This window comes from Candidatus Villigracilis vicinus (genome assembly GCF_016702885.1).
Taxonomy (GTDB): domain Bacteria; phylum Chloroflexota; class Anaerolineae; order Anaerolineales; family Villigracilaceae; genus Villigracilis; species Villigracilis vicinus.
This window is the reverse complement of sequence record NZ_JADJDD010000011.1, coordinates 1-56597: the sequence shown is the minus strand read 5'-3', so window position 1 is coordinate 56597 and position 56597 is coordinate 1. Positions and strand designations below refer to the sequence as shown.

The window sequence follows — 56597 nt, the reverse complement described above, 5'->3', positions numbered from 1 at the left end:
TTATAAAAATAATGCTCGCCTGATGGCGAGCATTATTTTTATAATTTCATTTGATACGCGTTCGTTTCTCGTTTTACAAAGCCCATTTTCAGGTATAACTTGTTCGCCGCCACCCGTGCGGGATTTGAAGTAAGTGAAATATTTCGCGCACCTTTTTGTCTGGCAAGGTCAATTGCATACAGCATTAAGGCTTCACCAGCTCCTTTTCCACGGGCAGAAATATCCACAACAACATCTTCAATGATGGAGCGGATGCCGGTCGGTACGCGATAAACGATCAGACTCAGGGCGCCGATGATGTGTCCATTGTCGCTACGTGCAAGCAACAGCGTAGTCCCCGGTTCCTGAATAAGAGCTATCAGGTCTTCGCGAGTGGGCGGCGGATTGTTATTGGTCAGTTGCGGGACGAGGCGTTGAAAAGCTTCGTAGAGTTCATCGTCCGTTATGTGAACGACTTCAATTTGCATGAGCCGATTTTTTAGGGATGAGACTGAGTATCAAATAATAGCCAACATAAAGGAAGGATGCCCATACTACCCACTGAGGATGGTTGGGGTATTGCAGCAAACCCCAAATACCCACTGCTCCGTACAAATAGGTTAACCCTAGTGTCAATGTGCGCAGATAGCTATTGCGGCTGGGATAAATATATTTAACCGGGATGAAGACCATGATGTTGAAGAGCATCAGAAAACCAAAGTTGACCCAGGGCGGCAAATTCATCAACAGCATGTAAAGCGCGGCAACATTCCAATAGGACGGGAAGCCCTTGAAGTGATGGTCATCGGTCTTGGCGTCGGTTTGGGTGAATTGATACGCGGACGTGAGCAGAATGAGGCAAGCCGTAAGCCACTTGACCGGCTCAGGCAGCAGGTCTGTGTGGATCATGAAGATGGCGGGCACGACCACATAGTTGAGATAGTCGAGGATGTTATCGAGCAAAGCGCCGTCGATGCCGTTGGCATATTTTTTCACGTCTGCCCAGCGCGCGAGCATGCCGTCGAAACCGTCCACCAGCATGGCGACGATCATCCAGACGATCATCATCTTGTAATCGTTCTCGAAGATGGCAAAGATGCCGAGCAAGCCCCAGATGGCGCCGGTGGCGGTGAAGAGATGCACCCCCCAGGCAAGGATGGAGCGGATGAGGTTGGGTTTGGTTTGTGCAGAGGAGGTCATGAGAAGTCCTTGGGTGATTTGTAATTGAGTAAACACAGGAAAGGGTTTATGGTTATGGAATTATACGGGTAGAACCTGAGAAGTGGGAAGTGCAAAAAGATATGCCTAGTTTTTCAGTGTAAAATACGCTGATAAGTTGAAAGTGAAGGCAAACTCGTGTTGGATCTAGCAATGAGTGCCATCAAATTGATCAACACCCTACCATAACCATGAAACTATTTATCTCCCTTCTCTTTTTCTTGATCCTTGCCGGGGTGTTCCTTTGGCAAAGCTATCGGCTGCTTAAACGCAGTCTACCGGGCTGCGTGACGCGCAAGCCAGCCGTTCGTGGCCCTCAGTGCCGGGAACGGTCACTATCGTTTCCTCCCGAGCAGAGTGGGTAAATGTCAGGAGAAAAAATCTATCGTACTTTCGTCCATGGGTGCAAAGTACGTATGCGGTTAATGGGCAAGCTCTGGTCTGTGAGCGTTTTGCCTTCAACGACCATTTGATCTCCACCGGCACGAAGAAAGATGCCGAAGATCGTATCAAATCCTACCAGGTCGGGCAGACGGTGCAGGTGTACTACGACCCCAATGACCCGCAAAAGTCTGTACTGGAACCGGGGAACATCTCCCCTTCCATGTCCTCGCTCGTTGGTGCGGTTATTTTCTTCGGGCTTGCTTTGTTACAATTCGTACTGGCTTTTCTGGCAATAAAATAAGTTTAAGTTGATGTCTTAACAAAAAGACCTCGGAGGTTTTAAAAAACTCCGAGGTCTTCCTATGCACGATCAACTATCCCCTATTCACTGCGCTTACCCGCTCTTCACCAAGCCCACCTTCACCGTCTCGCCTTCAAAGGCATCTTCCACCACAGATGCATTCGCAGGCGGAGTCGCGAAGGACAGCTTCACCGTCAAGGTCTCAGACTTGATGTAATCGGCGTGAGTCTCCACGGCGGTCTTCAACCCTGCGCTGGCTTCCACGAACAGTTCGATGCGGTCGGCAACGTCCAGGTCCGCGGTCTTGCGTAGGTCTTGCACGCGGCGCACGAATTCACGCGCCATGCCTTCGGCAACGAGTTCCGGCGTGAGCGTGGTGACGAGCGCCGCCACATACGCGCCATCTTCAGCCACGGCAAAGCCTTCCTTCGCCAAGGCTTTGACTTCCACTTCTTCAGAGATGATCTGGAAGGTCTCGCCTCCAGCTTGGACTTCGAGCGGGTTGCCAGTCAATAGGGCTTTTGCTACTTCCTCGGCATTCATCGCCAGGATCGCCTTCTGAATGACAGGGAACTTGTTGCCGTATTTTTGTCCGAGTTGCTTGGGCAGCGGCTTGACCGAGTGAGAGACAGCCTCTGTGGCAGCATCCAACAAGCGGACTTGTTTGACGTTCAACTCATCTTGGATCACTTCCACGTTCTTCATCAGCGCGGCGCGTTCGGTGTTATTTCCCACCGAGAAGGCGGCTTCTGCCAACGGCTGACGCACTTTGCGATTCGCCTTCTGGCGCGCGGAATGCCCGAGCGAGACGAGCTTCATCACCAAATTCATTTCGGTGTTCAACGACTCGTCGATGAATTCTTCCATTACCTGGGGCCACTCAGCAAGGTGAACCGACTCAGGCGCGGTCTCATCCACCGAGCGGACGAGGTTCTGATACAACTCTTCCGCCATGTAAGGCATGGCAGGCGCGATCAACTTGGCAACTGTGGTCAACGCGGTGTAGAGTGTTGAGTATGCAGCCTGCTTATCAGAACTCGAGTCGTTCTTCCAGAAGCGACGGCGCGAGCGACGCACATACCATGTAGAAAGCGTCTCAACGAATTTTTCGACCGGGCGTGTGGCGTTGGTGACGTCATATTCTTCGTACGCTTTGGTCACGTCACGCACGAGTACGTTCAACTCAGAGAGCAACCAGCGATCCAAGTCATTGGTTGGCGCGGTGACGGTCAGCGCTTGCGGCTTGTCGAGGTTGGCATAGGTCACAAAGAACGAGTAGACATTCCACAGCGTTAGCGTAAAGTTGCGGATTACCTCCCCGACCAGATCGGAGGAGAAGCGGCGTTCCTGTCCGGGCGGCGTGGCGGTGTAGAGATACCAGCGCAGCGCATCCGCACCGTGGACGTTGAGCACATCCCACGGCTGGACGATGTTACCCAACGACTTGGACATTTTGCGTCCTTCGGCATCTTGAATGTGACCGAGGCAGATGACGTTCTTGAACGAGACTTCGTCATTGAGCAAGGTCGAGATGGCATGCAGAGAATAGAACCAGCCGCGCGTTTGATCGACCGCTTCACAGATGTAATCGGCGGGATATTGCGCTTCGAACTTATCCTTATTCTCAAACGGATAATGCCACTGCGCATACGGCATGGAACCTGAGTCGAACCACACGTCGATCAAGTCTTTAACGCGCGACATCTGTCCGCCGCAATCTGAGCAAGTCCAATGGACACTGTCCACGTATGGGCGGTGCAGGTCGAGTTCAGTTAAATCCTTGCCAGCTTTTTCAGAAAGTTCAGCCACCGAGCCAACACACTCGCGGTGTTTGCAATCTTGATTCTCACATTCCCAAACCGGCAGCGGCGTACCCCAATAGCGTTCACGTGAGAGCGACCAGTCGATATTATTTTCGAGCCAGTTGCCGAAGCGTCCGTTCTGGATGTGATCGGGAACCCAGTGAATGGTCTTGTTCAGGCTGACGAGATTTTCTTTCTTCGCGCTGGTGCGGATGTACCACGAGTCACGCGCGTAATACAGCAGTGGCGTATGACAGCGCCAGCAGAAGGGATACGTATGCACGAGCGTCTCAGCCCGGAACATCAGTCCGCGTGCTTCGAGTTCTTTGATGATCTGTGGGTCGGCATCTTTGACGAAGATTCCGCGCCATGGGGTGATTTCCGGGATGAAGGTACCATCCGGTTGAACCGTAAGCAAGACGGGCAGGTCATACTTCTTCGCCATCTCCATGTCTTCGGCGCCGAAAGCAGGAGCTTGATGCACAAGACCGGTGCCATCTTCGGTAGTAACGAAATCACCGAGGATGACGAAATGGGCGGGTTTGTCCAACGGCACAAATGTGAAGAGCGGGTTGTATTTCATGCCCTTCAGCTTCTTGCCTTTGAAGGTATCCAACACTTTCACTTCTTCGCCGCGGAAGACTTTTTCGAGCAGGTTCTTGGCAAGGATCAATTTCTCCGTCCCACCTGCATGTTCGCGCTCGACGGTCACATAATCCACTTCGGGGTGGGCGGCGACGGCGACGTTGGCAGGCAGAGTCCACGGAGTGGTCGTCCATACCAGGAAAGAGGTATCAGGTTTATCAGCCAGCGGAAAACGCACAAATACCGAAGGGTCAGTAGCATCTTCGTAGCCGAGCGCTACTTCATGGTCTGAGAGAGGCGTGCCGCAGCGCGGGCAATACGGCACGATCTTATAACCCTTGAAGAGCAGGTCCTTCTCCCAGAAGTTTTTCAAGATCCACCAGACCGACTCGATGTAATCATTCTCGTAGGTCACATAGGCAGTATCCAAGTCCACCCAGAAAGCGATGCGGTCGGTCAGTTTCTCCCATTCCTGGATGTAGTTGAAGACGGACTTGCGACACAGTTCATTGAACTTATCGATGCCATATTCTTCGATCTGCTGCTTGTTGGTGAAGCCGAGCTGCTTCTCCACTTCGATCTCGACCGGCAGACCGTGTGTGTCCCAGCCGCCGCGGCGCGAGACGTGATATCCGCGCATGATCTTGTAGCGCGGGAACATGTCCTTGAAGGCGCGCGCCAAGACGTGATGCACGCCGGGGCGTCCATTCGCGGTGGGCGGACCTTCGTAAAAGACATACTCGGGTTTGCCCTGTCTTTGCTCGATGGTCTTCTTGAAGACTTCCTGCTTCTTCCACATCTTGAGGACGTTGTCCTCCATGGCAGGGACGTCAAGTTTTGGGTTGACTGTTTTGAACATTCGTTTCTCCTCTTCGTCATTGCGAGGGCGATGTTTTTCGCCCGACAGCAATCTCATGACTATGTCTGAGATTGCTTCGTCGGGAAGAGCACCCTCCTCGCAATGACGGTAAATATTAAATAAAAAAGCTCTCATCTCTTAACAGAGACGAGAGCAAGGCTCACGCGGTACCACTCTGATTTCCATCCGAAGATGAACACTCATTGGATGACAACCATCATCCTGTTCCGATAACGAAGAACAACTCCGGATTCCCTACTCTCAGAGATTTCCCTGATTTCAGTTCACAGCTCCGGGAGGATTTTCAACCGTCTGCTCGTATCCGCCTCACACCACTTCACGGACTCGCTGTTCGTCTCGAACGGTTTACTCGTTCCCATCCACGCTTTTGATATTGAGATTATACACAAGCCGCGATAAAAGGGCAAGTAAAGATTTTTTTCATTGAAGGCAACAGGAGACCTACCCGGCTCCATACAGTGTAAAGACTGTTATCTCTGGTCTGCAATTAAAGCGCACAAAAGGACTGGTCATACCAACACCGCGATTGGTGTAAAGCAACATATTGCCCAAATTATACAGACCAGCAGGATATTTCCTTCCCCACTCAGGCAGCACAACCGGGCTGCCAAACGGAAGAACAACCTGCCCGCCATGTGAATGCCCGGAAATTTGAAAATGGAACCTGCCCGTTTCGGCTGTTACATCCGCATAATCAGGTTCATGGGCCAGCAAAATGGTCGGCACGCCTTCAGGCAATTTCGCCAGAACAAGGTTCAGATCCTGTGCATTCACATAAATATCATCAACCCCTGCCAGGTAAAGTTTCTCACCATCTTTTTCAAGGGCATGGACATCATTTCTCAATTCAAGGATTCCTGCCATGGAAAGCATCGTCCGGACGCGTTCAACATCCGTCCAGTGGTCATGGTTACCCATCACAGCCACCACTTTATGGGCTTGAGCAAGCGGGGTCATAACCTCTAAAAATTCCCAAGCAGCGCCATCGAGATCCGGGTTCCAGTGAGTACCGATCAGAAAATCACCTGTTGCAGCCACCAGGTCTGGCTTTTCCGCGAGGATAATATCCACCACGTTGGCAAGTCGTTCCTTGTCCATCCAACCACCAATATGAATATCGCTGATCTGAAGAATTCGGTACCCGCTAAATGCTTCGGGGAGTCCACGGATAGTAATATTAATACGAGTCACGTCCACCCAGGACGGCTCGAATCGGGTAAGGTAGTAATTTCCCGCCAAACTGGCAAGGGCGGTTCCCACTACGTATTTCAAAACGTTTAAAAAGTCTCTGCGTGATAAAGCCATGATTTCAGTTTAGTTTCCTTCCAGGATTTATATAAGAACAGGATCTAGATCCCGCCTCTTTCTTTCATCACAACCTGCATCTCCCCTTCAAGCTTGTCTGCGGCTGATTCCAGGTCTGCTAATTCGCTCAGCATACGCTCGCCGAGAGATTTATCTTCAAGTGAGTTAAGGTTAATGCGTACGTTGTAGCCGGCGGCCGTCAATGCAGCACGCGCCATGGCAAAGCCAGAAGCAGAATCGCTAATGGCGCTTTGTAAACCAGATTTGGCACATTTAAGTGCAAGCTCCATCACTTTAACGGCATGTTGGCTGACGTGTAAAGGAATATGCGCGGCATTCAAGGTTGCCTGTGTAATCGCCGCCTCACGAGCAGACTTTTGCTCGTCTGTCTCTTTGGGCATTTTAAATTTCGCCATCAAAACTTCAAAGGATGAAGCGTCATCATCCACAGCCTGAGTGAGCTCTTTACGAAGGTTTTCTGCAACAACCCGAATCGCCTGCATTTCGGCTTCCACCTCGGCGTATTTCTTTTTACCCATGGTCACACCTGCCACCATCGCAACAAGAGCCGCCCCCATGGCACCTGCATACGCACCCGCGGACCCGCCGCCGGGAGTCGGTGTCGGCGCGGCTAATTCTTCGATGAAAGAAGCTGGCTTGGGTGAGTCTGAGGCGGCAGCGGTGGGAGTAGAGAAAAGCCTGGATTCTAGAATCTGTTCGGGAGAGAAAGCATCCAACTGGGTGTACCAGACCGCTGCATCCACCAAGGCTTCTTGTGGAATTAAGCCGACAAGCTCACTGTGATGAATGCCGACGCCATAACGCTCGGCTTCGCGGCGAATGAATTCGACCACGCGCGCGATGGGTGTTTCGCGGAAGTTGGTGAGGTTCATCGAGACTTGTGCGCGACCATCCACGAGCAGACCAAGACCCTTGACGTAACGCAGCCCGCCCGAAGATTGACGCACAGCTTTGGCGATCTTCTTGGCAATGCTGACATCGTCGCTGGTGAGATAGACATTGAAAGCAATGAGAGGATTGCGCGCGCCGATGACAGTTGCACCCGCCTTGGGAAGTTTACTGGGACCAAAATCTGGCTTGCGTTCGGGGTTGGTTTCGACGTCGGCTTTGAGACCTTCGTATTGTCCCTTGCGGATATTTTCCAAGTTGGTGCGCTCGGGCTTGGTGGCAGCGGATTCATACAGATAAACAGGGATACTGAGCTCTTTGCCGACACGCTCACCGAGGCGTTGTGCGATTGCGATACATTCTTCCATGCTCGCGCCGCTAAGCGGAACGAAGGGAACGACATCGGTGGCGCCGATGCGTGGATGTTCGCCAGTGTGCTGATCGAGGTCGATGAGTGATGCGGCAGTCTGAATGGCACGGAAGGCGGCTTCTTCCACACCTGCGGCTGACCCGGCAAAGGTTAGAACGGTGCGGTTGTGGTCAAGGTCGGAAGAGCGGTCGAGGAGTTTGACCTCCCCCACCGCCTGGATGGCGGCGACGATCTGGTCGATCACTTCGGGGCGGCGCGCATCAGAAAAATTAGGAATACATTCGATAAGTTGAGTAGCCATGTAGTTTGATGATCTCACATTTTCATTAGTCTGGTATGCCGTCCATTATAAAAGACTATGTCACCCTGAGGGAGCGTGATTTTCGCGACCGCAGGGTCTCTGGCACAATCTTGCCGAGATGCTTCGGGGCAACAAAACGCCCCTCAGCATGACATTACGAAATAAAAAACAGTCCCCGCAAAAATTGCAGGGACTGTTTTTGTACTAAGAAATCCGTTAGGGTTGCAGAGACAGAGAAATGATCTCGCCGTCTTGCAAAAGGATGGTACAGAATGAATATGTTGTGCCATCGCTGGCAGTGGCTTTGAATTCTGCCATGCCGCTGCTAAACGACTCAACACCTGAAATTTGATACGTAAGCCCGGACGAAGTAAGGTATGCCTTCAAGTTATCGCGCCCAAACTGGGTGGTTGTCCCAAAGTTGAACATGACATTTTCGCCGACCATATCCATGGCTGTGTCCATGTCACCTGCATTGACGGCATCAAAAAACTGGGTCACGATGGAATTAGTATCCTCTTCAGATACGGTCCCGCCAGTGTCTTCGGCAGGCTCGGCATCTACGCTCGAATCCTTGCTGGCAGTCCACGAAACTTCCTTTTCGAAGACGCCGCAAATCCCGTCTGCCGGAGATTTAATGAGAAGGGTTCCACTGGCTTCGCTCTCGGATGTAAACGTTCCTGCAAAGGTGAGGTCATCGCCAAATTTATCAATAGAAGAGGAGAAGCTCTCACCATCCACCACAATAGGGTCCATGCCGCCAGTATTTTCACCGATGCTAATCGCTCCATGATAATCACAGCCATTGGATTCGCCTGTGTAATTCAAGGCAACAGAGACGACCTGGTTATTTTCAACCGTGAATAGAATTTCTTTATTATCTACTGTGTTTGTGCCAACCCAGCTGCCATCATAGATACCACCATTTTGCACGGGTTCTTCTTCTGTAGCGGATGAGTCAGAGGGCAGGAGCGAACTGCTCTCTTCTTCAGTCGCTGCGGTCTCCGGCGGGACGCTGGCAGAATCTGAAGGAGACAACGCCTGACAGGCAAGTGATGTCCAGACCAATACAGTGACTGCCAAGAGGATGTTTCTTTTGTTGTTCATGAAATTCTCCATTAAAAATAAGGTTGTAGAATACGGATAAAGCAACCAACATTTTATCTAAGCATATCAACCTGAAAATCACCTAAAGGTAATGGGGTTCCCGAATTGGTATTTATACTTTAAGATTCACAGATCGATCTCACAACAAAAACCTTAGGAGTTCTCATGCAAAAGTCCCGGCTCGAAGCCTTTAGTGATGGGGTCTTCGCCATTGTCATTACCTTACTGATTCTCGATATTCGCTTTCCCGAAGTAGAGTACGGTCAATTTTGGCAAACGCTTGGTTCCATCCTGCCGCGCATCCTCGCATATATATTGAGCTTTATCATCATTGGGTTGTATTGGGTCATACATCACAACTCCATGCATGCCATCAAAACCACAGACCGCGGCTTTCTTTGGCTGAACATCCTGCTGTTGTTATGCGTAAGTTTTATCCCCTTCCCTACTTCTCTCGTTGGGCGCTATCCCTTTGAAGCAGGTCCGATCATTGTGTATGGGGCGACGCTCATCACCTGCAACCTGGTTGGGTATCTTGCCGTGGTATACGTCCACTATCATCCCCATTTGGCAACCGCTGAGTTCAGTGATAAGTATTTGCGCCGCCACACGCCAAACTACATCTTCGTCAACGGCTCATATCTCGGCGCGATCTTATTGGCGAATATCTATCCGCTGGCAAGTTATCTAATCTACATAGCAGTCGTCCTGCTTCTGATCATCTTCCTCCCCAAAGTGGATGACGGCATTAATTATCAAGCCCATTAAACGTAAAGGAAAATATCCATGCACAAATCTCGTCTCGAAGCGTTCAGCGACGGCGTCATCGCCATCATCATCACCATCATGGTCTTGGAATTACGCGCCCCCGAAGAAGGTGCGCTCAGCGCGCTGTTGCCACTCCTGCCCAAATTCCTGAGCTACATTCTCAGTTTTGTACTCGTCGGCATCTACTGGAACAACCATCATCATCTCTTGCAGGTGACAAAAAGCGTCAACGGCTCGATCCTTTGGGCGAACATGCATCTGCTCTTTTGGCTGTCTCTAGTGCCTTTTGCGACCATTTGGATGGGCGAACACTTCGAAGCCATTCCCGTCGCGATCTATGGCGGCGTGCAATGGGCAGCCGGGCTGGCGTATTTCATCCTGACGCGCGCCCTCATCACCCATCACGGCGTGGATTCTGTCCTTGCCAAAGCCGTTGGGCGGGATCATAAAGGGCTGCGCTCGCTCTTTCTTTATACTGCCGCAATCGCCCTGGCTTTTTTCTCCCCGTGGCTTTCGGCTGGTTTATACGTCGTCGTTGCCGTCATGTGGCTGATCCCAGACCCGCGCATTGAAGAAAAGGTAGCCGAAAAGGGGCATATCAATTAAGAATGAACAGGGTATGATTTGAAAAATGTCGTAACTTAACCTGCCAACTTGGACAGAAACCCTATGTGAAGTTTGGTGTAGTGATTCATAATCAAAAATCTTTTGCGGCACATTTTAGAAAACGAGGAAAAAATGCAAAATAACACCCCCACACCTACCTTTAATTGCCCCACATGTGAAGCAAAGATCGAGCCCGTTGCAGGCATGGTCGCCATGAAATGTCCCTATTGCGGGAATACGATCGTCATTCCTGAATCAGTAAGGACAATTCTTCAGTACCCCAACAATGCTACTTACAACGCACCTGTCAGTTCCTATACACCCAGCGTTAACCCGAGCCAGCCGCCTGAATACATCCCAAGCCTGACGGATGTGACCAACCTTGCCAAACAAGGCAAGTTGGAAGAGGCAGCCAAGGCATATAGCAAGATCACAGGACTTAACGCTAAAGACTCCATGTTCAGCGTCCAATCCATGGCAGGGATTCAGCCGCAAGCGCCCGCACCCACAGCACAAGCAACCCCTGAAGTGCCGCGCGCACGTTTTGAACCGCAATACACACCGCCGCCTGTAATCAACCAGGGCGGCTACGCCCCCATCCCACAAAGGCCTGTCCGCAGAGGGCGCTCATGCGTTTCAGTTGTTTTTCAGATCATCTCTGTTATTGTATTCATTGTCGCATTTATCCTGCCAAAATTGGGAAATCTCCTTCCGGAAAATTTACCGTTTGAGATACCAACCGATATCTCCTTCTTTTCAACCTTTACAGAGGACCCTGAACCCGCTTTTGTAAAACAGATCACATCATTTGGCTACAAAGGGACAGGACCTGGCATGTTCGAGAATGCCCGCGTCATTGGAGTGGACGGGAGCGGTAACGTTGTCGTCGCCGACTTTGGTACCGGGCGCATTCAAATTTTCGATGCTAATGGAACGTACATCTCAGAATTCCTACCGGATGATTTTGAGCGCACCCAATATTCAAGCAGCATTGCTGTAAGTCGTGACGGAAATATCTACATTCCAAACGGAACACTGATCCACGTCTACAATGAAAATGGAGAATTACTGAACGATATCAGTGATTCTGAACGTGATTTTGAGTATGTCGTTCTAGGCGCTGACGATGTCCTTTACGCAGTGACCGACAAAGACTTTGAACCCACCATCGTGCGCTTCGACCGCAACGGCGTGATCGATCTGGAAATTGTCAATCCTTTATCCAATATCAGCGAAGACGTCAGCACAAACGGGATCATTGGCGTGGATAATTTTGGCAATATTTATTACTGCGATGCTTTCAATCCTGTCATACTAAAATTTTCACCAAGCGGAGAATTCATCGGTCAATTCGGAGGCGACTCTCCAGCCGGGGAAGGATACACACCGGGAAAATTCGTTAATCCCCTGCAGATCGAAACCGACAATCAAAACCGTATCTATGTTGTAGATTTCTTCAACATCCAGGTATTCGATACAAATATGAACTACCTCGCTCGAATTGAGGGTGGGTATTATGGTGTTGCATTCAATGCACAAAATAACATGTACGGCACCTCAACTCTGGATAATAATGTTGTAAAGTTCGAAATCCAACCGCCCAGCCAGTAACTCTAGCAGCGCCTCTGGCGTTCCACAACCCAAGGAGGTGGAACAAAAAACGTCACCTTACCACGCTCGCTCATGATACAATTTCTTTAAATGCACATTGTGTGCATGCCATTACAGCCGCCCAGCCTCTAATTTCGCGGGCGGAGCATTGGTGCAGTGATGTGGTCAAAGACTCCATCGCGCACATCAGGAGATTACAATGGAATACAAGCTCTACGTTGGCAACCTTGCCTACTCCGTCACCGACGCCGAATTGCAAACTCTGTTTGCCCAGGCGGGCGCGGTCAAGTCTGTGGCAGTCATCATGGACAAAATGACTGGTCGCTCCAAAGGCTTCGCTTTTGTGGAAATGGCGAACGAGCAGGACATGCAGAACGCGATCAGCATGTTCAACGGCAAGGATTTCCAGAGCCGCGCGCTCACAGTAAATGTTGCCCGTCCCCGCGAAGAACGCGGCGGATTTGGCGGCGGTGGCGGCTTCAACAATCGCGGCGGTGGTAATGACCGCAGACGCAGCAAGCCCAAAAGCGGCGGTAACGACAGACAACGCTGGTAAATCAAACAAATCCCCTGTACATTGCAGGGGATTTTCTATTTCGATGCAAGGTAAGAGATTCTCCTTTCCACCCTATCTGTAAACACGCAAACCCCTTAAACTTAATATGGAAAAGAAAATGACCCAAACTCAAAATAACCAAACCCGACCTTTTGAACTTGGCTTTTATAACTTCGTAGATGGTGGAACCAACTCACTCACTGGTACAAAGAAAGACCCCGCCGAAGTGATGAAAAACATGCTCGAAGTCATCGAACTCGCCGACCAGGTTGGGCTGGATGTCTTCGGCATCGGTGAACATCACCGCGTAGAGTATCTCGCTTCCGCGCCGGAAGTAATCCTTGGCGCTGCCGCTGCGCGCACAAAGAACATTCGCCTCTCCACCGCCGTCACCGTGCTTAGCTCCGATGATCCCGTACGCGTCTTCCAACGCTTCGCCACCGTCGACTTGATCTCCAATGGTCGCGCTGAGATCATGGCAGGGCGGGGCTCGTTCATCGAGTCTTTCCCCCTCTTTGGATACAATCTCAATGACTACGACGGACTCTTTGATGAAAAGCTCCGCTTGCTATCACAATTGAACGAGTCCACCAACATTACCTGGTCTGGCAAATATCGCGCGCCGCTGAACAACCTTGGTGTCTATCCGCGCCCGGTGCAGGAAAAAATTCCGATATGGGTAGCCGTTGGGGGTACGCCTGAGTCGGTTGTCCGCGCCGCATCCATGGGATTACCCATGGCGCTTGCCATCATCGGCGGCATGCCCGAACGATTTACCCCCTATCTCGACCTCTACCGCGAAGCCTCCAAAGAATACGGTTTTGAATCAAGTAAGATCCCGCTCAGCATCAACTCTCATGGCTTCATCGCCGATAGCGCAAAGGAAGCCATTGATGAATATTACCCGCTACAAACCATCATGATGAATAAGATCGGGCGCGAACGCGGCTGGGCGCCTGCCACACAGGAACAACTTGAAAAGCAACGCCTCCTACGCGGCTCTGATTTTGTCGGCACCCCCGAAGAGATCATCGAAAAAATCCTCTTCCAATACGACCTCTTCAAACACCAACGTTTCCTGATGTACATGGGCAACAATGCCATTGAACACAAAAAAATGATGCACGCCATCGAGCTCTTCGGAACGAAAGTCGCCCCTGTGGTTCGTAAAGAGATCGCAGCCCGCCAGACCGGATAAAATCCCGCGCATCTTTCTCAGCCTTCCAGCGTCTCGACAGCCCGGCATTACACCTACGCATGGTACAACAGCAATGCTGTTCAATAAACCCTCGCTTCGCTGAAAGCCGTGCCGATTAATTGCAATATTATTAGACTTCCGATGCATTGACGTCTCGTTGCCTGACAGGTATAATCGTCCCTCGGCATTATTTCAAACAGCAGGAGCATATCATGACTACACCCGACAGCGTGCCCGCCGTGGCACTCGAACCCAAAACGAAACTGAACGGCAAAATTTTGAAGACCACACTCGCGGGGGCGCTGGTGGATATCGGACAAAGCGTTCCGGGCGTCCTCCACATTTCACAGATCAGCGAGACAGCGGTCAATAAAGTGGAAGATGTTCTCAAGGAAGGACAGGAAGTCACCGTCTGGGTCAAGCGCGTCCGCAAAGACCGCGTTGAACTCACCATGATCGAACCACTCGCCTATGACTGGAAAGAACTCAAGGCAGATATGGTCGTCAAAGGCAAGGTGACCCGCCTCGAAACCTACGGCGCTTTCGTAGACTTCGGCGCAGAACGACCCGGCTTGATCCATGTCAGTGAGCTTGCTCACGGCTATGTCAAGACCGCAGCTGATGTGGTAAAAGCAGGCGATGAAGTGGAAGCGAAAGTTCTGGATGTGGATCGCCGCAAGCGCCAGATCCGCTTGAGCATCAAAGCCCTTCAGGAACTTACCATCGAAGAAGAAGCAGCCGAGCCCAGAGAATTCAAAGGCAAAGGCAAGCGCAAGGGCAAGAAGCAGGACGAAGAATTCGAGATGGAAAAGGAAGTTTCCAACGAGCCTGAATACACTGCAATGCAGATCGCATGGCAGCAGGCGTTGGACAAAGCCAACGGCAAGAAGAACGTTCGCGCCAAATCCATCAAGTCCACTTCACAGGAACAGGAAAAACTGTTCAACAGCACCCTCGAAAAACGCCTCCCAACCGGCGGCTAATAGCATAAAAAAAAGCGCTGGCAATTTGAACTGACCCCGGAAAAGCGGACACGAAAAGAAAGCCCTCCTGTGAGAAGATAAGCACAGGAGGTGCTTTTTTGTCAGGACGAAAAGGAATGTTGCACTACAAGGTGGAGATAAAGCAAGAAGCGGTGCGTCTAGTGTTGGAAGAGCATTTGACGTATGCGGTAGGTGGTGTTGGCTGGGAAATACGGAGGCAGAACGGATCAAAATCTGGGTGCAGATGTATCGGCGAGAAGGAGAACTCTCATTTCATAAGCCGATTGGACGACCGCTGAAGGCAGGCGAAGAGCGGGAAGTGGCACGGTTACGCATGGAGAAAGCACTGCTAAAAAATCCATACCGAATTGCGGGAAGTGCGGCCTCTCGCCAGCGCAATTATCGGGCGATCTACCACCACAAGGAAGAATACGAAGTGAAAGCGATGTGCGAAATTCTTCGGTGTTTCGCGAGCGGCGTATTATGCTTGGGTCAGAAAGCTGGCAGGACCGACCCGGATCAGGGAACGCATGCAGAAGATCCAAACGGTTTATGAGGACTCGCACAAGCTACGGGTATCGGCGGATCACGATCCACCTCCAACGAAAGCTGGGTTGCGGTCATCACAGGCAGTTTTGAGGCTCACGGGCAAGCTGGGCATTCGTTCGCAAGCCAGAAAGCCCAAAATGTACAAAAAACTGGAAGAACTTGGCACCTACCACCGCTATCCCAACCTGCTCAATCGGGACTTCCTCGCAACAAAGCCAAATCAGAAGTGGGTCACGGATGTCACCTTCATTCGCACCTTGCAGGGCTGGGCGTATCTGTCCACCATCAAGGGATCTCTACGACGGCTTTATTGTGGCTCATGCTTTGATCTCAGCAACTCGATTGCACTGGTGACACAGACCTCTAAAACAAGCCCAGCAAAAGGTCACTGATGGACTTCTCCTCCACAGTGACCAGGGACCCAATACACTTCGACCCATATCATGTCCTTACCGGCGAGTATAACATCACGCCTTCCATGTCGCGGCGTGAAACTGTTGGGACAACGCTCCGATGGAGAACTTCTTCGGACACCTCAAGGAGGAATATTTACGACACTTCAAACAAAACCACCTTTAAGGATACAGAGCAACTCATTGACGAATACATTTACTTTTACAACTAGGAACGGATACAATTGAAAACAAGACAGACACCCTACGAAACCAGGTGTCTGTCCATTTGACCAGCGGGGGCTTTCTTTTTGTGTCTTCCTTATAGGGTTCAGTCTAATTGCCAGCGCTTTTTTTTATTTAAGTCCTATCGTTATTTACCTTCCCCGCTCTTCAGATAATCTTCCATAAACCCGTCCAGATCGCCATCTAAAACAGCTTGAGCACTTCCGACCTGAAGAATATGTGCGATGATCCTTCACCATTTGATAAGGGTGCAATACATACGAGCGGATCTGGCTGCCCCACTCGGCTTTGGTATATTCGCCACGCAAGACTGCCCGCTCTTCTTCCTTTTCTGCCCGTCTCAATTCAACCAAACGGGCGCGCAGGATGCGCATGGCAAATTCACGGTTCTGCGTCTGCGAACGTTCATTTTGACACGTCACAACAATCCCAGTTGGGATATGCGTCAGGCGAACAGCAGTAGCATTCTTTGCACGTTCTGACCGCCTGCCCCTGAAGAACGGAACACATCCATCTTCACGTCGCCAGGGTTGATCTCCACATCTGCCTCATCCATGGAAACTTGCGGAAGAACTTCCACAAGCGCAAATGAAGTATGGCGACGATGAGCCGCATCGAACGGAGAGAGACGTACCAAGCGATGCACTCCTTTTTCAGAACGCATATACCCAAAGGCATAACGCCCGCCCACCGCGATCGTAACACTCTTAATGCCGGCTTCTTCACCAGGGGTTGAGTCTAATATTTCTGCCGTAAACCCGCGGCTCTGATCCAACGCAGGTACATGCGCTGGAGCATTTCTGCCCAATCTGGAGAGCGTCCCACCTGCACCGGCATGGATGGCAAGGATGGCATCATCGTGGTCAAACGGACCGGAAAGCATCGCCGCAAAGGCGCGCTTCTCAAGGTCTGCCTCCAACTTTTTGGTCTCTGCTTCCAAATCGTCTCGCAACGATTCGTCGTCCAGTTTTACCAGATCGGTCAAGTCGTGCAATTGCTGCTTGATGCTCGCCCACGCGTCCACTTCATCGCGCAGACTGGACAGGGTCTTCATTACCTTTTGTGCGGCAGTGGAGTCATTCCAGAAATCGGGATGCTCAATATCTTTTTCGAGTTGCGAAAGCTGGTTCTGTTTTCCTACCAGGTCAAAGACGCTCCAATAATTGTTGGACGGTCTCATTTGCGGTATTTAATCGTTGTAATAAGTCCTGCATTTCTACTCCTATTGATCTGCCAAAATTCCATCTACGAATGCATCGGGGTCGAAAGGCGTCAGGTCTTCAGGTTTCTCGCCAAGCCCGGCAAAAAGGATCGGCAGCCCCAATTCGCGTTGAATGGCAAACGCCATTCCACCGCGCGCAGATGAATCCAGCTTTGTCAGGATGACACCAGTAACATTCACCGCGTCCTTGAAGGAGCGCGCCTGCTGCAACGCATTCTGACCAGTCGTCGCGTCCAACACCAACCAAACTTGATGTGGGGCACCCGGAAATGCCTTCCCCACCACTCGATTTACTTTCTTAAGTTCTTCCATCAAATTGAAGCGGGTATGCAAGCGTCCGGCAGTATCCACCATAACTATATCGACTTCACGGGCAACTCCCGCTTGAACAGCACTGAAAGCCACGGCACCAGGGTCACTTTCTGGAGCACCTGCGATCACTTCCACGTTCAATCTGTCCCCCCAAACCTGAAGCTGGTCAACCGCTGCAGCACGAAACGTATCTGCTGCACCAAGTAATAATTTTTTTCCGGCATTTACATACAAAGAGGAAAGCTTTGCAATAGTGGTGGTCTTCCCGGAACCATTGACCCCAACAACGAGGATAACTGTTGGCTTAATCCCAAAATCAATGATGGGCGGCACAATAAGTCGCGAACGCAGTTCCTGCTTCAGCGCAGAAAAAAGCTCCCCGGAACGCGTCCAGCCTTCAGTTCGGGTGAGGCGTTTCAACGCATCCAAAATTGAAGATGTGGTTTCGATCCCAAGGTCTGCTTGTATTAATGTAGCTTCCAGATCATCCCAGGTTTCGTCGGTGATTTCAGTTGCGCCGAGAATGGATGCGATCTGACCAAATGCAGCCTTGCTTGTGCGGGAAAGTCCTTCGCGCCATCGTGAGAAAATGCTCATGGGCGGCGATTATATCAGGGATTTTATGTTATACTCATTTGGCTAAATCGAGCCTTTGATAAAGTAATTAATGAAAGAAAAAGGAAACAAAAATGGCTGGAGAACCTCTACACATCACTGACGAGTCCTTTGAAAAAGTTGTCATGCAGTCTCAACTTCCTGTAATCGTGGATTTTTGGGCACCGTGGTGCAATCCTTGCAAAATGATCGCACCCACCTTGGACAAACTTGCAAAGGAAATGGAAGGCAAGATCATTGTCGCGAAAGTTAATACAGATGATCATGCAGAATGGATGCAAAAATTTGGTATTCAGGGAATTCCCACCTTGTTGTTCGTTTCAAATGGCAAGGTTGTACACCGCCAGGTTGGCGCTCTCCCCGAACGCATGCTTCGTGATGTTGTAAATCAATTCATGGAAGTTGCGGGTCAACAGGCGTAGTCTTGAAGACGGGTATGAAGGGTTTGTTTTTGGTTGCCGCAACACAGGCATTACTGCTTGGCGCATGCATGCCTGCTTTTTCACAACCTCAGGTATATGCCACCCCTGTTTCAGAGACGGACCTGCAAAGTACGGCAGCGGTACTTGTACAACAGACACTTCAATCCCAGCCGACCTTTACTTCGGTCCCAAGCGAAACCCCTATCGTTTTTACTCCTTCGCAAACCGCTACAAAGCCGACCGCGACAGAAACTGTCAATCCCATTTTTCTAACATTGACATCAACCCTCCTTGCAGGGACGGTTACACCCGGCGGGACACCGACTACAATCACTGGAACTCCGCCAACAGAAGGTCCTACCCAAACTTCAAGCGCTACGACGATACCACCTACTCTGGATGGTACACCTAAACCCTTGATCTCTGGAACGCAGCCAGCCAACCTTCCATCAGGTACAATTAGTTTGTTCAATAAAGCCGATGTGGAAGTTTACATTTCCTTGCGCTGTATTACAAAAGGCGGAAATGTTACAATCCTTGAATATCCGGTCAGAAAGAATATCAATGTAGGCGCTCCTGCCGGATCCTATACCTACATTGCCTGGGTCGGTGGCAGACAGTTTGATGGCGGTTTTTCGTTAGAGCAAGATGGTTTCATCACGATTACGTTTTCTGCAAATAAGGTAAACGTAAAGAAAAATTAGTCTAAGAAATTTCGAATATAAAATGGAGAGATTTAAATGATCAAAAAGATAATCCCCACCATGGCATTGCTTGCCGTCCTGGTCGTCGCTTGCGGCGGGCAACCGGCAGAACCAACCCTTGCCCCTGAAGAAGTTCAGGGCACAGCGATCGCTGCTGCATTCACCATGGTTGCAGAAACCCAAGCTGCCATCCCCACCAACACCCCCCTGCCTCCCACAGAAACCCCCAGCCCCACCCCATTGCCTACTTTTACTCCCCTGCCTCTGCCCACGGAATCATTAATTCTTCCTACCGCAACCCAGGCAGCCAGCAGCTCCGGCGGCGGCGGGCAGTGCGATAGCATCATCAACCTCGGTGAAGCTGGTCCGCAATCCCAAGTTCGCTTTGAAAACATAACCGGCGGCACTGTTTCCCTGACACTATACATGTATACGCCCAACTTATTTGGTCAGTGCGGAAGTCATTCATCCAACCCGTTTCCGATCAGCAAAAATGGTGACTTAACCGTATCCCTCCCCAAGGGCGATTACTATGCCTATGCATGGATCACTTATCCAGATGGTGATACCAGCCAGTCCGAAGGATACTTTATCGTCAAAGTTGGTGACAATCACACCTTCCCAGTCAATATCAAGAAGGAAGTTATTGTCTCGAAATAACCAATAAAAAAAAAGAGCCGCGACATAATCGCGGCTCTTTTTTTTATTCCACTTCGCGTTTGATCTTTGCGCCAAGCTTTATTAGTTTTTCATCCACCTTTTCGTACCCACGTTCAATCTGAACAATATTCCTGATCTTTGAGGTGCCATTGGCAGCCAGCGCAGCCAGCAGCATTGCCATACCTGCCCGAATATCCGGGCTTTCCAATTTTTCGCCATACAAAGGGGTTGGACCCTGTATAAGGCAACGGTAGGGGTCACAAAGAATGATACGAGCACCCATGCCCACTAGCTTATCAGTAAAGTACATTCTGCCTGAGAACATCCAATCATGAAAAAGGACGGAACCCGAGATCTGCGTCGCCATTGTAATGGCGATGCTGGTTAGATCAGTTGGAAAAGCTGGCCAGACATTTGTTTTAATTTCCGGCACGGCGCCATCCAAGTCTGAGATCACGGAAAGGCTTTGGCTGGCAGGGACAAGGATGTCATTCCCTTGTACTTCCCAATGGACACCCAAGCGATGAAAGACCTGCCCCACCATTTCAAGATGCTTGACACCTGCATTGCGGATCAAAATGGTTCCATGCGTGACAACTGCCGCGCCAATGTAACTAACCACTTCCAACAAGTCTGGTCCGATGGTATATTCGCCGCCGTGCAGTCGGGGGACACCCGTAATATGTAGTGCATTCGAGCCGATACCCTCGATCTTTGCACCGAGGGCATTCAAGAAATTACAAAGTTCCTGCACGTGTGGTTCTGAGGCAGCATTACGAATGGTGGTCTCGCCTTTTGCGAGAACCGCCGCCATGACGGCATTCTCCGTAGCAGTGACACTTGCCTCGTCCAGAAGTATGTCGGCACCATGTAACTGAGATCCCTTTATATCGAATACGCGGTTGTATGTAATATCTGCACCCAATGCGCGCAAAGCCAGGATATGGGTGTCCAGGCGACGACGCCCGATCACATCTCCACCAGGTGGAGGCAGCTTAAGCCCGCCAGCACGGGCAAGGACAGGTCCCGCAATGAGGATCGAAGCCCGGATACGGCGACACAGCTCAGGATCCAGATGCGAGGCGGTTAACTCTCGGGTAATCAGCCGCCATGTGTGTTGATCCAATTCTTCCACCTCAGTCCCGAGGCTTTCGATCAGCTTTCGCATCGCCAGCACATCGCGGATCTGGGGGACGTTATGCATTACGATCGGCTCATCCGTTAAAAGGCAGGCGGCAAGCAAGGGCAGGGCTGCGTTCTTATTGCCGGAGGGAGTGACTTCGCCGTTCAGCGGAACTCCGCCCTCAATGACAAATTCTTCCATGATCATGTCTCCTATTTTCAAAATTGTAATGGCGTTTTGCATAAACTGCCAACAACATTGCAAGCCAGTTGTATGAAGAGATGACTTTCCCTTCTTGAAAATTTGGAATTATAATGATTTTATGTCTCTTGAATGGATAATACCCCTTCTATTTGGATGGATAGCAGGATGGATCATTAATTATGTCTCTGATGTCCTGCCTGTTACCCGGCGATTCAGTCAGCCTGTTTGCCCGACTTGCGGCTCAGCCTACTCACTGACAAACTATCTTTTGTTCCGGCGCTGCCCAAACGGTCATTTCCGTTCAATTCGGGTATGGGTCGTTCAAATTGTCATTATGGCGCTCAGCCTGTATTCCTTCATCCACCCACCCACCCGGATTGGGTATTGGGGGGGCTTGATCTTGATGACCTATTTCGGCATCGTATTCGTGATCGATATGGAGCATAGACTCATCCTTCACCCGACAAGCATTTTCGGTGCATTACTCGCGCTGATACTGGGCACAATCACCCGCGGACTGACAGCTGCACTGCTAGGTGGACTGGGTGGACTGGTCATCCTGCTTGCTTTTTATTATTTCGGAGTCCTCTTTGCACGGTATCGCGCAAAACGAATGCGAGCTCAAGGCATTGAAGCGGACGATGAAGACGCACTGGGCCAGGGGGATGTCATCCTTGCCACCGTGCTTGGCTTCCTGGTGGGCTGGCCCCTGATTTGGATTCTCATCATAATGAGTACCCTGCTGGGCGGGTTGATCAGTTTCATTCTTGTGATCGGACTTCTCATTACGCGCAGGTACAATGCAAATGCGTTGATGATGTTTATCCCCTACGGCCCCTACTTCTTAATTAGCGCCTCAATCATTGTGTACTTCCCCGGCATTCTGAGAGCCTTGTTACCTGTTAATTAATATCTTCATGATACGCCACAAAATCTCACCCACCCACAAGAACAAATCCCGGCGTGCGCAAGCCATGGTTGAATTCATGCTTGCCCTGCCGGTGTTGGTGGCGCTTTTGTACGGCATCATTGAAGTATCGCGTTTGATCTTCATCTTCGCATCGGTGGCAAATGCCTCCCGTCAGGCGGCACGCTATGGCGCGGGGAGCGGCGAACCTCTCAGCAACACAACCTATTATCAGGACTGCGAAGGCATTCGCGATATGGCAAACCAGTCTGCGATCCTGACCGAATTCGATGATATCAACATCACCTATGATCGCGGAATAACAGAATCCGGCGAACAGATCCCCATCCTGGATATTGACCCAGATCCAGATGTTGACGAGTGCCCGATTGAAGACAATATTATCCGCAATGGAGACCGTATCATCGTGCAAGTATCGGCTTCATATGAACCAATCCTCCCAATCGTTAATATTGAGCCGCTCCAAGTGGTCTCTGCCAATGCGCGCACCTTCCTGATCTCTGTCCCCATTTTCGGTTCCGCCTTCCCAACCGGATTCAAAGCAGAGACAGCAACTCCATCAAGAATGCCTTCGCGCACTCCTTCGGAAGAAGTTGCCACCTCTACATATACCGCCACATTCAATGCCACGTATGAAGCGTACAGAACCGCCTTCCCGCTTACTTCAACGAATACGCCGCCACCCACACTCACCTTCACCCCATCCATCACACCGACGGCGAGCCTGATCCCCACCCCCACTTCCACGCAGATCAAATGCACAGGCGATTTCGCAGTATTGCATGGACCATTGGAATTTTCCGGCAATATCATGTCTATGCGGGTCAAGAACAATACCGGCGTCACGCTCAGCACGGCTTCGGTCTACATCGAATGGAATCATGATACCGGCGGTACCCCTTCGCTGCGACTCAACCAGGTTCAATTTGCGGGTCAGGGTTGGACTGGCGAGATGTTCGCCCCATCTGGTTTTGTGAGCGCGTACTACCCGTCCATCCCGCCGGGTGATTCGGTGATAGAGTTCCAATTCGACCAAAATTACCGCTATCAAGACGGCACAGAGCGCATCATTATCCTTATCGGCAACCCCGGCTGTACAAATTACCCGGTGGATTCAAGAAATTAACCATGCCCAAACAGAAACAAATGCGTTCAAACGAGAAGGGGCAAAGCTTGGTAGAGCTGGCGATCAGCCTGCCGGTGATCCTGCTTATTTTGCTCGCCACATTCGACTTCGGTATGGCGCTGTTTTCTTATTCCATATTGAGAGATGCCGCCCAGGAAGGTGCGTTATATGGCTCGTTCAACCCCGGCAATAAGACCCAGATAGAGAACCGCGCCAGAAATATACTGCCGCGCGAAGATGATGAAGTCTTTTCCTCCCCCGTGAACCTCCGAGACAAAGAGCAGGTAAGTGTTGAAATAAAATTCAAAGGGAAGTCCTGCGAAGGCGTCACAAAAGGAACCGCCAATTACGTTGAAGTACGGGTATCGTACAACTATCCAATTATCATGCCGCTTACTGGTGAAATCGTTGGAACGGATACGATCAGGTTAACCGGTTCGGCTTCGAATGTGATCTTACAACCGCCATGCAAATAAAATCCTTCCTCCAAAACAAAAAGAAGAACCGCAAGGAACGTGGACAAGCCATGATCCTGATCGTGTTCTCCATCGTCGGTCTAATCGGGGCTTCTGCGCTCGCCATCGACGGAGTGAATGCTTTCATCGACAGACGCCGCGCAGATACTGCCGCATCTGCCGCCGCCCTGACTGCCGCTCTGACCAGGATCGAAGGCGGCAACTGGCGCGCCGCGGCTCTGGCAACCGCCGCCGCAAATGGATACAATAACGACGGGGTCACGAACACGGTTGAATTAAATACACCACCGCTAAATGGCGATTACACCGGAAATTCAGAATATATAGAAGTGATCGTCACCTCTCATTTAAAGACCTACTTTGGCGTGGTGATCGGTGTGCCAACCATCACCAGTGTTGCGCAGGTCATATCTCAATCCAAACCGTCTGAGCTTGGCGAGATGTTCCCAGGCTACGCCCTGATCAGCCTTGCCCCTAAAACAGATTGTGAGCGCCGCCGAGGTTTTTGGGTTCACAGCGAAGCCACTCTCAACCTCATAGGCGGCGGTCTGTTCGTCAATTCAACCAATCCCAAATGTGCTTTCATCTCCTTCGGAAGCGGAAGCGTACGCGTCCTCGATGAGAACCGCATCACCGTGGCGGGCGGCGCGGATATTCAAAAGACGAAACTGATCACCCCGTATCCGATCGAGACCGGTGTTGCGCCGATCCCCTACCCCATCCCTTATAGAATGCCGAGGGGTGGTTGCGGTTCAAAAATCGCAACTGTGGACCTTGAAACTGGAGAAATGACATCTGGAAATTACGAAGAAGGCGTCTTCCCGCCAGATGGCGTTCACACATTGGGTCCGGGCGCTTATTGTCTGCAAGACGACTTCATCGTGACGGAAGGCAAGTCTTTGCAGGGCAATGGTGTGCTCTTCATCATGGACCAGGGCAATATCAAAATAAGCGGGTATGCTCAGGTTGACTTGAGCGCCCCCAAAAGCGGACCAAGCGCCGGGCTGCTCATTTACATGCCGGATAATAACGCCGGTCTGATCGATCTCAACGGAACTGACGACTCCAGCTTCCGCGGCACCATTCTTGCGCCCCGTGCAGATCTGCGCCTCAACGGGCTCGACTCCATCCGCGGTGCGGCATATCACAGCCAGATCATTGCCTACTACATCGAAGTGGACGGCAATGACAGCATTGAGATCAATTACAAAGATGAGCAAAATTGGGACACACTCAGTATGCCAGAGGTCATTTTGATCAAATAGAACAAGGAGAAAAATCTCCTTTACAGGGCTTTCCGCTAACAAAAATGTAAGTGTTACAAGAATGTTGCACGATAACCAAGGCGTGGAAGTGGGCTATAATTAATAATAAATATATTCAATACGCCGCTCCTTCGCCCAAAGCCACCCATGCGGTATCGCCTTTTTGGGGTCTTCCAAATAAAGGCGATCCGGGAACTCCGAAAATTTTGGAGCCCACCCGGAGATGATATAATTAAATAGTAATTCATTGCAGGCGATTCCCCTGTACTCTCATCAAACCCATAGTCGCTCAACGTTTTCTTCGCATTTATGCAGAAATTCGATTTTAGTCATTAACGATCAAGTTCAGGTAAAACCGCAAAACCATGAAAATCAAAACATTCTTGAATTCCATAAGAACCGAAAAATCGGAACGTGCGCAAAGCATGGTCGAGTTTTTGATCGCCATCCCGGTTCTGATTTTGCTGCTCTCGGGCGTGGTGGAATTTGGCTTCGCCCTTAATTATTATCTATCCGTTTTGGATGCAACGCGCTACGGCGCCCGGCTCGGATCAGATGCCAGCCCGTTCGTGGACGATTACGGTTCAGCAAAAGACAACGCATTTTATGACACCATCTATGATGCGGTGATCTGGAACCTTGACCCAAGCCTTGACCCGCAATATGCAAACATCGAAGTTGGGCGTCGAATTCCAGTGGACCCCAGTGCCGACGATGTGATCGTTAGCGTGTACAGCACTTGCAATGGTGCCATCACTACCATCGAATCTTCTTCGAAATATGGTAACGCCTCCACCGCGCTCAACCCTGCCGACCTGCAAGCCCATCTCGTTTCCGGGTCGCCCAAGGCGGGCATCCTTGTAGTTGAGGTACGTTATAATTTTCATCAAGTTTTGCAGTTACCGTGGTTTACAGCAGTTGTCCCCGACCCCATGCCTTTAACCGCGTACAGCATCATGCCATTAAGATCTGCCGAAGACCCGGATTGCGACGACACTTAATCCCAAGAAAATGAGCGGCTGCCATGAAACAACTTTTAAATAAATTATCCAAGCCTTCAGAACGCGGACAAGTCATCGTCATCATTGTGTTTGCCATGGTGGGGTTGATCTCGGCCATCGGGTTAATGACCGATGGCGGTATCCTTTTAATTGAATATGCAAAACTAAAACGCGCGATCGATGCTGCCTCCATTGCCTCCGCTTCGCAATACCGCCGCGGCTTTGTGGCACAAGACCTTGTAGATGCGGCTCAAGAGTTTTTGATCCTGAATGACTCTGAGGCGGATAATATCGTCATTTACCGCTGCAAACGCGATCCGGAAACGGATGCCGTCATTACCGATGTGGATGGCACCGAACATGATGAAGCGCTTTGCGAATTGCCGCGCAGAAAACTGATCCGCGTAGACGCGACGCGCCTGGTGCAATTTGGGTTCATGCGTGTTGTCGGCATTGACAGCGGCAGTATCTCCGCCAGCTCGGTCGGTGAAGCGGCTTCGATCGATATGGTGCTGGTAATCGATAATTCCATCTCCATGGTGTACGAAACAAACCCAACCGGTGAAGATGACAAAATCGATCCTTCTGAAGACCCTGCAGTTTGCAATGCTGCCCACACCTGTCAACCCATGGAAGGTATTAAAGCCCTGGCAGCACAGTTCGTGGAAGACTTCATGTTCTTCCCGTATGATCGGGTTGCCATTGTAACCATGACCAACCCAACTCCCGACATAATCGTTATCGGAGGGGTTTTACCTCGAAATGCCTACACCGTCCTGCCACTTGACGATAGTGAATCAGATGTGTTGGCAGCGATCGATGGCATTCGGGTTTTTCAACCTGGGGAATGCCCGTTTGATCCAGACAACACAACATTTTACGGAACCTGTCGCGATACCTGTTTACAGGCAGAAATAGACAGAGATGTAACCGATCCGGGTTCGCCTTGTCATAATAACGTCGCAGGCACTTTCTTAAGTGATAGCTGTACAAGAGGTCCTGGCAATGACCAGCGGGTTTGCGGGTCTTCCAATATCGGTTTTGCATTATATACAGGCAGCCAGGAATATTTACGTGAATCTGCCGGCGTGCGCGACGACTCGTTTTGGACTCTGGTTCTATTAGCAGGTGGTCCTTCAAATGCGTCCAGCCCTGAACCGGTTTTGACAGTATCATTTACAGATAGTGACTCAAATGGGTTCCCAGACGATCCTGAGTATTGGGGCTTCTGTCCAACAGGCACAACGTTACGCTGCCGTGATGCCGATAGCAATTCAAGGCATGCAGAATCCGACAGCATGTACGACTCAGATGACTATGCCCGCGACATTGCCGACCTGGTTGCAAACCCGGATAGCGGCGGTGGAATTACGGTATTCACCATTGGGTATGGGGCACTCCTGCAAACGAACACCGCAGGCGGCGCTCCTCTGTTAGAATACATCGCAGAATCCGCTGGTGGTGCAAGTGCGAACCATGGGTTTTATCAAGACGCAGCGGTATTGAGCGACCTTGGTCCGGTTTTTGAAGAGATCGGCAAGTATATTTTCACGAAGCTCTCCCAATAATTCGATTGCTTGCAAGGATTAACTTATGTCTATTTTTACCAAACGCAAAAAAGGAAAAGGCAGGAAAAAAGCGCAGGCAATGGTGGAGTTCGCTCTCGTCATTCCGCTGGTGCTTTTGATGTTGGTGGGCATTATCGAATTTTCGAGGTTGCTGTTTGCCTGGATCATCATCGAAAACTCCACCCGTTTCGGCATCCGCTATGCCACCACCGGTAATTTTGAAGAGCCCTACTGTGATTCAGTAGGCAATGCCGACGGCACCTGCGATGATGAAGCCGAGGAAGACGCCGCCCGCATCCCCTCCATCAAGGATGAGACCCGACGCATTGTGTTGGGCTTCGTTCTGCGGGATGCCTCGCTCTTCAGCGGTGCAGACACTGCCGTTTCCACCGCAGATGACAATTACTTTAACATCACCGTCTGTTCACCGGAAGGTGGGCGTGTTCCCATTTTCCCGTTGATGGCAAGCGATGTTTATGGCGACTGCCTTTTAGGCGGTGTTCGCAATGAACATCCCGGTGTTTCGGGTGGTATGGTCGTTGTCATGGCTGATTACAACTTCAGGTTCATGGTGCTGCCGATCTTCGGCATCGAACCGGATATGATCCATCTTGCTTCGTACCGCCAGGGCATCGTGGAACGCTTCCGCGCCTCACGCGCCATCAATACCCCAATTCCGTTCACCATCCCAACCCATACCTTCACACCCAGCAAGACGCCGACCATTACGAATACGCCGACCTCCACACCCGTAGATACCAGTACGCCAACGGCATCGGCTACCTCAACAAGCACCGCCACCAACACGCCAACCAACACGCCGGTGCCTTCGTGCAGTAACATCTTCATCAACCGCACGCGTTTTAACTCCGGTAAAGATAAATTTGAAGCACGCGTGATCAACAACAACTTTGCCCAAGCCTACCTTGTCAGTTCCACACTGACCTGGTCGCCGGGTACACTCGCTGTCGGTAATTACTACGACAGTACAACCTTCGCAACGAAATATGACGACCCAAGTGCCACGAATATCATCAACGCGCCGATCAGCACGACCATTCTGGATCTCTCGCAGCCCATTGCAGGCAACGGGACTCAGGTAAGCTGGGTGGCAGATTTCAAAACCCCGCCCCTCACCGGTATATGGACTGTCGTTCTGACCTTTAATTTCCCTGGTTATGGCGACTGCACCTTGCCCCCCGGCACAGTAAATGACTTCACCGCCACACCTACGTTTACTAAAACGTCCACCGCTACCAAAACGTTGACGCCGACCAAGACAGAGACCAAGACGGCGACGCCCTCCAAGACCTTGACGCCTTCCAAGACGCCGACACCCTCAAGGACGGCAACCATTACGCAGACGCCTTCCAAGACGCCGACTTCGACGATCACACTGACGCCGTCCAAGACACCGACGCCGACCAGAACGCCGACGATCACGTTGACGCCTTCCAGAACGCCGTCACCAACGGTCACATTGACGCCGACCAGGACGCCAACCAATACCATCACACTGACGCCGTCCAAGACCGCCACGCCGACCGCCTCAAGGACGCCGACAATCACGCTGACGCCTTCGAAGACGCCGACCAAGACGGCTACATCGACGATCACATTGACGCCCTCCAAGACGCCGACTTCGACGATCACGTTGACGCCTTCTCTGACGCCGACCAGAACACCGACCAAGACACTGACGCCTTCCAAGACGCCAACCCCGTCGAACACACCGTCGCCCACGCTGACCCCGTCGAAGACGCCGACCAAGACGAACACGCCTTCCAAGACGCCGACGTCTCTACCGTCGAACACGCCGACCATCACGACGACCCCGTCGAGAACGCCGACCGCCACCGACGTAGGTGACACCTAAGATCTAAAAATAACGCCCGCACATGAGTGCGGGCGTTATTTTTTTTACGGTATAATCGCGCTCGAGCTTTTGAAAGGAGGTGTCGTAAGAGGAAACAGCCAGGGAAAGGCAGCGCATGGACTTTGGCATTCACGCCAAAGTTGACGAGGACAAGGGTTCTCCATTGCAAAATGGAGCCAACTACCTCCCCCTTTATTATGTGGGCGAGGCAGGAAAATCGAGAGTTCAGCGGAAGCCCTTCGGGTGGTGCCACCACCCGTCCATCTTTCCCTCCATAAGAAAATAGCTGTCCTACAAACCCTGCGGGTGACCGCGGGAGCAAAAGGCAGCGGGTGGCACATTGTATGGGTCGAGTCAGCAGGCGTCGGTTAAGTAGGACGCGCGCGGGTATCGATTCTCAAATCTACTTAAATTGGAGGAATCCCTATTATGTGTGGAATCGTCGGTTATGTCGGTCCGAAGGATGCGACCCCGATCATCATCAACGGCTTGAAGCGCCTGGAATATCGCGGCTATGACTCCGCGGGCGTTGCCGTCATTAATAATGGTCAGATCGATGTGCGCCGCGATGCGGGCAAGTTGCAGCAACTGGTGGACCTGCTGGGCAAGTCGCCGTTGACGGGCGCGCCGGGCATTGGGCATACACGCTGGGCAACCCATGGAGCGCCCTCGGCTCGCAATGCGCACCCGCATGTTGGCAACACCGGCAAGATGGTTGTGGTGCATAACGGCATTGTGGAAAACTTTTTAGAGTTAAAAGAAGAACTTGGCGCAGAAGGCGTGATCTTTAACTTAGACACAGATACAGAAACCATTGTGCATCTTGCAGAGCATAACAAGGCGGCTGGCATTTCTTTCGAGGAAGCCGCACGCCGCACCTTCAAGCAGATCGAAGGCGCGAATGTGGTGCTGCTGCTTTCCACCGATGAGCCGGATAAGATCATCGCTGCGCGCATCGGGAATGCCGGTGGCATCGTTGTAGGCTTGGGCGAAGGGGAAAATTATCTCGCTTCGGATATCCCCGCCATTTTGGAACACACCCGCCGCATGATCTTCCTCGAGTCGCGTCAGATGGTGGTTTTGACCAAAGACAGTTTTCGCATTGAAACCATCGACGGCGAGGAAGTGAAGCCGGAAATTCATACCATTGCCTTTGATGCCGTTTCTGCCGAGAAGGGCGAGTATCGTCACTTCATGCAGAAGGAAATTCATGAACAAGTCCGCGCGCTGACAGATACCCTCGCCGGGCGCGTGGATTTCAAAGAAGGTCGCATCCGCCTGCCAGAGCTGAACCTGACGCCCGAACTGGCCAAGCGCATTCAGCGCATTTACATCACCGCCTGCGGCACCGCCGCTTATGCGGGCATGGTCGGCAAGTATCTGATCGAAAAGATCGCGCGCATTCCCGTGGAAGTGGTCATCGGTTCTGAATTCCGTTACAGCGACCCGATCGTGGACGAGAACACCGTGGTGCTTGCCATTTCGCAGTCTGGCGAAACGGCAGATACGCTGGCAGCCATGGAAGAAGGACGCAAAAAGGGCGGCATTGTGTGGAGCATCGTCAACGCCATCGGGTCGCAAGCCATGCGTGTGGCGGATGGATATATCTCGATGCAGACCGGACCTGAGATCGGTGTGGCGTCCACCAAGGCATTCACTGCGCCGCTGGTGGATCAATACATGCTGGCGATCCTCCTGGCGGACCTGCGTGGGGTGATCGATGAAAAGACCCGCCGCGAACTCGTCTCTGACCTGCGTCTCGTGCCCGACCTGGCAGGTCGCGTGATGGACAGCGAAGCCGATGTGGAAAAAGTGGCGCACGCGCTCAAGGATATTAAAGGCTGTTTGTATCTCGGTCGCGGCATCAACATGCCGATCGCTTATGAAGGCGCGTTGAAGCTCAAGGAAATTTCCTACATCCATGCCGAGGGCTACCCGGCAGGTGAAATGAAGCACGGTCCGATCGCATTGATCGATGAAGAAATGCCGGTGTTGTGCATTACGCCCAAAGACCCCTGGCACGAGAAGATGATCTCGCAGATCCAGCAGGCAAAGGCGCGCGGCGGCATGGTCATTGCCGTTGCCACCGAAGGCGATGACCTCGTGAAAAACATGGCAGACCATGTGCTGTGGGTGCCCGAAGCGCCGTGGATGCTCTCGCCCATCATTACCGTCCTGCCGCTGCAAATGTTGGCATATCACATCGCCACGATCCGCGGGTTGGATGTGGATCAGCCAAGAAACCTGGCAAAAAGCGTAACCGTGGAATAAAAACAAAAAAAATCCCCTCGATGACTCGAGGGGATTTTTTATAAGATCTTATTGATTCTTGACCAATCTTTATCCTGCATTCAAGGGGAAGCATGCGAGAAGCGGGTAAAATAAGCGGCAATTCACATTTGGAGTTTGATATGCGACCAGACTGGGACTCGTACTTTTTGAAGATCGCTTATGCCGTATCGGAGCGCAGTACCTGCGACCGTGCCTTTGTGGGCTGTGTGCTCGTGCGCGAAAAACGCATTTTGACCACCGGCTTCAACGGCTCACCCGCCGGGCAGGGACATTGCGACGAGATCGGGCACCTGATGGTGGAGGGGCATTGTGTGCGCACCATTCACGCCGAGACCAACGCCATCATTCAGGCGGCGCTGCATGGTGTTTCAACCAAGGGCGCGACTTGTTATGTCACACACCTGCCATGCATCAACTGCACCAAGGCACTCATCAACGCAGGCATCACACGAATCGTTTATAGTGTAGCATATCGCAGTGACGAGAACGCCATCAATTTTCTGAATGCCGCCAATATCGAAGTGGTCTACAAAGAATTTACCCCGCCTGCTTAAATCTTCAGCCGGTCAACTCATACGATAAGACCGCGCGTACGATCGTGGTCTCAGTAAAATAGACCCGGCATGTGCGTCCATCCGGGAAATAATGGCTCATATCAACACCAAACTTAAACTTGGTCCTGCCAACAAAAACATAGTAGGTGGTGCCAACACGCGAATGCTCCTCATCCAGACGGATGATGCCCTCGGCGGTTTTCAAGACCGGGTTGGAGATCTTAACCGCTCTACGCCTGGTAAAAATGGCGCTTAACCCATAAATTCCCAAAACGACGGGGAGTGTTGCACATAACACGATCGCAATCGTCGGGTCTGCCAAAAAGGCGCGCCGTGTGCTTTCGTTGGAAAGATTCATTGCCAGGATCAAACCTGCCCCCAACAGCAAAAAGAAAATGATGACGGGCCAGCCGCCGCGGTGCGAGGCAACCAATCCCCTGGCGAAACTTTCAAGCCATGCTTGTTGAGCGGGAGTCACAGATCCGCGCTGATTCGAACGCAGGTCGTCTTCGGTAAATTCATATAACATACAGGCATCATCCGATCTGAAAAATAAAGGGGCACATGCCTTTGGTTGGGGTCTCGGTCTTTTTCAGGGGCGAAACATCCCGTGCCAGAGCGTTCTTCAACAAGGCTGCGTCCATTGTACAGATTTCGGGGTGAGCATCAATCACCCGTGCGTACGGGCAGTGCCCCAACAGCACCCGCGGACCGCCCGCACCCGCCTCCCATTTTGCCTGATAGTGCATCTCGTTTAATTTTTCGACAAGCAGCGCCAGGCGTCGATTCATGGAAAGACCGGCAAAAGCACCATCATCCAGAACGAGACGAGCCACCGCCTCCATCTTTAACGTTGAGCCTGCTTGTGTCAGTACAGCTTGAACCAACACCGAGAGGTTATCTCCCAATGCCGCTTCGGACAGTGAATACACTTTCTCGGGTCTGCCCCTACCCTCGCGGTTGTGAACGGAGGTCATCTCCACGCGTCCATCGGAACACAACACTGACAAGTGATGGCGCACATTCGGCGCGGACAGTTTCAAGGCGCGGGCGATCTCGCGGGCGGAAGCGGAGCGAGCCTTTTTGAGGTGAGAGAGGATTTTTTGGCGGGAAGTCGTCATAATTGCCTATGCGCAAAGCGTCAGAGTAGAAAATTTTCAGAAACTGGACCAAGCCCAAATTAAGCGCGATGCGGGCACCGTCCTGTGGGTGTCATCCGTTGGGAGTGATTATATTCACTTTCTTATTTATGTAAATATATTTTTGCATAATTCAATTGACGGTTTTCCTTCCGCTGGCTATAATTCAAATCATTGTGAAGGAAAATACCGCTTTGAAAAAGATCATCTATCTAATTCTCACTGTAATTGGTTTTGTCCTTCCTTATTATTTCATCTTCAAATTTTATACAGCCAACGAAATGAGCACGACCGCAGCTCTTGCGCAGTTGACTGCTCTGGATTGGGGCGCATTACTCGCCGCCGACCTGACCATTTCCGTCTTCGCGGCATGGACCTTCTTTTACAACGAAGCCAAACGCTTGCAGATGAAGTATTGGTGGGCATACCCACTGGCGACCTTGATGGTCGGGCTTTCATTTGCCTTGCCGCTCTTTCTTTATTTTCGTGAACGACAACTTGAACAATGAGCCTGCACTACGTCGCACACATACTCATGTGAACATCGAAGAAGTAACCCTGCAACAGATATTAGACTGGACGCTTGCACTTTCGGAATTTGAGGATGATCCCGCGCTCGTGAACGACGACATCCTATACGCGATATACCAAGACTGGTACGAGGAGCACATCCATGGAAGAAAATAAATACGAAGGATTGAACCTGCCGAACTACAACATCCCGGAGGACATTCAGAACGTGGTTTCGATCACCACGCTCGACCGCCTCTACAACTGGGGACGCCGCTGGTCGGTGTGGCCCCTGATGTTCGGTCTGGCATGCTGCGCGATCGAAATGATCGCCGCGCAAACCGCACGCTACGATATGGCACGCTTCGGTATGGAAGTGATGCGCCCCACCCCGCGTCAGGCAGATATGATGCTGGTCTCGGGCACCGTCACCAAGAAAATGCTGCCGTCCATCATCCGCTTATACAACCAGATGCCTGAGCCGAAATATGTGGTGGCAATGGGCGCTTGCGCTTCCAGCGGCGGACCTTTCAAAGAAGGCTATAACGTTGTCGCAGGGATCGACAAGTTCCTGCCCGTGGATGTCTATATCCCCGGCTGCCCGCCCACCCCACAGGCATTGATCGCAGGCATGATCAAATTGCAAGAGAAGATCGATAATCAATCCATCAAGAAAGTGCGCTGGTATGAAAAGGGCAAGGTTGACTCCAACTACGTGCCCATGCCCATCCTCGGACCGGATCTGATTGACGTACGCCGCGCTGAAGAAATTGTGGCTGCTGCCGCGAAAAAGGAAGGTGCATAATGGCTACTCCCGCCTCCACTACAACCCTGGACGCTTCGGCTCAACTCAGCGCAAGCCTGGTCGCGCGCTTCCCAGACTCTGTCAGCGCCGACGCCCGCCCCGGGTTCTCGGGCATTATCATCAAAAAAGAAAACCTCGTGGAAGTTGCCACCGCCCTGCGCGATGAATTTGGCTTCGACCTGCTTTCCTCTGTGACCGGCGTGGACTACATCGCCGAGAACAAAATGGAAGTGGTCTATCATGCCCACCGCACCACAGGCGGACCCGGCTTGGTCTTCAAGGTGCAAGCAGACCGCGTTGACCCTGTCGAAGTACCGTCGCTCATTAATATATGGGCTGGTGCAGATTTCCAGGAACGCGAAGCCTGGGATCTTCTGGGCATCAAGTTCACCGGACACCCCGACCTGCGCCGCATTCTGATGTGGGAAGGCTTTGAGGGTCACCCGCTGCGCAAAGATTACAAAGAAGCCTTCTTTGAAGAAGAAGTGAAACCGTATAAGAGCCGCTGGCCCGAAGGCAAGCACACCTATGCGGAATTCAAGAATCCCTATCGCGATAACATCAAGCTGCCGGAAAACTTCCAGCTCGATAATTACCAGCCGCAGAACGAAGACCAGCTTTACTTCTCACTCGAACGCTCCAGCTTGAAGAATGATGCCGGGCGCGAAAAAGAAATGGGCGACCATATGGTCGTCAATATGGGTCCGCATCACCCCTCTACACACGGCGTATTGCGCGTGGCTGTGGAGCTCAACGGCGAAACCATCACCAGCCTCAAACCGGTCATGGGATACCTGCACCGCAACCACGACAAGATCGGCGAACGCAACACCTTCCTGCAGATCATGCCGTACACCGACCGCCTCGATTACTTCAACTCGATGGCGAACAATTTCGGCTATGCAGTGACCGTTGAAAAATTGATGAAGATCCCCGTCGCCGAACGCGCGGAATACATCCGCGTGATCATGGCGGAGTTGAGCCGTATTCAGAACCACCTCATCTTCGTCGGCATGCTCATCAACGACATGGGCTCGATGTACACGCCTTCGCTGTACGCCTTTGAGGAACGCGAGTTGATCCTGGATATCTTCGAAGCCGTTTCGGGTGCGCGCATGATGTGCAACTACTTCCGCTTTGGCGGCGTGGTGCGCGATATTCCTGAAGATGCCATGCAGAAGATCAAGGATCTGGTCTTTGAACGCCTGCCCGCCAAGACCGACGAAATGGAACGCTTCCTCAATGAGAACGAAGTACTTGTTGCCCGTCTGAAAGACATTCATGTCTTGAACGCGGAAGAAGCCATTCAACACTCGGTGACGGGACCGTGTCTCCGTGCTGCGGGGGTGCCGTATGACCTGCGCCGCGCCGACCCGTACTCGGTGTATGACCGCTTCGATTTCGACGTGGCTGTGCGCTACAACGGCGATATGCTCGACAACTACCTGATCCGCTTCGATGAAATTCGCCAGTCGCTGCGCATTCTGGAGCAGGCACTTAAACAGATCCCCGGCGGACCGATCAACTCACAGAAGCCGCAGTATCAGGTTCGCGTTCCGGCGGGCGAGGCGTATGGTCGCATCGAATCCCCGAAGGGTGAACTTGCCTTCTACGTCGTCTCGAACGGCAAGCCGAATCCGTATCGCTATCACGTCCGCGCGCCTTCCTTCGTCAACCTGACCGCTGTTGAAACGATGTGCAAAGGCGTCAAGATCGCTGACTTCGTTGTCCTGCTCGCGATGCTCGACATCGTGATGGGCGAAGTGGATAGATAAATCTTTACGTCATTGCGAGGAGGGCGCTCTTCCCGACGAAGCAATCCGACTACACAGTTAAGAGATTGCTCACTGCACTGGCGTGCAGCGCAAGTGTCGGGCAAAGAACAAGAACGCCCTCGCAATGACGAAATGGAGAAATACTTATGTATGGAAAAGGCATATTAAAAGGATTAGGCGTTACCCTCAATCGCTTTTACGAAACGTATCTCGATGATATTTCGTGGTGGGTGCGCGGCAAGAAACGCTACAACACCACCGAAGGCATTGCGCACCGTTCCTCAAAAAATACGCGCGGTATCTTTACCGTGCAGTACCCCGAAGAACAGTTGATCCAACCGGAAGAATTCCGTTTTGTTCCCTTCCTTGTCCACGACGGGGATGACAAAAAGGATATCCGCTGTACTTCGTGCGGCATCTGCGCCAAGGTCTGCCCGCCGCAATGCATCTGGATCGTGCGCACGAATGACCCCAACACCGGCAAACCCGTGCCCCAGCCCGCCGAATTCTATATCGACATGGATATCTGCATGAACTGCGGTTTCTGCGCGGAATACTGCCCGTTCGATGCCATCAAGATGGACCACGATTTCGCCATCGCCTCTTATGAGCGCAACGTGTACAACCTTGAGAAATTGCTCAAGCCCGCCTCGTACTATGCGGAGATCCGCCCGCTGAACTACAACAAGGAAGAGGAAGCCCGCAAAGCCAAGGAAGCCGCGAAGGCTGCCAAGGCAGATGCTGCGGCAGCGGCTGCTCCGGCGGCGTAGCTTACACTTTCCGTCATTGCGAGCCGCGCACTTGCTTTTGCGGCGAAGCAATCTCAAACATAATTCCGAGATTGCTTCGGGCGAAAACCATCGCCCTCGCAACACTTGCACCAGCACGCAAGTGCAGGTGTGACGAATTCATTTTATATAGGTAGAAAACTAAATGACCCCAACTAAAGAAGCAGTACTGCAAGCCCTCGGCACGGTTCAAGAACCGGATCTCGGACAGGACCTTGTGACCTTGAACATGATCCGCAATTTAGAGGTCAGTGGAGACAAAGTCTCCTTTTCGGTGATGCTCACCACCCCAGCCTGCCCCTTGAAAGGCAAGATCGAAGCGGATTGCCGCAACGCGCTCAAAACCGTCGCCGGTGTGAAAACGGTTGACATTAAAATGGACTCGGATGTACCCAACGACGGCCGTATGCGCGGACTGGTCAACATGCCGATTCGTAACGCCATTGCCATCGGCTCGGGCAAAGGCGGCGTTGGCAAATCGACCGTGTCGGTTAATGTGGCAGTGGCGCTGGCAAAGACTGGTGCGCGCGTCGGCTTGATGGATGCGGATATTTACGGACCCAACACCCCCACCATGCTTGGCGTGGAAAAACTACCGCCCCCGAACGGACCCCGCATTATCCCTGCTGAAGCGTATGGGCTGAAAATGGTTTCAATGGGCTTGCTGGTCAAACCCGGGCAACCGCTCATCTGGCGCGGACCGATGCTCAACTCTGCCATTCGTCAATTTTTGGGCGATGTGGAGTGGGGCGAACTGGATTACCTCATCGTTGACCTGCCCCCTGGCACCGGCGATGCGGCGCTTTCTCTGGCACAGGCTCTTCCGTTGAGTGGCGCTGTGATCGTGACCCTGCCGCAACTGGTTTCTCTTGAAGATGCCGGGCGCGGACTTAACATGTTCAAGACCCTCGAAGTGCCGATCTTTGGCGTGGTTGAGAACATGTCTTACCTCGAAATGCCAGACGGCTCCAAGATGGACCTGTTCGGTTCAGGCGGCGGCGAGAAGCTGGCGCAAGCCACCGAGACGACCTTCCTGGGCGGCGTGCCGATCGACCAAAATGTGCGCATTGGCGGCGATACCGGCAAACCGATCGTGGATGCCTACCCCGACTCGCCGGTTGCCAAAGCATTCACAGATATTGCCATGAAGATCGCGCAGAAGGTTTCTGTAGCGGCGCTTGGGGCGAATAATTCCCTGCCGATCAATATCGTGGAGTAGTTTGTTCGTTAGATAGTTTGTTCGTTAAAGAGTCAGCCCTCGGGGAGTTCCCCCCTGGGGGCTGTTTTCATTCAGTGAGGTTTAAGATGGAAAAACGTGCATGGATCCATGTAGTTCCTGAAACAGAAGCCGAGGGCGAACTGGCGGACTATTACAAACAGGAATGGGATGATGAGAAAAAAGGTGTCGACAATATCCTGGCAGTGCATTCGCTCAACCCGCCAACCCTGCGGGCACATGCCGACCTGTATCACACAGTGATGCATGCCAAGAGTCCGCTGAGCAGGTCGGAGCGTGAGATGATCGCGGTGATGGTCAGCGCCATCAACAAATGCCATTATTGAATTGCGCATCATTCGCGCGGTCTGCTGCGATTTACAAAGAACCTCGAATTGGTGCAAGCCCTGCAGAACGACTACCGCACTGCGGAATTGAAACCCCGCCAGCGGGCGATGCTGGCGTATGCCGATAAACTCACCCGCACCCCGTGGGACATGAACGCAGCCGACCTCATGCCTTTGCGCGAAGCCGGATGGGACGACCGCGCCATTTTGGATATCAATCAGACCACAGCCTACTATGCCTACGTCAACCGCGTGGCAGACGGCTTGGGCGTGGTGCTGGATGAGTACGCGAACCAACTCCAGGACGGGTAGTGCCGCGGGATTTCCACCTTGCAGAACGCAGGGCAAGCTCGTACACTTTGGTTAACCAAGGAGAATCTTCATGCGCGTCCGCTTCTTTATTTTTAGTTTGGGAATAGCTCTGATACTCGCCGCCTGCAACATGCCGTCGCAACAATCGGATTATGATTTCAACCAGCTGGCAACCTTCGCAGCTGAAACCATTACAGCCTCGGGGACGCAGGTCTTGCCGCCCGCCGGAACGCCCGCCCTGGGCACCACGACCCCAGACCCTGCAACAACCTTCGCGGCAGGCACGCCGCAAGCAGTGAAACCTACCCAAACCGGAACACCCTGCAACCGCGCATCCTTTGAATCTGATGTCACCGTGCCGGACAATACCTCGTTCATCGTTGAGAAGCCTTTCACCAAAACCTGGCGGCTCAAGAACGAAGGCACCTGCACATGGACGCCGGGGTATCAACTTGTATTCGATTCGGGCGAGCGCATGGGCGGACCCGTGACGCAAGCGCTGACCCCCGTGAATGTAGCCCCAGGCGAAAGCCTGGATGTGTCGGTCAATTTGACCGCACCCGCACTTGCCGGAACGTATCGCAGCAACTGGAAGATCAAAGACCCCGCAGGCGAGACCTTTGCCCTGGCATCGGGACCGTTCTGGGTGCAGGTAAAGGTAAAGCGCGGCGGAGTGGTGGTCTGGCAAACCTTTAAACAAGGTGACAGCACGCCCGAAGTCAGCGCCATTCAGTACCTGTTGCGGCAGCATGGGTACACCAACCTCATTGTAGATGGGATCTACGGTGCAGAGACCCAAGCCAAGGTGAAAAATCTACAGAAGGAAAACGATATTACAGAAGAAGACGGCATCGTTGGCGCGGAGACATGGGAAGTGCTGGTGATACCGGCAGCCCTGGGCGATAAAGGGGATGCCGTGCGCGCCGTGCAATTCCTGTTGAAGACCCAGCAAAGCTACACCCTTGAAGTGGACGGCATCTTTGGTCCGATCACGGAACAGGCGGTGAAGGATTTTCAAACAAAACAGGGGCTCACCGCAGACGGCGTGGTGGGTCCGTTGACCTGGCAGAAGTTGATCGGGAAATAACCCGATCCGTTTTGGTAATTTTTGTATACAAATATTTATAGGTATAATCCCCGCCCATGCCAAAACCACAAAAAGTAACACAAGCCTTCCTCGCCGCCCGTAAGGAATTGATCCTTTGGGGAAGCATCAGCGCAGGCATCTACCTTGCCTTTGTGCTCACCTTCCCTTTGATCCCTTACATCTATCACGAAGGCAAAATGCTCGACCTGGAAATGATCCTGCGGAACGGCACCCGTGAACTGGTATGGGTTTACATTCTCGGGCTGGGGGTTCTCTTCTACGCTTTCTGGCGCATCATGCAAACCCTGCAGCGCTTCTCAAAAGAATATGCCGAGAAAAGCAACGAGCTGCGCAAATTAACCCTGGGGTTCGCCGCGGCTTGCGGCTTCATCTTATTGGGGTTGTACCCCATCACCGCGCTGGATGTGGCGGTGTATGTGGTCAATGCGCGCAACTGGGTCTTGTATAACGCCAACCCCTTGTTCGTGCCGCCGGGTGCCTTCCCGAACGACCCGCTCAGCCAGCTTGCCGGAGAATACGTGGACAAGACCTCGCCGTATGGTCCTGTGTGGGAGGTCATGGGGCGCATTCCGGTGCAGCTCGGCATCAGGGATATTGGCGCGGGCATCATCGCCATGAAGGTCATCAGCCTGCTGGCGTTCATGGGCATGGCGTATCTGATCGGTTGGTACAGCAAACAACAGGACGAAAAATTCGCCGTCAGCCGGGTGACGGCGCTGGCATTCTTTGCGCTCAACCCGCTGGTCCTGCTGGAAGCGCTGGGGAATGGTCACAACGACATGAGCATGGCAGCCTTCGTGATGCTGGGACTCATCCTCTGGCAGCGCGGCAAGTGGGCATGGGCAGCCCTGGCGTTGACCGTGGCATCGCTGATCAAACTTCCGGCGTTGATCTTTTTGCCGCTGTTTGGATTGAATCTGCTGATGGACGCACCCACCTGGAAGGAACGCATCACGCGCACGCTCGGGCTGGGGGTGATCGTGCTGGGCGTTTTCTTCCTCGCATACCGCCTGATGGGACCCTTCCCCGAAGTGTTCAGCGGCATTGTTCAATCCTTCGCGCGCCGCAGCTTCTCCCCCGCCTATGCCATTTATGTGATCGTGCGTGAGCTCTCACCGGAGATCAGTAAACTGATCCTGCCCAACACGCGCTACCTCTTTTTATTGATCTACGCTTTTATCACCATCGCTTTATTACGCCGCAAGTTGACTCTGCTCGAAGCGGGTTTTCTGACCTATTTTGCAATGATCTATTTAAGCAACGCCTTTCGCATGTGGTACCCGCTGTGGTTCATCCCTTTTGCGGCATTGAACTTGAACTCGCGTACCTTCTGGCGCACCTTTCTCTTCAGCCTGACCGTGGAATTCAGCATTCTCAGTTATTACATCCTCTGGCGCTGGTACTGGCGGACATGGGACTGGGGGCTGACGGGTCCGCTTGCGCCCTATTGGGATTACTTCAAGATCATGACGCCCTTCACGGTTTCATGGGTGTTCACACTGCCCTTCCTCGCTGACCTGGCAGGCTGGTGGAAGGATAAAAAGAAGTACGCCGAGGAACTATGGTTGTAAGTACCCATCCATCAAAAAATCCCCGCCAATCTCGGCGGGGATTTTTAATATCAAGGCGTATCGCTCAATGAGCGCCTGCCTACCTTAATGACATAGGTCTACATTGGCAGGGTTGGAGCAATCCACCGAGCAGTTTGGGTCCAGGTGCGGGTCACAGGCAGGCACACCGCCCGAGCCGCCGTTTTCGTCGGTGGAGTTGCCATCTGCGCTGCCGGGGTCTTTGTAGCCGCAGAAGGCGCCGTCGAAGCTAAAGTCGTTGACCTGAACCTGCGCCACCTGGACTTGCACATTGATCGGGAAGCGCACCCCCGCCGGAAGATCGCATGAGAGGACATCAAGGTTGTTGTTGGGCACGCCGCAGTCCACGGTTTGTTGGTTGAGCGCCACTTGCAGGTTTTCTCGCGAGTATTCCTGATCTGCATCTGCCCGTTCAAAATTGATGAACCCGGCTTTATAGTCGCAGGCGGTGATCTTGCCGGTCAGGAAAGGGATACTGGTGACCTGACTTTCTCCCGCACTGAGGGGCGGCGCGGGCGCTTCGGTGGCGGGTTCAGTGGCGGTGGTAGGCAGGGCACAATACTGCTCCTGCAGCAGGGCTAACTCAAGCTCTACGATCTCGCCTTCCACATAAGTAGTGAAGCTGCCATTTGGCAGGCGCATGGCTTTGATGGACGCAAGGCTGCCATCGGGGCAGGTGATGCTGCAATCGTAGGTGTAGGAAGAATTATAAAGATTGCTCCAATTGGGGTCGTTTTCAAAGAATTCCAGGCATTCGATGGAGTTGCCATCTGCCAGAGATAATGTGACCGGGGTTCCAGGAAACAGTGAGCAGCGACAAAAGACGGTGACAAAGGCGGAGAGGACCAAGATCAGCTGCGGACGTTTTAGAAACTTCATGCAAGGCTCCTGTAAAATAGATTCCGGCGGGGAATCCAAGTTGGATCTGAAAGGCTTTGGTTATAAAGAAAAACGTCCGTGAGTTTTTCGCCCGCGGACGTTTTTTTGTTGCAGTACAGTTTCGGGAATCCTCTAGCGCAGGATGACCCACAGGGCGTGAACGACGCCGGGGAGACCGCCGAGGAAGGTGGCAACGACGTTGATCCAGAAGTCGTTGTCGATCTTGCCGTTCTTCATGTACACGGCAAGCGGGGGGATGAAAAGCGCAACGATGACCTGCAAAACCTTGTTATCCATTTGTATCTCTCCTTGAGTTGGGTATGGGAATCGGACGTGCTGTATCCGATTATACGATACGAGAAGGCAAAATACCATTCGATACGAGAACCTGGAGGCGGTTCACCACGGAGCACACAGAGATCACGGAGAAACTCTGCAGAAATAAACTAGTCGCTGCTGGGTTCGGTGGCGGCAGGCTCGGTGGAGGCAGGTTGTTCGAGTTGGGGATCTTCGCTGCCGGGGTTATTAGGCTGCGGAGCGGAGTCGCAGATGGCGCCGCCGTTGAAGTCGAATTCGTTGACCAGTTCTTCGCCGATGAAGACTTGCACACCCGCGGGCGGTGCATAGGATGGGGGCGGATAGTTGCAGGTAAGCACGCTGGGGTTATTGGCAGCCGGGGCGCAGTTGACCGGGTAGCCGTTGAAAGTAATTTTGAAGGTGGCGGGGTCGTAGGCGGGAGCGTTCTCGGCGATGCTAAAGTTGACGTAGCCCGCGGCATTATCGCAGGTGGTGAAGTTGCCGGTGAGGTAGGGGTTCAAGGGAGCCGGGTCGGTGGCGGCTTCGGTGGGAGCCGGTTCTTCTGTCGCTTCCTCAGTGGGGGCGGCACGGGAAGAACTACTGGAGGATGAGGCGCTCCCAGCAGAAACGATAAGGTCTTTTTTACATGCAGCTAAATAATTCCCATTATGGCACGGTCTGCTGCAGGCTTGAGCAACTACTTCTGCGTAGGTGACATCGGAAAATCCGCTGCCACCATTTGGATCCTCTATCCATTCTTTGCCGCTCGGGCAGCTGACCTCACATTTAATGCCGCTTGGTTCAAAACCTCCAAGGTATGTAGTGCAACCCGTTAATTCAACACCATCCGATGTGGTTGGAATCGTTTCGACTGGACCAGAACCGCAGCGGCAGACCAGGGCGAATAAGGCAGTCAGGACAAGGATCAAACGGGGGTGCTTTCGAATATTCATTAAATTCTCCTCTAAGGCAGATTGGGCGTGGGAAATATGGGGGGAGATAAGCAGGTATCCCGCATCTGCAGACACGGGATGCCTGCTTATCTTTCAGAGACTGTTTCTTAAGTAACTCAATTTGCCACCTTACATAGTTTGGCGTGATGGGTCAAGCTTTTTTAACGCAAAGTCGCTAAGACGCTAAGATTTAAGTGCTTTTCTTTGCGCCCCTGCGCCTTTGCGTTAATTTTTTTTTCACCTTCTCTATAGGTAGCAACTTGGGTTAAGTACACGGATTACGCTGATTTCACGGATTCTCACGGAAAAAATCCTTTAAAAATCCGTGTTTGCCCGTGTAATCTTTCAGCCAATGCACAACGGGATGATTTGTATTTTATTGGTTCTCCTTTGAGAGAGGGATTCATAAAAGCAAGGGGCTAGTCGCTGCTGGGTTCGGTGGCGGCGGGCTCGGTGGAGGCAGGTTGCTCAAGTTGGGGATCTTCGCTGCCGGGGTTATTAGGCTGCGGAGCGGAGTCGCAGATGGCGCCGCCGTTGAAGTCGAATTCGTTGACCAGTTCTTCGCCGATGAAGACTTGCACACCCGCAGGCGGTGCATAGGATGGAGGCGGGTAGTTGCAGGTAAGCACGCTGGGATTATTGGCAGCAGGCGCGCAGTTGACCGGGTAGCCGTTGAAAGTGACTTTGAAGGTGGCGGGGTCGTAGGCGGGAGCGTTTTCGGCGATGCTAAAGTTGACGTAGCCCGCGGTGTTATCGCATGCCGTGAAGGCGCCGGTGAGGTAGGGCTTCAATGGAGCGGGATCGGTTGGGGCTTCGGTGGAGGCGCTTGCTTCCGTCGGTGCTTCTGTGGGGGGTTCGGTGGGGGCAAGGTCGAGAGCGGGGTCCTGAATAAATGTCTGTGCGAATGGGTCTGAGCAGGCGAGGGTTTTAAGTCGGGCAGGGTCTATACCTCTTAATGTGGGGGATGACAATTCACCCCCTCTATATGCCTTGCCATCTGTTGGACAGTAGCATATATATTGGGTTCCACTTCCGAACAAATAGCCATCATCCACACAGGTGACTTCGCCGATCACTCTTTCTGTGCCGGGAATGCAGGCGAGGCTGGCTAGGACAAGGAGGAGCAGGGCAAGCAAGGGACGGACACGGTTTCGATACATGGACTTCTTCCTCTAAAATGAATTTATAGAAAATTATGCTTTGGATCGCTAAAAAATTAGGCGTTAGTATATCGTATTTGGGGTGTAGGAGATTTGGGGGAGTAACGGAATGTGTCAGGTGCGAGGGGTCAGGGGTCAGGTGCATGGAGGGTTTGAGGGTGGTTGTTTTTGAGGTGCGGATGGTATATGATGAAAGTAGTTCTGAACGAAAGGAGCTGAGATGGGTCACAACCGCGATAAGGAAAAGAAGGAAAGCAAGAAGAAAGCCCAGCATGTTCTGAAAGAGAAGCGCAAGCTGAGAAAGGAGAAGAAAGGGCAGAAGGGCGTCATCACCAGCCTGCTGCCCAGCCGACATTAACCATGCCCTCTTTGTTGTGACGACCCACCCCCTGCGGATGGGTCGTTTTGTTTCGAGCGGGCACCCCTTGACCGGATGTGCAAGGGGTCGGGTAAAATGGAAGGAAGTGAATGGGAAGCAAGTAAAATTACACTAAGATTGCCGAAGAACCCAAAGTATAATGAGGGAAACTAACCATGCATAAATTTTCATGCCCCTACTTGAAAGGCGATGTTGAATTAACCGAAGAACGCGAAGCGCATATTGCCGAAAACCACCCCGATATCCTGCCAGAATACCTGCTTCAAATTGAGCAGACTCTGGCTGATCCCGACGAAGTGCGGCGCAGTATCCGCATGAGCGGGGCGCGGATGTTCTACCGCTGGTTCGAAGATGTGCGTCACGGCAAGTACGTGGCGGTTGTAGTGGTAAGTGATGCCGCGCCCACTGAACGAAACTGGATTATTACAGCCTACATGACCAGTCGTTTGATCAATGGAGAAATAGAATGGCAGAAAAGTTAACCTTCAAATATGACCGTGAAGCGGACATTTTATACATTAACACCGTTCCGCCTTACCCTGAGCAGGAATCAGAAGAATTACAGGATGAAATTATTGCCCGGTTGAATCCCAAAACAGGCAAGATCGAAAACTTTGAGGTGTTGTTCTTCACCAGCCGCCTGTTGCGGAATGAGTTGTTCTCCCTGCCTGTGATTGCGGATTTAAGCCAGATCACGACATAAGTTCTTATGTCATTGCGAGCCGCCGCTCTTTTTCATGGCGACGAAAATCAAGAATGCCCTCGCAATGACACAATAAAGGAGGGCGTTGAATGAATGAAAACTACAACCCTGATGTATTGACCAAGTGTTGTTCTCCCAAGGGAGCCAGGTCAGTGTCACCAGCCTGCTGCCCAGCCGACATTAACCATGCCCCCTTTGTTGACGACCCACCCCCTGCGGATGGGTCGTTTTGTTTCGGGCGGGCACCCCTTGACCGGATGTGCAAGGGGTCGGGTAAAATGGAAGGAAGTGAGCGGGGAGAACCCTGCATAAAAGGAATGATATGAAAAACCCTATCATCAATTCCCCATATAAAGAACCGATCCGGCATTTCAAGGCAGATGAGCGCGGGATTTCAGATGAAGTTCTGGATTTCCGCCGCCCCAGCACGCGCTATGTTTCTGCGATGCCACGCACGCGCAAGAAGGATAGGCAGTTGGCAATGAATCTTGCAGAAGGCGCTTTTAGCGCGGAGATGCAGGAAGATAATGAATTTATCAATAAGGTTCGTTTCATTATCAGTGAATGGCGCAAGAAGGAATACCCCGGCATTACCAAGACCTCACGCGATCTGCTGTATTACTGGCAGGATGAAAGCCGCGAGAATAAACTTTTCTTCTGCCAAATCGAGGCAATGGAAACGTTGATCTATATCAACGAAGTGGCGGAAAAAGCAGGCGAAACATGGGTATTGAACGACATTCGCAAAGCGAATAACGAAGCCAACCCCGGACTATATCGTTTGGCATTCAAGATGGCAACAGGTTCAGGGAAAACAGTAGTGATGGCCATGATGATCGCGTATCATACGTTGAACAAGGCGCGCTATCCGCAGGATACAAGGTTTACAGACGCATTTGCGATTATCACTCCCGGCATTACCATCCGTGACCGTTTGAATGTGCTACGCCCCAACGACCCGCAGAACTATTACGATTAAACGAGCATTGTCTCGCATCAGGATTTTGAATTATTGCAAGGTGCTGTGGTTCTCATTATGAACTACCACCAAATGGGCTTGCGAGACAACCAGCGTTTTCAAATGGGCGCAACGCTCAAAGCGACCGGCTTGGTAAAAGAAGAAGTACAAAAGAATCACCAGCGCAATGGTCAACCGCGCGTTTAAAGAGCGTGGCGAACAAGCCGCGTGTTTGGTGATTAACGATGAAGCGCATCATTGTTACCGCGCAAAACCAAGTGATGAAAAACTAACAGGCGATGACCGAAAGCAAGCAGATGATGACAACGAAGCCGCGCGAGTATGGATCAGCGGACTGGAAGCATTGACCAAGAAAATGAACATCAATGCCATCGTTGACCTTTCAGCTACGCCCTACTTCCTGCGCGGGTCTGGGTATGAAGAAGGCACGTTATTCCCGTGGACGGTTTCAGATTTCTCTCTGCTGGATGCATTGGAATGCGGGGTTGTAAAAATCCCAAGATTGCCGGTTGAGTCGAACACCATCAAACAAACGGAAACGCCCGAATTCCGCAACTTATGGGACCACATTAGCGATGACCCGCATATGCCGAAGAAAGGCTTGAAACGCGGCACAAAAGAAGACGGATACGACCTCTCGACCATCATCCTGCCGACGAAATTACAAGAAGCCTTGGAATCTTTATACGGTAGTTATGAGAAGTATTACAAGGATTACGAAGAGTACAAGAAGAAAAACCCTGCGGTGATGCCGCCTGTGATGATCGTGGTATGCAATAACACCACGGTATCGAAAATGGTGTATCGCTGGATCGCTGGCTATGAGATCGAAACCCCATGCGCATTGCACTTGAAAAGGGCAACCTGCCCATCTTTCGCAATGAGAATGGGTCGCAAATGCTGGAACGCCCAAACACCTTGATCGTGGACAGCGCCCAACTGGAAAGCGGCGAACAGATCGACCCTGAATTCAAGAAAGTGTTCGCCAAGGAAATCGAAGACTTTCACAAAGAATATCGCAAGCGCTTTCAGGGACGCGAAGACCCCAGCGACGAAGAATTACTGCGCGAGGTCATGAACACGGTCGGCAAGCCGGGCAAACTGGGCGAGAACATCAAATGCGTTGTATCTGTCTCGATGTTGACCGAAGGCTGGGATGTGAACACCGTAACGCATATTTTAGGCGTCAGAGCGTTTACCACTCAATTGTTGTGTGAACAGGTTGTCGGTCGGGCGTTGAGGCGGGTGGATTACAATGCCGAGATTGACCCCGAAGATGGCGTCGAGAAGTTTTCGGCAGAGTATGCCGAAGTCTATGGTGTGCCGTTCAACTTCCTAAAAGCGGAAGGAGGCGGACCCAAACCGCCGCCCAAGTTCGTCCATCGTGTGATGGCATTGGAGGGGCGCGAGAAATACGAGAATCAGCTTCCCGCGTTTGGAAGGCTATCGTTATGAATTGGATGAGGGCAAACTCTCTGCGACCTTTACCGAGGAATCAAGGGTCATCATTGAGAATGAGCCAACAAAGACCATTATCGAAGGCGCGATTGGCGAAGAACAGATCGTGGATATGGGCAAGATCAAGGACAGGCGTGAAGGCGAAGTGTCTGTCATTCTGACGCAAGCCTTGTTGAAACGCTATTATCGTGACGGTGATGGCGTAGAAAAATACTGGCTGTACCCGCAGTTGAAACGCATTGTGGATGAATACATCCGCAGTCAGGTGCGATTGAAAGACAATATGGTGATCGGGTTTCTCTCGGTTGGAGAATATTTCTCAGGCGCACTCACCAAGATACAAGCCGCCATTGTCAAGAACAACATCGAGCAACAGGAATCAAAGCGCATTCTGCCCATCCTTGCGCCGTTCGACTCTCTGGGTTCCACCCGCTATGTGGATTTTCTGACCACCAAGGAAGTAAGCGAAACGGTAAAAAGCCATGTGAACTATGTGGTGGCGGATACCGCCGAATGGGAACAGGGCGTTGCCAAGCGACTTGAAGAAATGCCGGAAGTGCTGGCATATGTGAAGAACCATAATCTTGGTTTCACCATCCCGTATGAACATCAAGGTGTCAGCAGGCAATATATTCCTGATTTTATCGTCCGATTAGACCTGTCAGGGTCTCAGGTACTGAATTTATTAATAGAAGTCACTGGCAAAAAGGATGATAAAAAAGGTTTGAAGGTGAAGACTGCCCGCGAAATGTGGATACCCGCTGTGAACAACAGCGGCAAGTATGGCACATGGGCGATGTTGGAAATTCAGGACATTCACGAAACCATGAACTTGATCCGCGCTGGAATGGATCGCGGGTTCGATAATTTGATGTTAGGCACGTTGTTTGATAATCAGGAATAATCTAATAGACCTCAAGGTCTTAAAGACCTCCGAGGTCTGGAGAATAGCCATGCCCCCTAAAAAGAAGACGAAGACCCCCGCCCCCACCACCGCCGCGCCTGTTACTTCTTACAAACATGACGCCACCCGTAAACGGATTCCCACTCAGGAAGAGTCTGTCAAACTCTCACGGCGCGAGAAACAGCCTATCAAGAAAACGTATGCCTATGACCCTTCGCTTGACCCGCAATTGACATGGAGCGGAAAGCAGGAGCAGGGCGCAGAATTTGACGTGCCGACCGTGCCGATTTATGTGCAGGAGCATGTTGCCCCCGAAGCGTTGATCGCTCGCTTGAAAGCTGGCGCAAGCGATGACCGCCAAATGCTGCTCTTTGGCGAGACTGCCGAAGACCAGTTTCAAAAGGCGGTGGAGTTCTACAAACACGAAGATAACTGGCAGAATCGCATGATTCTGGGCGATAGTTTATTGGTGATGAACAGCCTGCTCGAAAAAGAAGGCATGCGCGGCAAGGTGCAGACCATTTACATGGACCCACCTTATGGAGTTAAGTTCGGTTCGAATTGGCAGGTTTCAACCAAAAATAGAGATGTAAAGCATAACAAGATAGAAGATTTTGTCAGGCAACCTGAACAAATAAAAGCATTTCGCGACACATGGGAACTTGGAATTCATTCATACCTGTCATACTTACGCGACAGGATGATAACCGTTCGTGAGTTACTGAATGAGAGTGGTTCTTGCTTTGTGCAAATTAGTGATGAAAATGTTCATCTTGTTAGAACAATTATGGATGAAGTTTTCGGCAACAGTAATTTTTGTAGTCTAATCAGTTTCAAAAAAACAAGTGGATTAGGTGCAACGCTACTACAAACAACTCAAGATTTTCTTATTGGTATGCAAAAGATATAAAACAAGTAAAGTTTAGGCAAATATTTACAAACAAAGCATCTAAGTGAAGATGATGGCACACTACCAAACAGATGAAAACGGAAGAGTCTATACATGACAGTGACTTGACAGCACAAAACAATACCATGTTAAGCTTCTTGTATATGAATTTGAAATTTGAGGAAAATCACAAACTTCCAAAAGGTCGTCAGTGGAAGACTAATTTGAAGGTATGAAAAAACTCTGCAGTAGTAAAAGAATTATCAAAACGGAAAACTTCAAAAGATACTTGGACGATTCTTCCAGTAGTCCAATATACGAGACAGCCTGTCTCGACAATTATTGGGATGGTTGAACAGACCAAAGTTTATGTAGTAAGACTTGTGCAAACAGCACCAGTGTTGAACGCTGTGTTTTGATGACCACAGACCCAGGTGACATCGTGCCTGACCCGACTTGCGGTTCTGGTACAACTGCTACTGTCGCCGAGCAATGGGGCAGACGGTGGATAACTACAGACACATCGCGGGTCGCATTGCACTTGCGAGAACTCGATTGATGACAGCAAAGTATCCTTTTACAAACTCAAAGATGAGAGAAGTATTAGCGCTGGCTTTGAATACGAAACCGTGTCGCATATTACTCTAAGTCATTGGCGACGATGAAAGCCGTTAGAAATTCTATACGACAAACCCGATGGTAACAAAAAGTGTTGTGCGGGTGGCGGGTCCGTTCACAGTCGAGTCTTTATCTCCGCACCGTGTTAGTGATGAGCAAGAGATGGTCAGCACCGAAAGGTTTGTGAATATCGTGGTCGAGAACTTGCTCAAAGCAGGTGTACAAACAGGCGAAAAAGGCGCGCGCGTCGAATTCGTCAATTTGGATATTCTGCCGAGCGGCCCCGAAGTGCAGGCAATCGGCGAATACAAAACCAAAGACGGTTTGAAGAAAGCCGCCGTTGCCATCGGTCCCGAATTCGGCAGTGTCGATGATGACTTCATCCGCGATGCTGCGACGGTCGCCAAGCGTTTCTCCGATCTGCTCGTGGTGGCTGCCACCTCCTTTGATGCGTCCGCACATTCAATTGGTAATGAAATCGAAGGTTTGCAAATCATGAAAGTCAAGATCAATCCTGACTTGTCTATGGGCGATTTGCTGAAAAAGACAGGCTCCGGCAATCTCTTTCTTGCCTTTGGTGAGCCAGAGGTCAAGGTCACAAAAGACGGAGATAACGTCATTGTCGAAGTGCTGGGTGTGGATGTCTATGACCCGTCACCAGTGAAATGCGCTCCAGCGGTTCGGGCAATCTCGAACACGACATCGCTGCATGGTTCATCGACACCAATTACAGCGGTGAAGCCTTCTTTGTCACCCACGCCTATTTCCTTGGGGCAGATAAGCCCTTTGAGAAGTTGAAGAAGGCGCTCAAAGCTGACATCAACGAAGATTTGTGGGATGAGTTGTACTCGACTACATCACGTCCGTTCCCGAAACCGAAGACCGGTAAGATCGCGGTCAAGGTCATCAATCACTTCGGGGATGAGGTGATGAAGGTGGTTGAGGTGAAGTAAAGGGTAATTTTGAATCAAGAAGAAAAAATCAAAGCAATCCAAAACCTATGGATGCGCTTCAATTCCAACATTGGAGCGCTCTATTCGTTTTTTGAAAAAGTAACCGAACTGGCAGATGAAGCAGATCGGGAAAAGATCAAAAATATCTCCGCAAAAGTTAGCAAGTCTATTTAACGACAACCAAGAAGAAGTAGAAAGAAATTGCCAGTTTGTTTCCTTCTATTGACGACCTAGATATTTATCCAGATATTCGAAATAATGAGGTCTGTAAAAGAAATGATGGAAAAGCTAAAGGATGCTTCATTCATAGAACAAGTAACTCAATGGGAAAAGAAGCATCCTTTTAAAGTAAAAAGTTCGCGGAAATTCTATTGTCCGCCTTCACAGACCCACCACCCATGAGCGGGGTTATGCTAAGAAGAAGTATGTTGGTCAGTTTAGTGACTTTTCTTGAAATCCTCATTCAAGATGTTTTTGTGAGTCATTTTCTGGCGCTGGGGGAAACAAAGAAAAGGCTCTTGAACTTGCAGATGAAATGTCTAAATCTTGGGGGAAGAGATTAAGTAATTTAGAGAAAATCGGGCTTGGTACGCTGGCACAATTAAAATATAAAGAGGAAATAATCGAAATTATAAAACGCCGTAACCTCTTAGTTCACAACGACGGAATTGTTGATGAAACTTATCTTGAAAAAGCCCCGCAAAATACAGGTCTAAAGCCAGGAAGTATTTTTATTGTCTCAACAAAGTATTTTCAAAGAGCGCTGGATATCGCCTACGCCTTCGGGTTCTACTTATGCATTAAACAATGGAAGTTAAGCAATATTCCAGAATTAGAGCAAAGCAAAGAAATTGACAAATTTCTTATACCTTCATTAAATCAAAAACGATACAGCCTCGTATTGGAAATTACAAATCACATAACTGACGAATGCCTGCCAAACCAGTTACCGCAAAGGTTTTTGGCAGATCGCGCCATTGCATTTCGAGAATTAGGTCAAACAAAGGAAGTAACTAAAATTGTAGTCAAACTGAAAGAGTTGGATGACCACTGGTCAAAATCTGTTGCAATTGCCATGCTAACAAATAACATTACTGATTTACAAAAAATACTTAAAGATGATAGGGTTCCAGCCAATATTTCTTATTGGCCATTATTTGATCCAGTAAAAAATGAACTATGGTTTAAGCAATTGTTCCTACAAAAAAACAAAAAGGAATGGCAAAAATGAGGAGCAAGCGATAGGAATATGACGGTACACAGACGTTTTTTGATTTTAAGGAAAACAGCATGCCCGGCAAATACAGTCCGCTTGAAGAGTGTTTGTAATTACCCCCATCCCCCTACGGGGACGCGGCGGACACCTTCCCCCTAAAGGGTGAAGGCTTACGCTGTGAGAGTTTTCTGCTTCGGCGGGCAACCCCAAACGCTGACGGAACTGCCTGTCCTGTGCTCTTCAGGGCGCGAGTGGCGACTGTCCGCTGCTGGTGAATGGGCAGGTGTCTGCACTATGATTTTAATGATTAGGGGACGGACTATGATGAGAGCGACAATCATAGTCATTCCATCAGTTCAGCCGCGCCCGCTCCGGGGGGCGCCCCCCCGTGTTCATTCCATCAGATAAATCATGGTACGAACGCTGACGGAACTGCCTGTCCTGTGCTCTTCAGGGCGCGATTGGGTGACATCCATCCTGGTGAATGGGCAGGTGTCTGCACTATGATTTTAATGATTAGGGGACGGACTATGATGAGAGCGACAATCATAGTCCATCATTCAATCAGATCAATCATAGTTTCAGACAGGGAGTACAAGAATGATTGATGAAAAATATCTACATTCCGAATTAACGGGCAAAATCATCGGCTGCGCGATGGAAGTTCATAAGGCGCTGGGCAATGGCTTTCAAGAAGTCATCTATCAACGGGCGCTGGATATTTCACTGGCGCAGCAAGGTCTCACCGCCAGCCGCGAACACGAAATGGATATTTTCTACAAAGGCATCAAGATCGGCAACCGCCGCGTCGATTTCTTTGTGGAAGAAAAAGTGATGGTTGAGATCAAGGCAGTCATTCAGTTGGAAGATGTCCACCTGGCGCAAGCCATCAACTATTTGGAAGCCTACGGGCTGGAAGTTGGACTATTGATTAATTTTGGCAGTCGAAGTATGCAATTCAAGCGTGTCATGAAACCCGCCAAAAACCGCCCGCCCAATAAACCGTAAAGGATTTTCATAGTCCATCATATAATCAGAAAAATCATAATCCCAAACGCTGACGGAACTGCCTGTCCTGTGCTCTTCAGGGCGCGAGTGGCTGACTGTCCGCCGGTGAATGGGGCAGGTGAAGGTTCAGCCCCTCTGTCCGTTGGACATCTCCCCCCCAAATGCGACGATAGTGCTGTCGAATTTGGGGGAGAACTAACAATTGAGATTTATTATGAACACTGAGCATGTTTCTAAAATTTTGATTTCAAAAGCAACAGTCCCTCCCCAATTGCGACGTGTTCTTCGTCGCAATTGGGGAGGCTAGGAGGGGAAGAATTGCCACGCCCACCCAGAAGCAATCCCAAAACCAGAACCCACGCCATCGAACTACGAAAAGAATTAACTCCCGCTGAGCGCAAATTATGGGCGAATATTCGCAATGACAAACTCGGCATCAACTTCCGCCGCCAACACGCCATCGGTAACTTCATCCCTGATTTTGTATGCATCGAAAAGAAACTCATCGTCGAACTGGATGGAAGTCAACACTTGGAACAAGTCGAATACGACACAGAACGCACAAAATATTTTGAAACATTGGGCTACAAAGTTATCCGCTTTTGGAACAACCAGATCATGAACGACATTAACGGCGTTATTAAAGTCATCCAATTCGCACTGGAAAGTGAAGATCCCAAACGCTGATGGAACTGCCTGTCCTGTGCCTTTCGAAAGGCCAATTGGCTGATGTCCGCTGGTGAATGGGCAGGTGAAGGTCTGTACTATGATTTATGTGATTGAATGAAAACTATGATTAAAGCAGCGCAATCATAGTCCATCAAATAATCATTCCAAGCATAGTTCCAGACAAGGGAGTATAAGAATGGCTGAGGAAAAGTATCTTCACTCCGAACTGACAGGCAAGATCATCGGCTGTGTTGATGGAAGTCCGCAAGCGCTGGATATTGGAATGGCAGAGCGGTCTAACTGCTCATCGCAAAGACGGAATAGAACTTCAGTAAAACAATTCACATCACAATACATTAGGAGGAAAACATGGAGATCATCAACATCCTTGCCATGGTAGGTACGATCATTAATGACATACTTGCGTTATTGAGTGCGCTGGGTAGTTTTATTATGCTGCTTGGTTCGTTCGGCAAAGCCTCGTGGAGGAAATACGGTCAGATCGCAGATTGGAGCATTCTCGGTTTGGTCTTGGGTTGGGGGCTTCAGATCTGCATGGCGATCACCAAGACCACACCGGAACAGATCGGCATGATCTTTCGCATGCCCACACTAATGGTCTATGCGTTATTGAGCATCTCTTTGCTAATGGTCATCGGCAGAATGATCATACGGCGAATGTTACGAAGCGGTAAATAGAATCAGGAGGTTTATATCTTTGTTTTGTCTGGTTGCCTTTAATGGGGAACGGCGGCTTGGGGCAATAGTACAATAGCAGGGTATATGCTCAATGCGAATTAAGAGAAAGAAACCATGCGAACAAAAAAAGCGTTCGTTTTTAACCGATTTGCATTCGCTGCCATGTTTTGGCTGGCGGCATGCAACGGCGAGCCGAGCCCGTCTATAAATGCACAGGTCACCAATATTACAGAGAGACAGCAGGTCACAGGTGAGATCACGCAGACCAAAACCTTCGACCAATGCGATTCCTCCAGTGTATTCAAAACGTCCGTTCAATTCAGCGAAAGCAATATCAAAACCAATCAAGAAGAACTGGTCCTTGGTTTGGAAGGCTCTGGCAGCGGCAAAGTATACGGAGCGGTTGAGGTTGAGATAAAAGGCTCCATTCAAAAGCACTTTTCCGAAACGACCCAACAAGGAGAATCGCGGGGAGAAAATCTAAGCATCGAAGTCCCCGCTCACACAAAACAGGAATACACTTTCATCTGGCAGGAAACCCGCCGCGAAGGCACGGTCGAATACGAAGAGAACGGTCAGAAAAAATCAATAGATTTTAGCTACCGGGTCGGGCTTGAATTAGTTCATTCATCCGGCAAAGATATCCCATGTGATTCGCAAGATCCCACAACCGAAGCAACTGAGTCAACCCAGCCAACCGCTTCCACATTCAGGCTGGAGTTTCGCAAAGCCGAACCCAGTCAGGTTGCTGCCGGGCCGATGCTTCCTTGGGACGCCAAAGAATATCCGCGTAAAGATATATTGTCACCAGGCACGAAATCCTATTCCGGCAATGCAGAAGTTGGG

General features: G+C 51.1%; 63 protein-coding genes and 2 pseudogenes (1 of these 65 running past the window's edge). 49 read left to right on the top strand and 16 right to left on the bottom strand.

Annotated elements, in window-relative coordinates:
* A protein-coding gene (locus tag IPG80_RS11225) for a lysophospholipid acyltransferase family protein (protein ID WP_345106575.1) crosses the window boundary here: on the top strand, nt 1–6 show its end. It extends 675 nt beyond the left edge of the window; the window shows 6 of its 681 coding nt (coding positions 676–681); its start codon lies beyond the left edge, outside the window; its stop codon occupies nt 4–6.
* A gap of 32 nt (nt 7–38) precedes the next feature.
* On the opposite strand, the gene IPG80_RS11220 is transcribed toward IPG80_RS11225, so the two are convergent.
* Nucleotides 39–467, bottom strand: coding sequence for a GNAT family N-acetyltransferase (locus IPG80_RS11220; protein ID WP_345106572.1), 429 nt, complete (start codon nt 465–467; stop codon nt 39–41).
* Nucleotides 457–1179 carry a CDP-alcohol phosphatidyltransferase family protein gene (locus IPG80_RS11215; RefSeq protein WP_345106569.1) on the bottom strand — a complete coding sequence of 241 codons (723 nt, stop codon included), beginning with the start codon at nt 1177–1179 and terminating at the stop codon, nt 457–459. The genes IPG80_RS11220 and IPG80_RS11215 overlap by 11 nt, the downstream gene beginning before the upstream one ends.
* 301 nt (nt 1180–1480) lie before the next feature.
* Here IPG80_RS11215 and IPG80_RS11210 point away from each other — a divergent pair, with 301 nt between their 5' ends.
* Nucleotides 1481–1882 (top strand): DUF3592 domain-containing protein, encoded by a 402-nt coding sequence (locus IPG80_RS11210; protein WP_345106736.1) that lies wholly within the window; start codon nt 1481–1483, stop codon nt 1880–1882.
* 93 nt (nt 1883–1975) lie between these two features.
* Here the strand turns inward: IPG80_RS11210 and ileS are convergent, their stop codons facing one another.
* The 4 genes from ileS to IPG80_RS11190 form a co-directional block, all read right to left on the bottom strand.
* The gene (ileS, locus tag IPG80_RS11205; protein WP_345106566.1) at nt 1976–5128 is read right to left on the bottom strand and encodes an isoleucine--tRNA ligase; all 3153 of its coding nucleotides are present in this window, start codon (nt 5126–5128) and stop codon (nt 1976–1978) included.
* Between the two features lie 462 nt (nt 5129–5590).
* Nucleotides 5591–6454 carry a metallophosphoesterase gene (locus IPG80_RS11200; protein ID WP_345106563.1) on the bottom strand — a complete coding sequence of 288 codons (864 nt, stop codon included), beginning with the start codon at nt 6452–6454 and terminating at the stop codon, nt 5591–5593.
* A 44-nt stretch (nt 6455–6498) separates the two neighbouring features.
* Nucleotides 6499–8034, bottom strand: coding sequence for a glutamate formimidoyltransferase (gene ftcD, locus IPG80_RS11195; protein WP_345106561.1), 1536 nt, complete (start codon nt 8032–8034; stop codon nt 6499–6501).
* Between the two features lie 216 nt (nt 8035–8250).
* Nucleotides 8251–9141 carry a nuclear transport factor 2 family protein gene (locus tag IPG80_RS11190; protein WP_345106559.1) on the bottom strand — a complete coding sequence of 297 codons (891 nt, stop codon included), beginning with the start codon at nt 9139–9141 and terminating at the stop codon, nt 8251–8253.
* Between the two features lie 165 nt (nt 9142–9306).
* On the opposite strand from IPG80_RS11190, the gene IPG80_RS11185 reads away from it, so the two are divergent.
* From IPG80_RS11185 to IPG80_RS11150, 8 genes and pseudogenes are all read left to right on the top strand, one after another.
* Entirely contained in the window at nt 9307–9909 is a 603-nt protein-coding gene (locus IPG80_RS11185) for a TMEM175 family protein (protein ID WP_345106556.1), read from the top strand.
* 18 nt (nt 9910–9927) lie between these two features.
* Nucleotides 9928–10515: a TMEM175 family protein gene (locus IPG80_RS11180; RefSeq protein ID WP_345106553.1), complete on the top strand. Its 588-nt coding sequence runs from the start codon at nt 9928–9930 to the stop codon at nt 10513–10515.
* A 132-nt stretch (nt 10516–10647) separates the two neighbouring features.
* Nucleotides 10648–12126, top strand: a complete 1479-nt coding sequence (locus IPG80_RS11175; protein ID WP_345106550.1) for an NHL repeat-containing protein — start codon at nt 10648–10650, stop codon at nt 12124–12126.
* A gap of 199 nt (nt 12127–12325) precedes the next feature.
* Nucleotides 12326–12682, top strand: coding sequence for an RNA-binding protein (locus tag IPG80_RS11170; RefSeq protein ID WP_345106547.1), 357 nt, complete (start codon nt 12326–12328; stop codon nt 12680–12682).
* 118 nt (nt 12683–12800) lie between these two features.
* Nucleotides 12801–13880: an LLM class flavin-dependent oxidoreductase gene (locus tag IPG80_RS11165; RefSeq protein WP_345106544.1), complete on the top strand. Its 1080-nt coding sequence runs from the start codon at nt 12801–12803 to the stop codon at nt 13878–13880.
* A 212-nt stretch (nt 13881–14092) separates the two neighbouring features.
* Nucleotides 14093–14863 (top strand): S1 RNA-binding domain-containing protein, encoded by a 771-nt coding sequence (locus IPG80_RS11160; protein WP_345106542.1) that lies wholly within the window; start codon nt 14093–14095, stop codon nt 14861–14863.
* 530 nt (nt 14864–15393) lie between these two features.
* Entirely contained in the window at nt 15394–15804 is a 411-nt protein-coding gene (locus IPG80_RS11155; RefSeq protein ID WP_345106539.1) for a hypothetical protein, read from the top strand.
* 83 nt (nt 15805–15887) lie between these two features.
* Nucleotides 15888–16034 (top strand): annotated as a pseudogene (locus IPG80_RS11150) (IS3 family transposase); the annotation flags it as partial.
* Between the two features lie 147 nt (nt 16035–16181).
* Here IPG80_RS11150 and IPG80_RS11145 read toward each other — a convergent pair.
* The 3 genes from IPG80_RS11145 to ftsY are packed head-to-tail and all read right to left on the bottom strand — an operon-like array spanning nt 16182 to nt 18181.
* Nucleotides 16182–16472 (bottom strand): peptide chain release factor-like protein, encoded by a 291-nt coding sequence (locus tag IPG80_RS11145; protein ID WP_345106536.1) that lies wholly within the window; start codon nt 16470–16472, stop codon nt 16182–16184.
* Between the two features lie 23 nt (nt 16473–16495).
* Nucleotides 16496–17230 (bottom strand): PCRF domain-containing protein, encoded by a 735-nt coding sequence (locus IPG80_RS11140; RefSeq protein WP_345106534.1) that lies wholly within the window; start codon nt 17228–17230, stop codon nt 16496–16498.
* 42 nt (nt 17231–17272) lie between these two features.
* Nucleotides 17273–18181 carry a signal recognition particle-docking protein FtsY gene (gene ftsY, locus IPG80_RS11135; protein WP_345106531.1) on the bottom strand — a complete coding sequence of 303 codons (909 nt, stop codon included), beginning with the start codon at nt 18179–18181 and terminating at the stop codon, nt 17273–17275.
* Nucleotides 18182–18273: 92 nt separating this feature from the next.
* On the opposite strand from ftsY, the gene trxA reads away from it, so the two are divergent.
* Genes trxA through IPG80_RS11120 form a run of 3 tightly spaced genes read left to right on the top strand, consistent with a single transcriptional unit; the run spans nt 18274 to nt 19985 of the window.
* Nucleotides 18274–18621, top strand: a complete 348-nt coding sequence (trxA, locus tag IPG80_RS11130) for a thioredoxin (RefSeq protein WP_345106528.1) — start codon at nt 18274–18276, stop codon at nt 18619–18621.
* Between the two features lie 14 nt (nt 18622–18635).
* Nucleotides 18636–19325 carry a hypothetical protein gene (locus IPG80_RS11125; protein ID WP_345106525.1) on the top strand — a complete coding sequence of 230 codons (690 nt, stop codon included), beginning with the start codon at nt 18636–18638 and terminating at the stop codon, nt 19323–19325.
* 36 nt (nt 19326–19361) lie between these two features.
* Nucleotides 19362–19985, top strand: coding sequence for a hypothetical protein (locus tag IPG80_RS11120; RefSeq protein ID WP_345106522.1), 624 nt, complete (start codon nt 19362–19364; stop codon nt 19983–19985).
* 43 nt (nt 19986–20028) lie between these two features.
* On the opposite strand, the gene murA is transcribed toward IPG80_RS11120, so the two are convergent.
* Nucleotides 20029–21309 (bottom strand): UDP-N-acetylglucosamine 1-carboxyvinyltransferase, encoded by a 1281-nt coding sequence (gene murA, locus IPG80_RS11115; RefSeq protein WP_345106520.1) that lies wholly within the window; start codon nt 21307–21309, stop codon nt 20029–20031.
* Between the two features lie 121 nt (nt 21310–21430).
* Here murA and IPG80_RS11110 point away from each other — a divergent pair, with 121 nt between their 5' ends.
* From IPG80_RS11110 to IPG80_RS11070, 9 genes are all read left to right on the top strand, one after another.
* Nucleotides 21431–22222 carry a prepilin peptidase gene (locus IPG80_RS11110; protein WP_345106518.1) on the top strand — a complete coding sequence of 264 codons (792 nt, stop codon included), beginning with the start codon at nt 21431–21433 and terminating at the stop codon, nt 22220–22222.
* Between the two features lie 7 nt (nt 22223–22229).
* The gene (locus tag IPG80_RS11105) at nt 22230–23366 is read left to right on the top strand and encodes a TadE/TadG family type IV pilus assembly protein (protein ID WP_345106515.1); all 1137 of its coding nucleotides are present in this window, start codon (nt 22230–22232) and stop codon (nt 23364–23366) included.
* A gap of 2 nt (nt 23367–23368) precedes the next feature.
* Entirely contained in the window at nt 23369–23842 is a 474-nt protein-coding gene (locus tag IPG80_RS11100) for a TadE family protein (RefSeq protein WP_345106512.1), read from the top strand.
* On the top strand, nt 23833–25107 hold the full coding sequence (locus IPG80_RS11095) for a pilus assembly protein TadG-related protein (protein WP_345106509.1): 1275 nt from the start codon (nt 23833–23835) through the stop codon (nt 25105–25107). Before IPG80_RS11100 ends, IPG80_RS11095 begins: the two co-directional genes overlap by 10 nt.
* A 365-nt stretch (nt 25108–25472) precedes the next feature.
* Entirely contained in the window at nt 25473–26108 is a 636-nt protein-coding gene (locus IPG80_RS11090; RefSeq protein WP_345106507.1) for a TadE family protein, read from the top strand.
* 23 nt (nt 26109–26131) lie between these two features.
* Nucleotides 26132–27676, top strand: coding sequence for a VWA domain-containing protein (locus tag IPG80_RS11085; protein WP_345106504.1), 1545 nt, complete (start codon nt 26132–26134; stop codon nt 27674–27676).
* Between the two features lie 25 nt (nt 27677–27701).
* Nucleotides 27702–29552 (top strand): TadE/TadG family type IV pilus assembly protein, encoded by a 1851-nt coding sequence (locus tag IPG80_RS11080; protein WP_345106502.1) that lies wholly within the window; start codon nt 27702–27704, stop codon nt 29550–29552.
* A gap of 429 nt (nt 29553–29981) precedes the next feature.
* Nucleotides 29982–31823 (top strand): glutamine--fructose-6-phosphate transaminase (isomerizing), encoded by a 1842-nt coding sequence (gene glmS, locus IPG80_RS11075; RefSeq protein ID WP_345106499.1) that lies wholly within the window; start codon nt 29982–29984, stop codon nt 31821–31823.
* Nucleotides 31824–31963: 140 nt separating this feature from the next.
* Nucleotides 31964–32398, top strand: a complete 435-nt coding sequence (locus IPG80_RS11070) for a cytidine/deoxycytidylate deaminase family protein (RefSeq protein ID WP_345106496.1) — start codon at nt 31964–31966, stop codon at nt 32396–32398.
* A gap of 4 nt (nt 32399–32402) precedes the next feature.
* On the opposite strand, the gene IPG80_RS11065 is transcribed toward IPG80_RS11070, so the two are convergent.
* Both IPG80_RS11065 and IPG80_RS11060 read right to left on the bottom strand, forming a co-directional pair.
* Nucleotides 32403–32927, bottom strand: a complete 525-nt coding sequence (locus IPG80_RS11065; RefSeq protein WP_345106493.1) for a hypothetical protein — start codon at nt 32925–32927, stop codon at nt 32403–32405.
* Nucleotides 32928–32934: 7 nt separating this feature from the next.
* Nucleotides 32935–33519, bottom strand: coding sequence for a winged helix-turn-helix transcriptional regulator (locus IPG80_RS11060; protein WP_345106492.1), 585 nt, complete (start codon nt 33517–33519; stop codon nt 32935–32937).
* Nucleotides 33520–33713: 194 nt separating this feature from the next.
* Here IPG80_RS11060 and IPG80_RS11055 point away from each other — a divergent pair, with 194 nt between their 5' ends.
* The 9 genes and pseudogenes from IPG80_RS11055 to IPG80_RS11015 all read left to right on the top strand — a co-directional run bounded on the left by IPG80_RS11055 (nt 33714) and on the right by IPG80_RS11015 (nt 41969).
* Nucleotides 33714–34046 (top strand): DUF2834 domain-containing protein, encoded by a 333-nt coding sequence (locus IPG80_RS11055; protein ID WP_345106489.1) that lies wholly within the window; start codon nt 33714–33716, stop codon nt 34044–34046.
* Nucleotides 34047–34210: 164 nt separating this feature from the next.
* A complete protein-coding gene (gene nuoB, locus IPG80_RS11050; protein WP_345106486.1) occupies nt 34211–34852 on the top strand; it encodes an NADH-quinone oxidoreductase subunit NuoB in 642 nt (213 codons plus the stop codon).
* Nucleotides 34852–35304, top strand: a pseudogene (locus tag IPG80_RS11045) (NADH-quinone oxidoreductase subunit C); the annotation flags it as partial. The gene nuoB and the pseudogene IPG80_RS11045, both read left to right, overlap by 1 nt.
* Before the next feature lie 222 nt (nt 35305–35526).
* Nucleotides 35527–36627 carry an NADH-quinone oxidoreductase subunit D gene (locus IPG80_RS11040; protein WP_345106734.1) on the top strand — a complete coding sequence of 367 codons (1101 nt, stop codon included), beginning with the start codon at nt 35527–35529 and terminating at the stop codon, nt 36625–36627.
* A 146-nt stretch (nt 36628–36773) separates the two neighbouring features.
* Entirely contained in the window at nt 36774–37397 is a 624-nt protein-coding gene (locus IPG80_RS11035; RefSeq protein ID WP_345106483.1) for a 4Fe-4S binding protein, read from the top strand.
* A 163-nt stretch (nt 37398–37560) separates the two neighbouring features.
* On the top strand, nt 37561–38634 hold the full coding sequence (locus IPG80_RS11030; RefSeq protein ID WP_345106480.1) for an Mrp/NBP35 family ATP-binding protein: 1074 nt from the start codon (nt 37561–37563) through the stop codon (nt 38632–38634).
* 86 nt (nt 38635–38720) lie between these two features.
* Nucleotides 38721–39290 (top strand): peroxidase-related enzyme, encoded by a 570-nt coding sequence (locus IPG80_RS11025; RefSeq protein ID WP_345106477.1) that lies wholly within the window; start codon nt 38721–38723, stop codon nt 39288–39290.
* A 70-nt stretch (nt 39291–39360) separates the two neighbouring features.
* Nucleotides 39361–40377: a peptidoglycan-binding protein gene (locus IPG80_RS11020; RefSeq protein WP_345106474.1), complete on the top strand. Its 1017-nt coding sequence runs from the start codon at nt 39361–39363 to the stop codon at nt 40375–40377.
* Nucleotides 40378–40433: 56 nt separating this feature from the next.
* Nucleotides 40434–41969 carry a hypothetical protein gene (locus IPG80_RS11015; RefSeq protein WP_345106471.1) on the top strand — a complete coding sequence of 512 codons (1536 nt, stop codon included), beginning with the start codon at nt 40434–40436 and terminating at the stop codon, nt 41967–41969.
* A gap of 84 nt (nt 41970–42053) precedes the next feature.
* Here IPG80_RS11015 and IPG80_RS11010 read toward each other — a convergent pair whose 3' ends face one another.
* From IPG80_RS11010 to IPG80_RS10995, 4 genes are all read right to left on the bottom strand, one after another.
* Nucleotides 42054–42866: a hypothetical protein gene (locus IPG80_RS11010; RefSeq protein WP_345106469.1), complete on the bottom strand. Its 813-nt coding sequence runs from the start codon at nt 42864–42866 to the stop codon at nt 42054–42056.
* A 132-nt stretch (nt 42867–42998) separates the two neighbouring features.
* The gene (locus tag IPG80_RS11005) at nt 42999–43163 is read right to left on the bottom strand and encodes a YqaE/Pmp3 family membrane protein (protein WP_345106466.1); all 165 of its coding nucleotides are present in this window, start codon (nt 43161–43163) and stop codon (nt 42999–43001) included.
* A gap of 149 nt (nt 43164–43312) precedes the next feature.
* Nucleotides 43313–44116 (bottom strand): hypothetical protein, encoded by an 804-nt coding sequence (locus IPG80_RS11000; RefSeq protein ID WP_345106464.1) that lies wholly within the window; start codon nt 44114–44116, stop codon nt 43313–43315.
* Between the two features lie 419 nt (nt 44117–44535).
* Nucleotides 44536–45276 carry a hypothetical protein gene (locus tag IPG80_RS10995; RefSeq protein WP_345106459.1) on the bottom strand — a complete coding sequence of 247 codons (741 nt, stop codon included), beginning with the start codon at nt 45274–45276 and terminating at the stop codon, nt 44536–44538.
* A gap of 220 nt (nt 45277–45496) precedes the next feature.
* Between IPG80_RS10995 and IPG80_RS10990 the strand changes: the two genes are divergently transcribed.
* The 18 genes from IPG80_RS10990 to IPG80_RS10905 all read left to right on the top strand — a co-directional run.
* Nucleotides 45497–45634, top strand: a complete 138-nt coding sequence (locus IPG80_RS10990; RefSeq protein WP_345106457.1) for a hypothetical protein — start codon at nt 45497–45499, stop codon at nt 45632–45634.
* Nucleotides 45635–45810: 176 nt separating this feature from the next.
* The gene (locus IPG80_RS10985; RefSeq protein WP_345106454.1) at nt 45811–46137 is read left to right on the top strand and encodes a PBECR2 nuclease fold domain-containing protein; all 327 of its coding nucleotides are present in this window, start codon (nt 45811–45813) and stop codon (nt 46135–46137) included.
* On the top strand, nt 46122–46358 hold the full coding sequence (locus IPG80_RS10980) for a DUF2283 domain-containing protein (protein WP_345106451.1): 237 nt from the start codon (nt 46122–46124) through the stop codon (nt 46356–46358). Before IPG80_RS10985 ends, IPG80_RS10980 begins: the two co-directional genes overlap by 16 nt.
* A 322-nt stretch (nt 46359–46680) precedes the next feature.
* Complete coding sequence (locus tag IPG80_RS10975) at nt 46681–47337, top strand: DEAD/DEAH box helicase family protein (protein ID WP_345106448.1); 657 nt, start codon at nt 46681–46683, stop codon at nt 47335–47337.
* Between the two features lie 57 nt (nt 47338–47394).
* Nucleotides 47395–47523 (top strand): hypothetical protein, encoded by a 129-nt coding sequence (locus IPG80_RS10970; protein WP_345106446.1) that lies wholly within the window; start codon nt 47395–47397, stop codon nt 47521–47523.
* Nucleotides 47504–48259, top strand: coding sequence for a hypothetical protein (locus tag IPG80_RS10965; RefSeq protein ID WP_345106443.1), 756 nt, complete (start codon nt 47504–47506; stop codon nt 48257–48259). Before IPG80_RS10970 ends, IPG80_RS10965 begins: the two co-directional genes overlap by 20 nt.
* Nucleotides 48235–48792, top strand: coding sequence for a hypothetical protein (locus IPG80_RS10960; RefSeq protein WP_345106440.1), 558 nt, complete (start codon nt 48235–48237; stop codon nt 48790–48792). The genes IPG80_RS10965 and IPG80_RS10960 overlap by 25 nt, the downstream gene beginning before the upstream one ends.
* Nucleotides 48773–49699 carry a hypothetical protein gene (locus IPG80_RS10955; RefSeq protein WP_345106437.1) on the top strand — a complete coding sequence of 309 codons (927 nt, stop codon included), beginning with the start codon at nt 48773–48775 and terminating at the stop codon, nt 49697–49699. Before IPG80_RS10960 ends, IPG80_RS10955 begins: the two co-directional genes overlap by 20 nt.
* 49 nt (nt 49700–49748) lie before the next feature.
* Nucleotides 49749–50609 carry a DNA methyltransferase gene (locus IPG80_RS10950; RefSeq protein ID WP_345106434.1) on the top strand — a complete coding sequence of 287 codons (861 nt, stop codon included), beginning with the start codon at nt 49749–49751 and terminating at the stop codon, nt 50607–50609.
* Between the two features lie 397 nt (nt 50610–51006).
* On the top strand, nt 51007–51147 hold the full coding sequence (locus tag IPG80_RS10945) for a DNA methyltransferase (protein ID WP_345106432.1): 141 nt from the start codon (nt 51007–51009) through the stop codon (nt 51145–51147).
* A gap of 137 nt (nt 51148–51284) precedes the next feature.
* Nucleotides 51285–52004: a hypothetical protein gene (locus tag IPG80_RS10940; protein ID WP_345106430.1), complete on the top strand. Its 720-nt coding sequence runs from the start codon at nt 51285–51287 to the stop codon at nt 52002–52004.
* Complete coding sequence (locus tag IPG80_RS10935; RefSeq protein WP_345106427.1) at nt 52001–52159, top strand: hypothetical protein; 159 nt, start codon at nt 52001–52003, stop codon at nt 52157–52159. The genes IPG80_RS10940 and IPG80_RS10935 overlap by 4 nt, the downstream gene beginning before the upstream one ends.
* A gap of 9 nt (nt 52160–52168) precedes the next feature.
* The gene (locus IPG80_RS10930) at nt 52169–52333 is read left to right on the top strand and encodes a hypothetical protein (protein WP_345106425.1); all 165 of its coding nucleotides are present in this window, start codon (nt 52169–52171) and stop codon (nt 52331–52333) included.
* A 361-nt stretch (nt 52334–52694) separates the two neighbouring features.
* Nucleotides 52695–53390, top strand: coding sequence for a hypothetical protein (locus tag IPG80_RS10925; RefSeq protein WP_345106422.1), 696 nt, complete (start codon nt 52695–52697; stop codon nt 53388–53390).
* A gap of 585 nt (nt 53391–53975) precedes the next feature.
* A complete protein-coding gene (locus tag IPG80_RS10920; protein WP_345106420.1) occupies nt 53976–54383 on the top strand; it encodes a GxxExxY protein in 408 nt (135 codons plus the stop codon).
* Between the two features lie 318 nt (nt 54384–54701).
* On the top strand, nt 54702–55070 hold the full coding sequence (locus IPG80_RS10915) for a DUF559 domain-containing protein (protein WP_345106418.1): 369 nt from the start codon (nt 54702–54704) through the stop codon (nt 55068–55070).
* 351 nt (nt 55071–55421) lie between these two features.
* Nucleotides 55422–55751, top strand: a complete 330-nt coding sequence (locus IPG80_RS10910) for a hypothetical protein (protein ID WP_345106415.1) — start codon at nt 55422–55424, stop codon at nt 55749–55751.
* A 114-nt stretch (nt 55752–55865) separates the two neighbouring features.
* Nucleotides 55866–56597 (top strand): hypothetical protein (locus tag IPG80_RS10905; RefSeq protein ID WP_345106412.1); only part of this gene is annotated, 732 nt, incomplete at its 3' end.

Excerpts from the sequence above, each read along its gene's own strand:
- IPG80_RS10985 (WP_345106454.1), top strand. The coding sequence starts at position 45,811 with ATGCATAAATTTTCATGCCCCTACTTGAAAGGCGATGTTGAATTAACC.
- trxA (WP_345106528.1), top strand. The coding sequence starts at position 18,274 with ATGGCTGGAGAACCTCTACACATCACTGACGAGTCCTTTGAAAAAGTT.
- murA (WP_345106520.1), bottom strand. The coding sequence starts at position 21,309 with ATGGAAGAATTTGTCATTGAGGGCGGAGTTCCGCTGAACGGCGAAGTC.
- IPG80_RS11085 (WP_345106504.1), top strand. The coding sequence starts at position 26,132 with ATGAAACAACTTTTAAATAAATTATCCAAGCCTTCAGAACGCGGACAA.
- IPG80_RS11155 (WP_345106539.1), top strand. The coding sequence starts at position 15,394 with ATGCAGAAGATCCAAACGGTTTATGAGGACTCGCACAAGCTACGGGTA.
- IPG80_RS11160 (WP_345106542.1), top strand. The coding sequence starts at position 14,093 with ATGACTACACCCGACAGCGTGCCCGCCGTGGCACTCGAACCCAAAACG.
- IPG80_RS10975 (WP_345106448.1), top strand. The coding sequence starts at position 46,681 with ATGAAAAACCCTATCATCAATTCCCCATATAAAGAACCGATCCGGCAT.
- IPG80_RS11175 (WP_345106550.1), top strand. The coding sequence starts at position 10,648 with ATGCAAAATAACACCCCCACACCTACCTTTAATTGCCCCACATGTGAA.
- IPG80_RS10950 (WP_345106434.1), top strand. The coding sequence starts at position 49,749 with ATGCCCCCTAAAAAGAAGACGAAGACCCCCGCCCCCACCACCGCCGCG.
- IPG80_RS11100 (WP_345106512.1), top strand. The coding sequence starts at position 23,369 with ATGCCCAAACAGAAACAAATGCGTTCAAACGAGAAGGGGCAAAGCTTG.
- glmS (WP_345106499.1), top strand. The coding sequence starts at position 29,982 with ATGTGTGGAATCGTCGGTTATGTCGGTCCGAAGGATGCGACCCCGATC.
- IPG80_RS10945 (WP_345106432.1), top strand. The coding sequence starts at position 51,007 with ATGACCACAGACCCAGGTGACATCGTGCCTGACCCGACTTGCGGTTCT.
- IPG80_RS10960 (WP_345106440.1), top strand. The coding sequence starts at position 48,235 with ATGCTGGAACGCCCAAACACCTTGATCGTGGACAGCGCCCAACTGGAA.
- IPG80_RS11080 (WP_345106502.1), top strand. The coding sequence starts at position 27,702 with ATGTCTATTTTTACCAAACGCAAAAAAGGAAAAGGCAGGAAAAAAGCG.
- IPG80_RS11165 (WP_345106544.1), top strand. The coding sequence starts at position 12,801 with ATGACCCAAACTCAAAATAACCAAACCCGACCTTTTGAACTTGGCTTT.
- IPG80_RS11010 (WP_345106469.1), bottom strand. The coding sequence starts at position 42,866 with ATGAAGTTTCTAAAACGTCCGCAGCTGATCTTGGTCCTCTCCGCCTTT.
- IPG80_RS11200 (WP_345106563.1), bottom strand. The coding sequence starts at position 6,454 with ATGGCTTTATCACGCAGAGACTTTTTAAACGTTTTGAAATACGTAGTG.
- IPG80_RS11220 (WP_345106572.1), bottom strand. The coding sequence starts at position 467 with ATGCAAATTGAAGTCGTTCACATAACGGACGATGAACTCTACGAAGCT.
- IPG80_RS11120 (WP_345106522.1), top strand. The coding sequence starts at position 19,362 with ATGATCAAAAAGATAATCCCCACCATGGCATTGCTTGCCGTCCTGGTC.
- IPG80_RS11035 (WP_345106483.1), top strand. The coding sequence starts at position 36,774 with ATGTATGGAAAAGGCATATTAAAAGGATTAGGCGTTACCCTCAATCGC.
- IPG80_RS11185 (WP_345106556.1), top strand. The coding sequence starts at position 9,307 with ATGCAAAAGTCCCGGCTCGAAGCCTTTAGTGATGGGGTCTTCGCCATT.
- IPG80_RS10925 (WP_345106422.1), top strand. The coding sequence starts at position 52,695 with ATGTCTAAATCTTGGGGGAAGAGATTAAGTAATTTAGAGAAAATCGGG.
- IPG80_RS10990 (WP_345106457.1), top strand. The coding sequence starts at position 45,497 with ATGGGTCACAACCGCGATAAGGAAAAGAAGGAAAGCAAGAAGAAAGCC.
- IPG80_RS10995 (WP_345106459.1), bottom strand. The coding sequence starts at position 45,276 with ATGTATCGAAACCGTGTCCGTCCCTTGCTTGCCCTGCTCCTCCTTGTC.
- IPG80_RS10920 (WP_345106420.1), top strand. The coding sequence starts at position 53,976 with ATGATTGATGAAAAATATCTACATTCCGAATTAACGGGCAAAATCATC.
- IPG80_RS11020 (WP_345106474.1), top strand. The coding sequence starts at position 39,361 with ATGCGCGTCCGCTTCTTTATTTTTAGTTTGGGAATAGCTCTGATACTC.
- IPG80_RS11015 (WP_345106471.1), top strand. The coding sequence starts at position 40,434 with ATGCCAAAACCACAAAAAGTAACACAAGCCTTCCTCGCCGCCCGTAAG.
- IPG80_RS11180 (WP_345106553.1), top strand. The coding sequence starts at position 9,928 with ATGCACAAATCTCGTCTCGAAGCGTTCAGCGACGGCGTCATCGCCATC.
- ileS (WP_345106566.1), bottom strand. The coding sequence starts at position 5,128 with ATGTTCAAAACAGTCAACCCAAAACTTGACGTCCCTGCCATGGAGGAC.
- IPG80_RS11125 (WP_345106525.1), top strand. The coding sequence starts at position 18,636 with ATGAAGGGTTTGTTTTTGGTTGCCGCAACACAGGCATTACTGCTTGGC.
- IPG80_RS11040 (WP_345106734.1), top strand. The coding sequence starts at position 35,527 with ATGGGCGACCATATGGTCGTCAATATGGGTCCGCATCACCCCTCTACA.
- IPG80_RS11070 (WP_345106496.1), top strand. The coding sequence starts at position 31,964 with ATGCGACCAGACTGGGACTCGTACTTTTTGAAGATCGCTTATGCCGTA.
- IPG80_RS10910 (WP_345106415.1), top strand. The coding sequence starts at position 55,422 with ATGGAGATCATCAACATCCTTGCCATGGTAGGTACGATCATTAATGAC.
- IPG80_RS11060 (WP_345106492.1), bottom strand. The coding sequence starts at position 33,519 with ATGACGACTTCCCGCCAAAAAATCCTCTCTCACCTCAAAAAGGCTCGC.
- IPG80_RS11215 (WP_345106569.1), bottom strand. The coding sequence starts at position 1,179 with ATGACCTCCTCTGCACAAACCAAACCCAACCTCATCCGCTCCATCCTT.
- IPG80_RS10980 (WP_345106451.1), top strand. The coding sequence starts at position 46,122 with ATGGCAGAAAAGTTAACCTTCAAATATGACCGTGAAGCGGACATTTTA.
- IPG80_RS11030 (WP_345106480.1), top strand. The coding sequence starts at position 37,561 with ATGACCCCAACTAAAGAAGCAGTACTGCAAGCCCTCGGCACGGTTCAA.
- nuoB (WP_345106486.1), top strand. The coding sequence starts at position 34,211 with ATGGAAGAAAATAAATACGAAGGATTGAACCTGCCGAACTACAACATC.
- IPG80_RS11000 (WP_345106464.1), bottom strand. The coding sequence starts at position 44,116 with ATGAATATTCGAAAGCACCCCCGTTTGATCCTTGTCCTGACTGCCTTA.
- IPG80_RS10970 (WP_345106446.1), top strand. The coding sequence starts at position 47,395 with ATGAACTACCACCAAATGGGCTTGCGAGACAACCAGCGTTTTCAAATG.
- ftsY (WP_345106531.1), bottom strand. The coding sequence starts at position 18,181 with ATGAGCATTTTCTCACGATGGCGCGAAGGACTTTCCCGCACAAGCAAG.
- IPG80_RS11005 (WP_345106466.1), bottom strand. The coding sequence starts at position 43,163 with ATGGATAACAAGGTTTTGCAGGTCATCGTTGCGCTTTTCATCCCCCCG.
- IPG80_RS11090 (WP_345106507.1), top strand. The coding sequence starts at position 25,473 with ATGAAAATCAAAACATTCTTGAATTCCATAAGAACCGAAAAATCGGAA.
- IPG80_RS10965 (WP_345106443.1), top strand. The coding sequence starts at position 47,504 with ATGGTCAACCGCGCGTTTAAAGAGCGTGGCGAACAAGCCGCGTGTTTG.
- ftcD (WP_345106561.1), bottom strand. The coding sequence starts at position 8,034 with ATGGCTACTCAACTTATCGAATGTATTCCTAATTTTTCTGATGCGCGC.
- IPG80_RS11095 (WP_345106509.1), top strand. The coding sequence starts at position 23,833 with ATGCAAATAAAATCCTTCCTCCAAAACAAAAAGAAGAACCGCAAGGAA.
- IPG80_RS11140 (WP_345106534.1), bottom strand. The coding sequence starts at position 17,230 with ATGAGACCGTCCAACAATTATTGGAGCGTCTTTGACCTGGTAGGAAAA.
- IPG80_RS11190 (WP_345106559.1), bottom strand. The coding sequence starts at position 9,141 with ATGAACAACAAAAGAAACATCCTCTTGGCAGTCACTGTATTGGTCTGG.
- IPG80_RS11110 (WP_345106518.1), top strand. The coding sequence starts at position 21,431 with ATGTCTCTTGAATGGATAATACCCCTTCTATTTGGATGGATAGCAGGA.
- IPG80_RS11170 (WP_345106547.1), top strand. The coding sequence starts at position 12,326 with ATGGAATACAAGCTCTACGTTGGCAACCTTGCCTACTCCGTCACCGAC.
- IPG80_RS11105 (WP_345106515.1), top strand. The coding sequence starts at position 22,230 with ATGATACGCCACAAAATCTCACCCACCCACAAGAACAAATCCCGGCGT.
- IPG80_RS10940 (WP_345106430.1), top strand. The coding sequence starts at position 51,285 with ATGGTAACAAAAAGTGTTGTGCGGGTGGCGGGTCCGTTCACAGTCGAG.
- IPG80_RS11065 (WP_345106493.1), bottom strand. The coding sequence starts at position 32,927 with ATGTTATATGAATTTACCGAAGACGACCTGCGTTCGAATCAGCGCGGA.